The organism is Aquabacterium parvum (assembly GCF_001447195.1).
Lineage (GTDB): Bacteria > Pseudomonadota > Gammaproteobacteria > Burkholderiales > Burkholderiaceae_C > Aquabacterium > Aquabacterium parvum.
Genome location: NZ_LFRI01000157.1, coordinates 1 through 54714 on the forward strand (window position 1 = coordinate 1; position 54714 = coordinate 54714).

At 66.5% G+C, this 54714-nt stretch carries 60 protein-coding genes (1 of these 60 only partly in view); 16 read left to right on the top strand and 44 right to left on the bottom strand.

Annotated elements, in window-relative coordinates:
* Positions 1 to 184: 184 nt before the first annotated feature.
* The 3 genes from ahpF to ABG80_RS05910 all read right to left on the bottom strand — a co-directional run bounded on the left by ahpF (position 185) and on the right by ABG80_RS05910 (position 4654).
* Entirely contained in the window at positions 185 to 1744 is a 1560-nt protein-coding gene (ahpF, locus tag ABG80_RS05900) for an alkyl hydroperoxide reductase subunit F (RefSeq protein WP_058086909.1), read from the bottom strand.
* A gap of 178 nt (positions 1745 to 1922) precedes the next feature.
* Positions 1923 to 2498 carry an alkyl hydroperoxide reductase subunit C gene (gene ahpC, locus ABG80_RS05905; protein WP_058086830.1) on the bottom strand — a complete coding sequence of 192 codons (576 nt, stop codon included), beginning with the start codon at positions 2496 to 2498 and terminating at the stop codon, positions 1923 to 1925.
* 209 nt (positions 2499 to 2707) lie between these two features.
* Entirely contained in the window at positions 2708 to 4654 is a 1947-nt protein-coding gene (locus tag ABG80_RS05910) for a reprolysin-like metallopeptidase (RefSeq protein ID WP_058086831.1), read from the bottom strand.
* Between the two features lie 339 nt (positions 4655 to 4993).
* Here ABG80_RS05910 and flhD point away from each other — a divergent pair, with 339 nt between their 5' ends.
* Positions 4994 to 5314 (top strand): flagellar transcriptional regulator FlhD, encoded by a 321-nt coding sequence (gene flhD / locus ABG80_RS05915; RefSeq protein ID WP_058086910.1) that lies wholly within the window; start codon positions 4994 to 4996, stop codon positions 5312 to 5314.
* A 64-nt stretch (positions 5315 to 5378) separates the two neighbouring features.
* The gene (flhC, locus tag ABG80_RS05920; RefSeq protein WP_058086832.1) at positions 5379 to 5915 is read left to right on the top strand and encodes a flagellar transcriptional regulator FlhC; all 537 of its coding nucleotides are present in this window, start codon (positions 5379 to 5381) and stop codon (positions 5913 to 5915) included.
* A gap of 125 nt (positions 5916 to 6040) precedes the next feature.
* On the opposite strand, the gene ABG80_RS05925 is transcribed toward flhC, so the two are convergent.
* Positions 6041 to 6406: a PilZ domain-containing protein gene (locus ABG80_RS05925; protein WP_058086833.1), complete on the bottom strand. Its 366-nt coding sequence runs from the start codon at positions 6404 to 6406 to the stop codon at positions 6041 to 6043.
* Positions 6407 to 6697: 291 nt separating this feature from the next.
* Between ABG80_RS05925 and ABG80_RS05930 the strand changes: the two genes are divergently transcribed.
* Positions 6698 to 6931 carry a hypothetical protein gene (locus tag ABG80_RS05930; protein ID WP_058086834.1) on the top strand — a complete coding sequence of 78 codons (234 nt, stop codon included), beginning with the start codon at positions 6698 to 6700 and terminating at the stop codon, positions 6929 to 6931.
* A gap of 129 nt (positions 6932 to 7060) precedes the next feature.
* Here ABG80_RS05930 and ABG80_RS23385 read toward each other — a convergent pair whose 3' ends face one another.
* Positions 7061 to 8173, bottom strand: a complete 1113-nt coding sequence (locus tag ABG80_RS23385; protein ID WP_058086835.1) for a hypothetical protein — start codon at positions 8171 to 8173, stop codon at positions 7061 to 7063.
* A gap of 133 nt (positions 8174 to 8306) precedes the next feature.
* On the bottom strand, positions 8307 to 9296 hold the full coding sequence (gene acuI, locus ABG80_RS05940; RefSeq protein ID WP_058086836.1) for an acrylyl-CoA reductase (NADPH): 990 nt from the start codon (positions 9294 to 9296) through the stop codon (positions 8307 to 8309).
* Positions 9297 to 9515: 219 nt separating this feature from the next.
* Between acuI and ABG80_RS05945 the strand changes: the two genes are divergently transcribed.
* Positions 9516 to 9965: a hypothetical protein gene (locus ABG80_RS05945; protein ID WP_058086837.1), complete on the top strand. Its 450-nt coding sequence runs from the start codon at positions 9516 to 9518 to the stop codon at positions 9963 to 9965.
* A 140-nt stretch (positions 9966 to 10105) separates the two neighbouring features.
* Complete coding sequence (locus ABG80_RS05950) at positions 10106 to 10813, top strand: DUF4197 domain-containing protein (RefSeq protein WP_058086911.1); 708 nt, start codon at positions 10106 to 10108, stop codon at positions 10811 to 10813.
* A 73-nt stretch (positions 10814 to 10886) separates the two neighbouring features.
* Here the strand turns inward: ABG80_RS05950 and ABG80_RS05955 are convergent, their stop codons facing one another.
* From ABG80_RS05955 to ABG80_RS05995, 10 genes are all read right to left on the bottom strand, one after another.
* Entirely contained in the window at positions 10887 to 12287 is a 1401-nt protein-coding gene (locus ABG80_RS05955; RefSeq protein ID WP_058086838.1) for an MFS transporter, read from the bottom strand.
* Between the two features lie 34 nt (positions 12288 to 12321).
* Positions 12322 to 12654, bottom strand: a complete 333-nt coding sequence (locus ABG80_RS05960; protein WP_058086839.1) for a hypothetical protein — start codon at positions 12652 to 12654, stop codon at positions 12322 to 12324.
* A gap of 49 nt (positions 12655 to 12703) precedes the next feature.
* Positions 12704 to 13042 carry a nucleotide pyrophosphohydrolase gene (locus ABG80_RS05965; RefSeq protein WP_058086912.1) on the bottom strand — a complete coding sequence of 113 codons (339 nt, stop codon included), beginning with the start codon at positions 13040 to 13042 and terminating at the stop codon, positions 12704 to 12706.
* 24 nt (positions 13043 to 13066) lie between these two features.
* The gene (locus tag ABG80_RS05970) at positions 13067 to 14077 is read right to left on the bottom strand and encodes an inorganic phosphate transporter (protein WP_058086840.1); all 1011 of its coding nucleotides are present in this window, start codon (positions 14075 to 14077) and stop codon (positions 13067 to 13069) included.
* Between the two features lie 19 nt (positions 14078 to 14096).
* A complete protein-coding gene (locus tag ABG80_RS05975; protein WP_058086841.1) occupies positions 14097 to 14744 on the bottom strand; it encodes a DUF47 domain-containing protein in 648 nt (215 codons plus the stop codon).
* Positions 14745 to 14841: 97 nt separating this feature from the next.
* Entirely contained in the window at positions 14842 to 15120 is a 279-nt protein-coding gene (locus ABG80_RS21270; RefSeq protein WP_083505859.1) for an ATP-binding protein, read from the bottom strand.
* Positions 15121 to 15162: 42 nt separating this feature from the next.
* A complete protein-coding gene (locus tag ABG80_RS05980) occupies positions 15163 to 15867 on the bottom strand; it encodes an Hcp family type VI secretion system effector (RefSeq protein ID WP_058086842.1) in 705 nt (234 codons plus the stop codon).
* A 170-nt stretch (positions 15868 to 16037) separates the two neighbouring features.
* Positions 16038 to 16379, bottom strand: a complete 342-nt coding sequence (locus ABG80_RS05985) for a zinc ribbon domain-containing protein YjdM (protein WP_058086843.1) — start codon at positions 16377 to 16379, stop codon at positions 16038 to 16040.
* 44 nt (positions 16380 to 16423) lie between these two features.
* A complete protein-coding gene (locus ABG80_RS05990) occupies positions 16424 to 17215 on the bottom strand; it encodes a CHAP domain-containing protein (RefSeq protein ID WP_058086844.1) in 792 nt (263 codons plus the stop codon).
* Positions 17216 to 17244: 29 nt separating this feature from the next.
* The gene (locus tag ABG80_RS05995) at positions 17245 to 19452 is read right to left on the bottom strand and encodes a C1 family peptidase (RefSeq protein ID WP_058086845.1); all 2208 of its coding nucleotides are present in this window, start codon (positions 19450 to 19452) and stop codon (positions 17245 to 17247) included.
* 236 nt (positions 19453 to 19688) lie between these two features.
* Between ABG80_RS05995 and ABG80_RS21275 the strand changes: the two genes are divergently transcribed.
* Genes ABG80_RS21275 through ABG80_RS06015 form a run of 5 tightly spaced genes read left to right on the top strand, consistent with a single transcriptional unit; the run spans position 19689 to position 22273 of the window.
* Positions 19689 to 20105: a PAAR domain-containing protein gene (locus ABG80_RS21275; RefSeq protein ID WP_083505860.1), complete on the top strand. Its 417-nt coding sequence runs from the start codon at positions 19689 to 19691 to the stop codon at positions 20103 to 20105.
* 2 nt (positions 20106 to 20107) lie between these two features.
* Positions 20108 to 20605, top strand: coding sequence for a DUF4123 domain-containing protein (locus ABG80_RS21280; RefSeq protein ID WP_152987488.1), 498 nt, complete (start codon positions 20108 to 20110; stop codon positions 20603 to 20605).
* The gene (locus ABG80_RS06005) at positions 20599 to 20946 is read left to right on the top strand and encodes a hypothetical protein (RefSeq protein ID WP_058086913.1); all 348 of its coding nucleotides are present in this window, start codon (positions 20599 to 20601) and stop codon (positions 20944 to 20946) included. Before ABG80_RS21280 ends, ABG80_RS06005 begins: the two co-directional genes overlap by 7 nt.
* Positions 20946 to 21551: a restriction endonuclease fold toxin 5 domain-containing protein gene (locus ABG80_RS06010; RefSeq protein WP_058086847.1), complete on the top strand. Its 606-nt coding sequence runs from the start codon at positions 20946 to 20948 to the stop codon at positions 21549 to 21551. The genes ABG80_RS06005 and ABG80_RS06010 overlap by 1 nt, the downstream gene beginning before the upstream one ends.
* Entirely contained in the window at positions 21548 to 22273 is a 726-nt protein-coding gene (locus ABG80_RS06015; RefSeq protein ID WP_058086848.1) for an immunity 52 family protein, read from the top strand. Before ABG80_RS06010 ends, ABG80_RS06015 begins: the two co-directional genes overlap by 4 nt.
* A 278-nt stretch (positions 22274 to 22551) precedes the next feature.
* Here ABG80_RS06015 and ABG80_RS21885 read toward each other — a convergent pair whose 3' ends face one another.
* From ABG80_RS21885 to ABG80_RS06035, 5 genes are all read right to left on the bottom strand, one after another.
* Complete coding sequence (locus ABG80_RS21885) at positions 22552 to 22917, bottom strand: hypothetical protein (RefSeq protein WP_152987489.1); 366 nt, start codon at positions 22915 to 22917, stop codon at positions 22552 to 22554.
* A 116-nt stretch (positions 22918 to 23033) separates the two neighbouring features.
* On the bottom strand, positions 23034 to 24698 hold the full coding sequence (locus ABG80_RS06020; RefSeq protein ID WP_058086849.1) for an acetolactate synthase large subunit: 1665 nt from the start codon (positions 24696 to 24698) through the stop codon (positions 23034 to 23036).
* A gap of 63 nt (positions 24699 to 24761) precedes the next feature.
* On the bottom strand, positions 24762 to 25907 hold the full coding sequence (locus ABG80_RS06025) for an L-lactate dehydrogenase (protein WP_058086850.1): 1146 nt from the start codon (positions 25905 to 25907) through the stop codon (positions 24762 to 24764).
* A gap of 29 nt (positions 25908 to 25936) precedes the next feature.
* Positions 25937 to 26842 carry a bile acid:sodium symporter family protein gene (locus ABG80_RS06030; protein ID WP_058086851.1) on the bottom strand — a complete coding sequence of 302 codons (906 nt, stop codon included), beginning with the start codon at positions 26840 to 26842 and terminating at the stop codon, positions 25937 to 25939.
* 47 nt (positions 26843 to 26889) lie between these two features.
* Positions 26890 to 28515, bottom strand: coding sequence for an FAD-dependent oxidoreductase (locus ABG80_RS06035; protein ID WP_058086852.1), 1626 nt, complete (start codon positions 28513 to 28515; stop codon positions 26890 to 26892).
* An 85-nt stretch (positions 28516 to 28600) separates the two neighbouring features.
* Here ABG80_RS06035 and ABG80_RS06040 point away from each other — a divergent pair, with 85 nt between their 5' ends.
* On the top strand, positions 28601 to 29626 hold the full coding sequence (locus ABG80_RS06040; protein WP_058086853.1) for an AraC family transcriptional regulator: 1026 nt from the start codon (positions 28601 to 28603) through the stop codon (positions 29624 to 29626).
* On the opposite strand, the gene ABG80_RS06045 is transcribed toward ABG80_RS06040, so the two are convergent.
* The 5 genes from ABG80_RS06045 to ABG80_RS06065 form a co-directional block, all read right to left on the bottom strand.
* A complete protein-coding gene (locus ABG80_RS06045; protein ID WP_058086854.1) occupies positions 29627 to 30100 on the bottom strand; it encodes a response regulator in 474 nt (157 codons plus the stop codon).
* Positions 30101 to 30175: 75 nt separating this feature from the next.
* Entirely contained in the window at positions 30176 to 32434 is a 2259-nt protein-coding gene (locus ABG80_RS06050; RefSeq protein WP_058086855.1) for a response regulator, read from the bottom strand.
* A 9-nt stretch (positions 32435 to 32443) separates the two neighbouring features.
* Positions 32444 to 32863: a hypothetical protein gene (locus tag ABG80_RS22510; protein ID WP_058086856.1), complete on the bottom strand. Its 420-nt coding sequence runs from the start codon at positions 32861 to 32863 to the stop codon at positions 32444 to 32446.
* Positions 32815 to 33660: a mechanosensitive ion channel gene (locus ABG80_RS06060; RefSeq protein WP_058086857.1), complete on the bottom strand. Its 846-nt coding sequence runs from the start codon at positions 33658 to 33660 to the stop codon at positions 32815 to 32817. The genes ABG80_RS22510 and ABG80_RS06060 overlap by 49 nt, the downstream gene beginning before the upstream one ends.
* A 54-nt stretch (positions 33661 to 33714) precedes the next feature.
* Positions 33715 to 34539: a mechanosensitive ion channel family protein gene (locus ABG80_RS06065; protein WP_058086858.1), complete on the bottom strand. Its 825-nt coding sequence runs from the start codon at positions 34537 to 34539 to the stop codon at positions 33715 to 33717.
* A gap of 264 nt (positions 34540 to 34803) precedes the next feature.
* Between ABG80_RS06065 and ABG80_RS06070 the strand changes: the two genes are divergently transcribed.
* Positions 34804 to 35310 (top strand): hypothetical protein, encoded by a 507-nt coding sequence (locus ABG80_RS06070; protein ID WP_058086859.1) that lies wholly within the window; start codon positions 34804 to 34806, stop codon positions 35308 to 35310.
* Between the two features lie 72 nt (positions 35311 to 35382).
* Here ABG80_RS06070 and ABG80_RS06075 read toward each other — a convergent pair whose 3' ends face one another.
* The 9 genes from ABG80_RS06075 to ABG80_RS06110 form a co-directional block, all read right to left on the bottom strand.
* Entirely contained in the window at positions 35383 to 36264 is an 882-nt protein-coding gene (locus tag ABG80_RS06075; protein ID WP_058086860.1) for a metal-dependent hydrolase, read from the bottom strand.
* A 112-nt stretch (positions 36265 to 36376) separates the two neighbouring features.
* A complete protein-coding gene (locus tag ABG80_RS06080; RefSeq protein ID WP_058086861.1) occupies positions 36377 to 37618 on the bottom strand; it encodes a CHASE3 domain-containing protein in 1242 nt (413 codons plus the stop codon).
* A gap of 190 nt (positions 37619 to 37808) precedes the next feature.
* Positions 37809 to 38228, bottom strand: coding sequence for a response regulator (locus tag ABG80_RS06085; RefSeq protein ID WP_235513759.1), 420 nt, complete (start codon positions 38226 to 38228; stop codon positions 37809 to 37811).
* 167 nt (positions 38229 to 38395) lie between these two features.
* Entirely contained in the window at positions 38396 to 38611 is a 216-nt protein-coding gene (locus ABG80_RS06090; RefSeq protein ID WP_058086862.1) for a CsbD family protein, read from the bottom strand.
* Between the two features lie 124 nt (positions 38612 to 38735).
* On the bottom strand, positions 38736 to 39293 hold the full coding sequence (locus ABG80_RS06095) for a ferritin-like domain-containing protein (RefSeq protein ID WP_058086863.1): 558 nt from the start codon (positions 39291 to 39293) through the stop codon (positions 38736 to 38738).
* Between the two features lie 16 nt (positions 39294 to 39309).
* Positions 39310 to 39486: a DUF1328 domain-containing protein gene (locus ABG80_RS21285; RefSeq protein ID WP_083505862.1), complete on the bottom strand. Its 177-nt coding sequence runs from the start codon at positions 39484 to 39486 to the stop codon at positions 39310 to 39312.
* 13 nt (positions 39487 to 39499) lie between these two features.
* Entirely contained in the window at positions 39500 to 40750 is a 1251-nt protein-coding gene (locus ABG80_RS06100; protein ID WP_160322461.1) for an AI-2E family transporter, read from the bottom strand.
* 129 nt (positions 40751 to 40879) lie between these two features.
* On the bottom strand, positions 40880 to 41470 hold the full coding sequence (locus tag ABG80_RS06105) for a biliverdin-producing heme oxygenase (protein ID WP_058086865.1): 591 nt from the start codon (positions 41468 to 41470) through the stop codon (positions 40880 to 40882).
* On the bottom strand, positions 41467 to 43014 hold the full coding sequence (locus ABG80_RS06110) for a GAF domain-containing protein (RefSeq protein WP_058086866.1): 1548 nt from the start codon (positions 43012 to 43014) through the stop codon (positions 41467 to 41469). The genes ABG80_RS06105 and ABG80_RS06110 overlap by 4 nt, the downstream gene beginning before the upstream one ends.
* Positions 43015 to 43292: 278 nt before the next feature.
* Between ABG80_RS06110 and ABG80_RS06115 the strand changes: the two genes are divergently transcribed.
* Complete coding sequence (locus tag ABG80_RS06115; RefSeq protein ID WP_160322462.1) at positions 43293 to 44435, top strand: GAF domain-containing protein; 1143 nt, start codon at positions 43293 to 43295, stop codon at positions 44433 to 44435.
* An 18-nt stretch (positions 44436 to 44453) separates the two neighbouring features.
* Here ABG80_RS06115 and ABG80_RS06120 read toward each other — a convergent pair whose 3' ends face one another.
* The 8 genes from ABG80_RS06120 to ABG80_RS06155 form a co-directional block, all read right to left on the bottom strand.
* Positions 44454 to 44813, bottom strand: coding sequence for a hypothetical protein (locus tag ABG80_RS06120; RefSeq protein WP_058086868.1), 360 nt, complete (start codon positions 44811 to 44813; stop codon positions 44454 to 44456).
* A gap of 58 nt (positions 44814 to 44871) precedes the next feature.
* A complete protein-coding gene (locus ABG80_RS06125; RefSeq protein WP_160322463.1) occupies positions 44872 to 45528 on the bottom strand; it encodes a PqiC family protein in 657 nt (218 codons plus the stop codon).
* Positions 45521 to 46495, bottom strand: coding sequence for an MlaD family protein (locus tag ABG80_RS06130; protein WP_058086870.1), 975 nt, complete (start codon positions 46493 to 46495; stop codon positions 45521 to 45523). Before ABG80_RS06130 ends, ABG80_RS06125 begins: the two co-directional genes overlap by 8 nt.
* Positions 46492 to 47250 (bottom strand): ABC transporter ATP-binding protein, encoded by a 759-nt coding sequence (locus ABG80_RS06135; protein ID WP_058086871.1) that lies wholly within the window; start codon positions 47248 to 47250, stop codon positions 46492 to 46494. Before ABG80_RS06135 ends, ABG80_RS06130 begins: the two co-directional genes overlap by 4 nt.
* A gap of 8 nt (positions 47251 to 47258) precedes the next feature.
* A complete protein-coding gene (locus ABG80_RS06140) occupies positions 47259 to 47972 on the bottom strand; it encodes an MlaE family ABC transporter permease (protein ID WP_058086872.1) in 714 nt (237 codons plus the stop codon).
* A gap of 324 nt (positions 47973 to 48296) precedes the next feature.
* Complete coding sequence (locus tag ABG80_RS06145) at positions 48297 to 48710, bottom strand: BON domain-containing protein (RefSeq protein ID WP_058086873.1); 414 nt, start codon at positions 48708 to 48710, stop codon at positions 48297 to 48299.
* 16 nt (positions 48711 to 48726) lie between these two features.
* The gene (locus tag ABG80_RS06150; RefSeq protein ID WP_058086874.1) at positions 48727 to 49221 is read right to left on the bottom strand and encodes a pyridoxamine 5'-phosphate oxidase family protein; all 495 of its coding nucleotides are present in this window, start codon (positions 49219 to 49221) and stop codon (positions 48727 to 48729) included.
* 19 nt (positions 49222 to 49240) lie between these two features.
* Complete coding sequence (locus tag ABG80_RS06155; RefSeq protein ID WP_058086875.1) at positions 49241 to 49819, bottom strand: outer membrane beta-barrel protein; 579 nt, start codon at positions 49817 to 49819, stop codon at positions 49241 to 49243.
* A gap of 203 nt (positions 49820 to 50022) precedes the next feature.
* On the opposite strand from ABG80_RS06155, the gene ABG80_RS06160 reads away from it, so the two are divergent.
* Positions 50023 to 50703 (top strand): OmpA family protein, encoded by a 681-nt coding sequence (locus ABG80_RS06160; protein WP_083505868.1) that lies wholly within the window; start codon positions 50023 to 50025, stop codon positions 50701 to 50703.
* Here the strand turns inward: ABG80_RS06160 and ABG80_RS06165 are convergent, their stop codons facing one another.
* On the bottom strand, positions 50704 to 52584 hold the full coding sequence (locus ABG80_RS06165) for an AsmA family protein (RefSeq protein WP_058086876.1): 1881 nt from the start codon (positions 52582 to 52584) through the stop codon (positions 50704 to 50706).
* A 298-nt stretch (positions 52585 to 52882) separates the two neighbouring features.
* On the opposite strand from ABG80_RS06165, the gene ABG80_RS06170 reads away from it, so the two are divergent.
* Positions 52883 to 54001, top strand: a complete 1119-nt coding sequence (locus ABG80_RS06170) for a patatin-like phospholipase family protein (protein ID WP_083505870.1) — start codon at positions 52883 to 52885, stop codon at positions 53999 to 54001.
* Between the two features lie 53 nt (positions 54002 to 54054).
* A protein-coding gene (locus tag ABG80_RS06175; RefSeq protein ID WP_058086877.1) for an aminotransferase class I/II-fold pyridoxal phosphate-dependent enzyme crosses the window boundary here: on the top strand, positions 54055 to 54714 show its 5' portion. 519 nt of this gene lie beyond the right edge of the window; only the first 660 of its 1179 coding nucleotides appear in the window; the start codon lies at positions 54055 to 54057; its stop codon lies off the right edge, out of view.

The following is a 54714-nucleotide window of genomic DNA, read 5'->3' on the forward strand; positions in this document are numbered from 1 at the left end:
GATTGGACAGGCTCACGTTGCCTCGCTGCAGTGGAAGGCAATGCTCGATGCGCGCGAATTGCTTGGGTGTGATCTCCATGTCGGGCAGTGTCCAGCATGATGCCCAGCGTTGCAATTAGTGTTAACAGCCCCTAGTGCGCAGACATTGCCCTGCGCAGATCGAGCCGGCTCGGTCCGGCTGCGCTCAACCGTGCCGGATCAGGTGGTCGAAGGCGCTCAGCGCTGCCGTCGCCCCCGCACCCGCCGCGATCACGATCTGCTTGTACGGCACGTTGGTGCAGTCACCGGCCGCGAACACCCCAGGCACATTGGTGTGGCCCTTGGCGTCGATCAGGACCTCGCCGAACTTGGACAGCTCCACCGTGCCTCGCAGGAACTCGGTGTTGGGCACCAGCCCGATCTGCACGAACACGCCTTCGAGCGGCACCAGGTGCTCCTCGCCCGTGGCGCGGTCCTTGTACTTCAGGCCGTTGACCTTGCCTTCGCTGCCCGTGATCTCGGTCGTCTGCGCATTCGTGTGGATGGTCACGTTCGGCAGGCTCTTGAGCTTGTTGACCAGCACCGCGTCGGCCTTGAGCGTGTCGGCGAACTCGATCAGCGTGACGTGGGCCACGATGCCCGCCAGGTCGATGGCGGCTTCCACGCCCGAGTTGCCGCCGCCGATCACGGCCGTGCGCTTGCCCTTGAACAGCGGGCCGTCACAGTGCGGGCAGTAGGCCACGCCCTTGTTCTTGTACTCGGCCTCGCCGGGCACGTTCACGTTGCGCCAGCGCGCGCCGGTCGACAGGATCACGGTCTTGGCCTTGAGCACGCCACCGTTTTCCATCTTCACCTGGATGAGGCCACCCGCCTGCTCGGCCGGGATGATCTCGGCGGCCTTTTGCAGGTTCATGATGTCGACGTCATACGCCTTGGCATGGGCTTCGAGCGCAGCGGCCAGCTTGGGGCCGTCGGTTTCCAGCACCGAGATGTAGTTCTCGATGGCCAGCGTGTCGTTGACCTGACCGCCGAAGCGCTCGGCCGCGATGCCGGTGCGGATGCCCTTGCGGGCGGCGTACACACCCGCTGCGGCGCCGGCCGGGCCACCGCCCACGATCAGCACGTCGTAAGGCGCCTTGGCGTTGACCTTGGCGGCCTCCTTGGCGGCGGAGTTGGTGTCCAGCTTGGCCACGATCTCGTCCACGCTCATCTTGCCCGAGGCGAACACCTGGCCGTTCAGGAAGACCATGGGCACGGCCATGATCTCTCGCTTTTCCACCTCTTCCTGGAAGGCACCACCTTCGATGACGGTGGTCCTGACCTTGGGGTTCAGGATGGCCATGAGCGACAGCGCCTGCACCACGTCCGGGCAGTTGTGGCAGCTCAGGGACATGTAGACCTCGAAGTTGAAGTCGCCGTCGAGCGCACGGATGTTGTCCAGCGTCTCGGCTTCTTCCTTCGGGGGGTGACCGCCCGTCCACAGCAGCGCCAGCACCAGCGAGGTGAACTCGTGGCCCAGCGGCAGGCCGGCAAAGCGCAGGCTGTTGGTGGCACCTGCACGCTGCAGCGTGAACGAAGGCTTGCGGGCGTCCTGCCCGTCGGTCTTGAGGGTGATCTTGTCGGCGCGCAGACCTTGGATCGTCTGCAGCAGCTCGAGCATCTCGCGCGAGTTCTCGGAGTCACTCAGGGATGCGACGATCTCAAAGGGTTGTTGCACGCGCTCGAGGTAGGCGGCGAGTTGGGCCTTGAGGGTGTCGTCCAGCATGTTGGGCATCCTTAAATTTCTGAGTTGCAAAGTGACTTCGGGAACCGGCCTCCTCCTGTTTAGCGAGATGAGAAGGCCAGGGTCATCCACCCACCCGCCTTGTGGGCGAGCAGGAGGCAAGTTTTCAACGATGTGGTGAGGTCAGGCCTCAACACAGGTCAAAGCGTGGTGAGATCGATCAGATCTTGCCGACCAGGTCCAGCGAAGGAGCCAGGGTCTTGGCGCCTTCCTTCCACTTGGCGGGGCAGACCTGGCCGGGGTTGGCGGCGGTGTACTGGGCGGCCTTGAGCTTGCGCAGGGTCTCCGACACGTCGCGGGCGATTTCGTTGGAGTGCACTTCGGCGGTCTTGATGACGCCATCGGGGTTGATCACGAAGGTGCCGCGCAGCGACAGGCCTTCTTCTTCGATGTGCACGCCGAAAGCGCGGGTCAGCTTGTGGGTGGGGTCACCAACCAGGGGGAACTGGGCCTTGCCGACGGCGGGCGAGGTTTCGTGCCACACCTTGTGCGAGAAGTGGGTGTCGGTGGTGACGATGTAGACCTCGGCGCCAGCCTTCTTGAACTCTTCGTAGCTGTTGGCAGCGTCTTCGATTTCGGTCGGGCAGTTGAAGGTGAAGGCAGCCGGCATGAAGATCAGCACGGACCACTTGCCCTTGAGGGACTCGTCGGAGACGGTGATGAACTCGCCCTTGCCGCCGCGGTTGACGAAGGCTTCGGTCTTGAAGGGCTGGACTTGGGTGTTGATCAGGCTCATGTTGGGTTCCTGGTAGGGGTTGGTTTGTTGGAAACACCGCCCCGCAAAGGGAGGTGTTTTCGAGGAAACAGGTTCAATCTTAGGCCAGGACGTTTCATCAAGCGAATTGATTGAACAAATGCGATTGATTGTCTCTGGCTATTGATTCATCGTCACCACACCAGGGGCCCAACTCCTTTCAAATCAACGTTTCACTGGTTTGCGAGCGCTCACTTCACATAGAAGCGCGTCGCGTTCACCGGCGTGTTGCTCATCCGATCGACCGCGAACGTGCCCACCGCAGGCGTGATGGCACGCCCCTTGGCGCCCACCGCAGCGCGCAGCGTCACCGAGTTCACGCCCGAAGGCACCCGGCAGTTGTACAAGCCCGTGCTGCCCACGCTGCATGCCACCGACGCCACCGTGGGTGCGAGCTTGACCCCGCCGCCGGTGTACGGGCTGCCGTTGGGCTGCAGCACCCAACCCGCCACCTGCACGCTGCCGTCGGCGCCCACCGCCACGGCCGAGGCACGGCCCAAGGCGGCCACCGTGCCCTTGGTCTGCAAAACCGTGTCCACGACGTTTTCACTGCTGGTGCCACATGGCGCCTTCTTGGCCGTGCAGCTCAGCTGGGGCGACGAGAACAGCGCCACCTTGGGCTGGATGTAGGACATGACCGTGCCGAACTGGCCCGACACCCCCTTGCCGTAGCTGTAAGGCAGCACCCCGGCAAACGAGGAGTTGGCCTTGTCGTGTGCAGCCCCGAGGTTGTGACCCAGCTCGTGTGCCAGGGTCAGGCTCTCGCAGTAGTAGCCGCCATGCTGGCCATCGTTGATCGACGAGAACATCAGCGAGGGGGCCTGCTGCCGGTAGGCCGTGATCCCGGCCGCGCGCGCCGCTGGCACGTAGGCCAGCCCGCAGGTGCCTGTCTTGGACGTCACGGCATTGAAGGGCGAAACGAAAACGGTCATCGCCGCACCACTGGCCAGCCGTTGGGCGGCCGTGCCCGCAAAGGCCCCTGTGTCGCGCCGCAACACGTCGAGCTGCACCTGCGGCGTCGCATCGGCGGCCTTGACCAGGCGCCAGCCCACGATGCGGAACTTCACGCCCGTGCCGCTGTTGACATAGGCCTGGTTGGCCACCTCGACCAGGTTGACCATGCGCGTGCGCGCCGCGCTTTCAGTCCCCCACAGCGTCACCAGGCTGGGGCTGTAGCTCATCAGGAGGTTGATCTGGGTGTCGACCGTGCCGGCCTTGAGCGGCACCGGCTGCGCAGGGGTCGACGTCGCCGCAGCGGTGGCCGTGGCCCCTGCCGTCACCGCCCCGGCCCCCGCCGAAACACTGCCCGCGGCCGCGACCGCCAGGTCCACCCCGCCTTCGCCGGCAGGGGCTTCGATGTGGTCGTCGCCCTTGGGGCCACTCAGCCCGGCTGCGCGCGGATCCAGGATCTCGGTGCGCCCCTGCCGCGTGACGACCTGGTATTCGCCTCGGGTGGTGTGGATGGTGGCGAACACCGCATCCGGGCCGACCGTCCACTGCGAAGACTGCCCGACGCCATCCATCCGGCTGATGGCACTGACCTGCTGGAGCCCATGTTCATCGATGCCCGAAGCCGTGATGACGACCACCTCGGTTTGCCCGCCAGGCAAAGGCATGGCCCACTCGCTGCCAACGGGCGCGTCCGCCAGCGCCGCCAGGTTGGGCGAGATGACCTGCACGCCGGGCTCCACCACGGCGCCCAGCACGAAAACCTGCGTCGAGACGGCGGCCACCGTGGCGGCAGGCGCCACCACCAGGGGCCCCGAGCCACGCTGGGCCACCGCGAACACCTGACCTCCCACGCGCACACCACCATGGAGCCCGCGTTGGGTCTGCCTGAGGTAGATCCGGTCGCCCACGGCATCGCCCAGTCGGGCGTGCCAGGACTTGAGGCCATCGCGACCCGTGACCACGGTTTCCAGCGTCAAGCGCTTGTGGCCGACCCGTGGCAGGTTCACCGCCCAACTCTCACCCACGCGGGCCTGCAGCAGGCGAGCCATGTCCAGCTGCATCGCTTGCTCGAGGCGAACTTCCTGCGCAGGCAAGACCACCTCGGCCATGGGTTTGGCAGGCGCCGCGGCGCAAGCCCCGGCGGCGATCAAGGCAGCAGACAACAGACACAGTTGGCGCACAGACATGGTGAAAAACTCCAGCGAACAGCCGACCCACCGTCAGGCCCAGGCTTGAGCGCCAGACTAGTTCGCCCGAGCGTGAAATGCGCGTGAACTCCTGCCGCAGCCCGCGCGCGCTGAAGGCCTGTCGCCACCTTGAATCGGCAAAAGCGGCAAAACCACTCGGCCGCCGCCTTCCGCTTTTCAGGGGCTTTGTCAGGCAATTTCCTACAGCACGCCCAGCGTGACACCGACGCTTCGCGCAGCCAGGCCCCTATCAAGAAAACTGGGGTGTCTTTGCACAATGACTCCATCGACAACGCCAAAGCGAACAACGCCAGGCAACGCAGCGAACAGGAGCCCACCATGAACGCCGACCAGATCCTTGCCGAAATCCGCGAAGTCAACCTGTCCTACCTGATGCTGGCCCAGAGCCTCATCCGCAGCGACCGCGAGCAAGCCCTCTTCCGCCTGGGCATCTCCGAAGAAGCCGCCGAACGCCTGGCCTCCCTGTCGCCCGCCCAAGTGCTCAAGATCGCCTCGGGCAACACCCTGCTGTGCCGCATGCGCATCGACGACGACCTGGTCTGGAGCCTGCTGACCAGCCACTCCAAGTCCAACAACGACTCCGTCACCCGCCTGCACGCTTCCATCCTGATGGCCGGCCGCCACCAGGAAGCCGCCTGATCAGCGCCCGACGCTGACAACGCAGACAACGCCCCCCTTCCAGACGCCCCCCAGGAGAGACACCATGCGCACCAAGAGCCTGTTGACCGAAGCCAAGCAGATCGACCGCGCCATCACGCTGATCCACCTGGGCGCCCGCCTGCAGGTGCTGGAGTCGGAAACCGACATGTCGTATGAGCGCCTGCTGCGCCTGTACAAAGAGGTCTCGGGCAAGTCGCCCTCGAAGGGCCAGCTGCCTTTCTCGACCGACTGGTTCATGACCTGGCAGCCCAACATCCACGCCAGCCTGTTCCTGAACATGCACGAGTACCTGAACAAGGCCTCGGAGATGGACGAGATCGACGTGGTCATCAAGGCCTATCAGCTCTACCTCGAACAAACCCAGTCACAGGGCCTGGAGCCGCTGTTGTCCGTGACCCGCGCCTGGCGCCTGGTCAAGTTCATCGACAACGGCATGCTGACCATGACCAAGTGCAACAAGTGCGGTGGCCACTTCGTCACCCACCCCCACGAGATCGCCCGTCACTTCACCTGCGGCCTGTGCAACCCCCCGGCACGCGCCGGCAAGGGCAAGGCCGCCGGCTCGCTTCAGCTGCACTGATTGGCACCGCGCCGCACCGCAACCACCGTTTTCATGCAGGTCTCCTCCTGGTAGCACCGTTGTCTCAGGTGCTTGCACGGGCCCTTCGCTTCGGCGTCGGGCCCGCTTTTTTGGCCGGGCGACGCTCAGCTCAAGAGGTGAACCCAGCGCCGGATGAGCTGGCGCCCCTCGTCAGCGACCTGGGTGAACTGCAGACCGAGGCGGAACAGATCGCCTGAGGCCACGTTGAAGATGACCCGCGCCTGCGCGGTGATGGCATGCAAGCGGGTGCGATCGGTCGGGTCGGGCACGGCCAGCGCCAGGGTGAGCACGGCGCCATCGGGGAAGCGCCGGTCCAGCAGCAAGCTGACGCCACTTTCGGAGACGTTGATCGTGCGCCCCTCGGTGAAGACCTCCGCAGAGATCAGCACCCGTGCTCGCCAGTGGGCGTTGACCCGGGTCGCGCCGCGTGCATCCACCGTGGGCCCTGCGGCACCACCCGACCTTGACATGTCTTGATCCGCCAAAACAACCTCGACTTCCGTGCGGCTGGAGGGTGACGTCCAACATGTCGCGGACCCAAGCTGTCACCACAAATGAAAACAATTATGGTTCAGCATGTGAAACCCCGGTGAAGCCTGGGCCCATGCACCGAGACCTCCGGGCGGAACAAATTCCGCCAAACCGGGGCCAGTGTTCTCCCGTGATCGGGACACCCCCAACTTGCGTGGGTTGACAAGTCCGCGTACAAATGCCGTGTGGCAGTTCACGAAGCGCCACGAGACCCCAAACACGGAGGCAACATGAGCCCGTCAACCCCCTCCATCTGGCAACGCAGCCGCCAAGCCACCTCGGTGGCGTGTGGCATCGCCGGCATCGCTGGCCTGGCGCTGATGGCCCAGGGACACAACCTGCACGGCGTGCTGGCCTTGGTTGCCTGCACGGTGCTGTTGCGCAGCAGCGTGCTGAGCCACCGCGCCCGCCGCCGCGCGGCCGTGGCCAACCTGCGCCGCGCCTACCACGGCGCGGGCCGCTGAGTTCTCAAGTCCTGCTCTGGCGCTCAGCCGGCAGGACCACCCACCCAGCGCCGGTCACCGGCCGGGTGGGGCCCCAACCCCTCGTACCACGAACCGGCCTGGAGCCCGGGCCCGTCGGTGCGCAGCGGGTCAAACCTGGGTGACCATCCCGGTCATTTTCACCACCTCGAGGTCCCGGCCCTTGACCGACGCCAGTTCTGTGCGCAGGCGGTCGTTGTCCCAGCGGCTGTCCGGGGCACCGCTCATGAACCAGTCCGAGCCGTTGTCGGCCAGGAACATGCCGTAGGTCTTGAGCGCCGTCAGGATGGCCTTGGCTTCGTTGCTGAAGGTCGAGGGGATCACGAAGTCGGCCTTCAGGCGCACCCGCATGCCCATGGGCGGCAGGTTGGCATCGGTGTTGGACGACGCGTAGTGCGTGGCTGGTGGCACGAAAGCCCGGCGCGTGCGCGCGGCCGTGAAACGCAGGGCGTGGCGGATGCCACCCGCACCCTTTGAAGCCTCGTCGTAACGCACCAGCCCCGGGAAGATCGGCAGGCCGGCGGCGTCGGCGCTGGTCCAGCCTGTTTGCGCCGTGGGCCGCACGTTGTTGCTGTTGAGGTGGAAGATGGCGCCGGCGTCGGCCACCCACCGGTTGCTTTGCGGAAAAGCCCGGCCGATTTCATACAGCCGGTTGTTGTCCTTGTCGATGACCAGCACGTGGCGGTCGCCATCGGTGTTGGGCGCGCCTTCGATGGGCGCGTTCAGCGGCATGGGGAAGGGCCCTGCATCGCTTTCATCCCCGTAGGCATCGGGGTTGTACTCGATCGTCACCTTGGCTTGCGTGCCGCTGACCACCATGTACGGGATGCCGATGGGAGCGCCGTCCCAGGTGCCCGAGCCGAAGTCGCGATACAGGCCTTTGTCGGCACCGATGCTGTTGATCAGGTTGGTGGAGTTGGGGTCGACCGGGGCGCCGCTGATGTCGGTGTTCCAGGGGTTGTCCGCCGGGAACGGGATGGCCCCGTTGAGCGATGCGCCCACGCCCAGGCTGGCGGCGGCCAGGTTGCCGTAAGCCACGCCCACCGGCGTCGTGGTCGGCGTGGTCGGCGAGGTGGGGGTGCTGCTGCCACCTCGGCCCTTGAGCCGGTCAGGGTCTTCGGCAGCCGTGTCGGTGCCAGAGGGCGAACTGCCGCCCCCGCCGCCACAGGCGGTCAACAGCATCACGGGAACGGCCCCGATGGCCCAGCGGCGTTGGCGTTGCATGGTTGTCTCCGGTTTTCGGGGCACCGCTCGCGTTGTCGTTCAACGCATCACATCCAGACGGCACCCGGGCGGATTGTGCCGCCTCCTGTCAGCGCCTGACACAAGCCGGCAGCAGCCTGAGACGTCCGTTACCTCATGACACGCGCACCACCACCCGGCCCCGCACCTGCCCGTCCAGCAATTGCTGCGCTGCGGCAATGGCTTCGGCCAGGGTGATCTCGCGGGTGATCAAGCCCAACTTGGCCAGGTCGAGGTCGGTGGCCAGGCGGCGCCAAGCCTCCAGGCGGTCGGCCTTCGGGCGCATGACGCTGTCGATGCCGGCCAGCGTCACCCCGCGCAGGATGAAAGGCGCCACCGAGGCCGGGAAGTCCATCCCACCGGCCAGGCCGCAGGCGGTGACCACGCCGCCGTACTTCGTTTGCGCGCAGACGTTGGCCAGGGTGTGGCTGCCCACGGTGTCGACGGCGCCGGCCCAGCGCTCCTTGGCCAGCGGCTTGCCGGGCTGGTTGAATTCGCTGCGCTCGAGCACGGTGGCCGCGCCCAGCGACTTCAGGTAGTCGGCTTCGGCCGCGCGACCTGTGACAGCGGCCACGGTGTAGCCCAACTTGGCCAGCAGGGCCACGGCCACGCTGCCCACGCCACCGGCCGCGCCGGTGACAACGATCTCGCCGTGTTCGGGCTTGACGCCATGGCGTTCCAGCGCCAGCACGCACAGCATGGCGGTGTAGCCCGCCGTGCCGATGGCCATGGCCTGCTCGGGGGTGAAGGCCGCTGGCAGCGGCACCAGCCAGTCGCCGTTCAAACGAGCTCTTTCAGCCAGACCGCCCCAGTGGGTTTCGCCCACGCCCCAGCCGTTGAGCACGACCCGGTCACCGGGCTGCCAGTCGGGGTGGCTGCTCGACTCCACCGTGCCGGCCAGGTCGATGCCCGGCACCATCGGGAACTTGCGCACCACGGGCGACTTGCCGGTGATGGCCAGGCCGTCCTTGTAGTTCAGCGTGGAAGCGGCCACCTTCACGGTGACGTTGGCCTCGGGCCCAGCGGGCAATTGGGCGTCGTCGACGTCTTTGAGCGCGGCGCGATAGCCTTGCTCGTCCTTCTCGATGAGGATGGCCTTGAACACGTTGTGGGTCTCCTGTTGATGGCCTGACGGCGGCCGATGGCGAGCATAGCGCCGAGTGCCCGCCAGGCGCCGGGGCCGCACCGTGCAGGCGCGTCACCGCATGGGTGCGGCAGCCTCATTGTTTCGATCAGAACGAAACTTCACACCAAAGAATCTGATTTTCCCGAATGCTCGCTCTGCGTAGAGTCAACCCGTCATCGTTCTGACAGGAGATTTTCGATGCGCAGCTACCCCCGCAACAGCCCCCATGCCGCCGCCCGCGTGGTGGCCCTCACCGTGCTGGCCGACGGCCACCTCGGTCACCAGGAGATCGACGCGCTGCAGCGCATCGACGTGGCAGGGCGGCTCGACCTCTCTCAGGCCGACTTCATGGGCGTGCTGCAGGCCGTCTGCGACGACCTGATGGCCTCGTCGCACCAGCACTGGTCCGGCATCCAGCACCTGCCGCGCACCGAACTCAAGCAGATGCTCGACGAGATCGACGACGTGGGCCTGCGCCTGATCGTCATGGAGATCTGCGCGGCGCTGTGCGAGTGCGACCAGAACCTCGCCGATGCCGAGTACGAGATGCTGTGCACCCAGGCCGACCACTGGGACCTGCCTTTGCCGGTGCTGCGAACCACGTCCATGCACCTGATGCGCTCTGTGGACGCCGGGGCGGTGGCCTGAGCACACGCCAGCCGGCATGACGCCGGTTCACCGGGCACCGAGGAGACAAGCCCGCGCCTGCGGGTTAGAGTTGTCGATCGCACCTGGCAGCCACAAGCCAGGGCCCGCCAACCACCGCAGGAGCCCCCATGGACGCCCGACTGGACCGACGCCGCTTTCACCAACACACCCTCGCGGCCAGCTTCGCGTGGCTGGTCAGCGGCGCGCTGCAACAAGCGCACGCCCTCAGCCTGGCCAGCTTGAGCGAGCAGGAGGTGGGCAAGGGCCTCAAGGCCGCGCTGGAGCAAGGCGCCAAGGCGGCCGTGAGCCTGTTGGGCCAGCCCGGCGGCTTCCTGGACAACCCGAAGGTGCGCATCCCGCTGCCCGACTACCTCGAAAAAGCCGCCGACGTCTTGAAGATGACCGGCCAGGGCAAGCGGGTGGATGAACTCGTCACCGGCATGAACCGCGCGGCCGAAGCCGCTGTGCCCATGGGCCGAGACCTGTTGGTCAAAGCCGTGCAGAACATGTCGGTGCAGGACGCCAAGCAGATCCTCTCGGGCGGCGACAACGCCGTGACCCAGTTCTTTGCCGACAAGACCCGCGAGCCGCTGGGCGCCTCCTTCCTGCCCGTGGTGGAGAAAGCCGTCAGCCAGGTCAAGCTGGCCAAGGCCTACAACCGCGTGGCCTCGCAGGCCTCGGGCTTCGGCCTGGTCAAGAAGGAAGACGCCAGCGTCGAGCAGTACGTGACCGGCAAGACGCTGGACGGGCTCTACACCATCATCGGAGAAGAAGAGCGCAAGATCCGCCAGGACCCGGTGGGCGCGGGCAGCAAGCTCATCGAGAAGGTGTTCGGCGCGGTGAAGTGAGGCTGCGGCCCCGACGAGGCCCAAGTCGCCCCCCGTCAGCCCTGCCACTTTGCCCGCTCACCAGGTCACCAGGTCACCAAGCCTGTCGCACGCGCTGGTTGAAGGGGTGGGCGTCGAGCCAGCGCACCATGGCGATCAGCCCGATGACCGAAACCACCGCCCCCGACGCGAAGGCGCTGGCGTAGCCAAGGTGGTCGCCCACCACGCCCCCTGCGATGCCGCCGACGGTGGCCAGCGACACGCCCACGCTGCCCATCAAGGTGTAGTCGGTGCCAGGATGAGCCGGGTCGGCCGAATCCATCATCAGCGAGTACAGGGCCACGGTGGCCATGGTGCCGATGACGCCCTCGGCGACGGTGGCCAGCCACAGCAGCGGCACACCCCCCAGGCCCATGGCTGCGGCCACGTACAGGCCGTAGACCGCCGCTTGCATGAAGCCGCAACCCAGCAAGGCGGCGCGGCGCCCCACCCTGAGCATCAACCAGCCGCCGATCGCGGCGCCCAGCAGGCTGGTGCCCGAACCCACCGCGCCCTTGAGCACGGCCAGGTCGGCCTTGCTCAGGCCCTGGTCGAGCAGGAAGGGCGTGATCAGGCCGGCGGCCATCTGGTCGCCAAAGCGGAAGCAGAAGATCAGGCCGGCGAGCGCCAGCACGCCCGGGCGCATCGCGCGGTGCCACCACAGCAGGGCGAGGTGGCGGCCCGCAGGACGGTCAGCAGGATGGCCAGCGGGGCGGTCGGCGACGAGGTCGTCATCGATGCCGTGAGAAGAGGTGGCAGGCGGCGTGGCCCCCAGCAGGACAGCCCACGGGGCATCGCCTCGCTGGCCGTGGTGCATCGACGAAGCCGATGGCGTTGAGGTCGCTTGCGAGCCTTCAAGTGCCCCGACCGGGTCGGCATCGGGCACGTGAGGCGGCGGCTCCTGCATGCGCCACACCGGCAGCGTCAGCAAGGCCAGCATCAGCGCCATGCCGAAGAAGGCGACCTGCCAGTTGGTGTGCGCGAACACCCACAGCAGCACACCGCCGCCCAGGATCATGCCGAAGCGGTAGGCCCCCACCTGGATGCCATTGGCCAGCCCGCGTTGCTGGGCGTTGAGCAGGCGCACGGCCAGGCCGTCGGTGGCCACGTCCTGGGTGGCGGCCATCAGGTTGAAGACGAAGACCGCCACGAACAGGGCGATGCTGCCCTCGGTGAAGCCAAGCAAGGCCATGGCCACGGCGAGGGCGCACGAGGCCAGTTGCATCGACAGCAGCCAGCTGCGCCGCGAGCCGTGGTGGTCCACGATGGGCGCCCACAGCATCTTGAGCACCCAGGGTGCGGCAAGGAATTGCAGGAAGCCCAGGGCGGTGAGCGACCAGCCCGCCTCGCGCATCAGCACTGGCAGGGCCAGCGTGAAAAAGCCAAAGGGCAGGCCCTGCGCCGTGTACAGGGCGGCGAGCAGGGGCAGGTGGGGGGTGCGCAGCGGGTGGGTCACGCGCGGATGCTATCGCGCCGCGACGCCGTCGGCTTCAATCGCGGGGGCGATCGGCGTCGGGCAGGGGGTAGGGGTCGGCTTCGTAGCGCGGCCCCTTCATCAGCAGGACGATGGCGCAGCCAATGGCGAGCGTGAGCACCAGGGTCCAGTGAAGGACGATGACGCCCACCAGGATGAACTCGGTTCGCAGCGAAGAGGGGTCGTGCGGGAGGTCGGGTGAGCCGGCACTCGCCCACCACGACGCGGCGAGCCACAGCGCAGGCAAGGCCGTGCCCCAGGCCAGGATGGCCGGCAGGCGGCGCCAGATCTGCCACTCCAGGCCCGGCGCAGACCGGATGGAGCCTGGGTCCTTCTTGAGCCAGTTCATCACCTGACTTTACGCCGCGGGTGAACTCGCGCGCGCGAGCGGGTGCTCGTCAAACCTGGTTCGACGCGGTTGGCGAAGGGGGAAATCGGCCTTCGTTGATCTGGATCTTGCGGTGCGCGGCCTCGACCACGTCGACGCCCAGCTGGTTGCCCAGCTGCACCAGGTAAAGCAGCACGTCGGCCATCTCGAGCGCGACGGCGTCCTTGGTGTCCCCCGGCAGCTCGCGGCTTTGCTGCTCGGTCAGCCACTGGAAAGGCTCGAGCAACTCGCCGGCCTCGACCACGAGGGCCGACGCCAGGTTCTTGGGCGAATGAAAACGCCCCCAGTCTCGCGCGTCGGCGAAAGCCTGGAGGCGTTGGGCGAGGTGCGCCAGCGAGTCATCGGCCATGCGCATCTCCTTGGGTGGTTGAGGTCAGTACAGCTGCAGGCTCACCCAGTATGCAACGGCGGCCACGAACGCCGAGGCCGGGATGGTCAGGATCCAGGCCCAGACGATGTTGCCAGCCACGCCCCAGCGCACGGCCGAGGCGCGCTGCACCGAGCCCACGCCGACGATGGCGCCGGTGATGGTGTGGGTGGTGGAGACGGGCACACCCAGGCCGGTGGCGATGAACAGCGTCAGCGCGCCCCCGGTTTCGGCGCAGAAGCCGCCCACGGGCTTGAGCTTGGTGATCTTCTGGCCCATGGTGCGCACGATGCGCCAGCCGCCGAACATGGTGCCCAGGCCGATGGCGGCGTAACAAGCCACGATGGTCCAGGTGGGCGGGGCCTTGTCGCCCGCAGCCGCATAGCCGGTGGAGATCAGCAGCATCCAGATGATGCCGATGGTCTTTTGCGCGTCGTTGCCGCCGTGGCCCAGGCTGTAGGCGCCGGCCGAGACCAGCTGCAGCCGGCGGAACCAGCGGTCCACCTTGGAGGGCGGTGTGCGGCGGCAGATCCAGGCCACCAGCACCATCATCAGCGAGCCGAGCGTGAAGCCCAGCAGCGGCGAGACAAAGATGAAGGTGACGGTGCGGATGATGCCCGTGGCGATCAGGGCACTGGCCCCTGCTTTGGCGATGACCGCACCGACGATGCCGCCGATCAGGGCGTGCGAAGAGCTGCTGGGGATGCCGTAGTACCAGGTGATCACGTTCCAGGTGATGGCCCCGGTCAGCGCCCCGAACACCACGTGGGTGTCGATGACCCCCGCGTCGGCGATGCCCTTGCCCACCGTCGCCGCCACGCTGAGGTGGAAGACGAAGATGGCCACGAAGTTGAAGAAGGCCGCGAAGAGCACCGCCTGGCTGGGGCGAAGCACGCCGGTCGAGACGACGGTGGCGATGGAGTTGGCCGCGTCGTGAAAGCCGTTCATGAAGTCGAACAGCAGGGCCAGCACCACCAGCGCCATCACGACCCAAAGGGCCGTTTGCATGGGTTCCATGTCTTGGCTCCGGGGCGGGTCAGGAGTTCTCGAGGATCACGCCCTCGATGAGCTTGGCCACGTCTTCGCACTTGTCGGTGACGGTTTCCAGCAGCTCGTAGATGGCCTTGAGCTTGATGACCTCGCGCACATCGGGCTCTTCGCGGAAGAGCTTGCTCATGGCGGCGCGCATGACGCGGTCGGCATCGCTTTCGAGCTGGTCGATTTCTTCGCAGGTCTTGAGCGCGGCCTGGGCGGTCTTGGCGTCGCCGATGTCGTGCAGCAGGGCGACGGCGTCCTTGACTCGCTCGGCGCTCTTGACGCACAGGTCGGTCAGGCGCTCGATCTCGTCGGTCATGCGACGCACGTCGTACAGGGCCATGGTCTCGGCGGCGTCCTGCATCAGGTCGGCCACATCGTCCATCGTGTTGATCAGCGAGAAGATCTGCTCGCGGTCGATCGGGGTGATGAAGGTGGTGTGCAGCAGGCGGTTGACTTCGCGGTTGATGGTGTCGGCTGCGGCCTCGGCGGCGTCCACGTCGCGGTTGTACTTCTCGCGCAGGGCCGGGTCGTTGTAGTTGCGAACCAGCTGGGCGAAGGCGTGGGCGGCCGTCACGATGTGGTTGGCGTGCTGGTTGAACAGCTCAAAAAAATTGCCCTCACGGGGCAGCAGCTTTCCAAAGATCATGGCGAGGGTCTCTCTCTCCGGGCGCGGGGGTGACGCGCCACAGGGCGTGGCTGACTTTTCATGACACCCGCATGGCATCACGAATGGTCCAAACGGCCTATTTTACCGGAGGGGGATCGTTGGGCGCCAGCGCGCCGCCGAGAGGGGCCGGGCCTGGGGCCGCTTTTTCCATGCGGATCACGCCAAAAGGACAGACCCGTGCACAGCGCGCGCAACCGGTGCAGCCGGAGACGTCGTGCAACTCGGCCCGCTTCGGCCCCCAGCCCCTGGGGCCAGTGGCCTGCAGCCAGATCACCTGGGGCGGGCAGGCCGCCACGCACCGGCCGCAACCGGTGCAGCGCGGCGCGTCGATGCGGGGCAGGGCAACAGCGGGCATGGCTCGCAGCTTAAGGCGAGCTGCCGCGCCGTGCACTCACATTCAGCCGCGGGTGCGGGCCGCCTCGCGCCGACGCCACGCCACGCCGCCGAGCCAGGTCAGGCCGCCCAGGGCCGCTGCCACCGCAGAGGGCTCGGGCACGGTGGTGATGGCGAAGTTGACCTTGCCACCCGCTTCGGCCAGACCACGCAGCACTTGCGCGTCCCCGGAGAACGACATGGCACCGGTGCTGGTCGGCCTGAACGAGCCCTTGACACAGGGCCCCAGACCGCCCCGGGCATCCTGCGGGCAATAGCTCATGGCGATGGCGCTGTAGCTCATGGAGCCGGTGACGATGACGCTTTCATCGGTGCCCGACGTGGACAGGCTGAGCACGTGGGCGTCGGAGAAGGTCATCTCGAAAAAGTCGCTGGAGATGCGTTCACCGACGCGGCGCACGGCCAGCTCCACCGGATCGAAATTGGTGTCGTTGACCAGGCCGAGGAACAAGGGCACGAAGGCGCTGTCGAGCTGCTGCGTCCAGGTGAAGGGCGCGAGCAGCACCCCGTCCTTGCCCAGGTTGGTGGCGCCCCAGGACCAGGACAGGAGCTCGATTTCCTTGGCGTGATCCTTGTCGGTGCTCTCGCCGGGCGCGCCGGGCACTTTCAGGTAGGTGTCGAGCGCGGCCGATGCTGGCAGCGACAAGGGGGCGATCAGGGCCAGCGCGGCCAGGCGGGTGAACAGTCGGGGGGTGAACAGCTTGGACATGGGGACTCCCTCGTCAGGTGGTGGCAACAAGGCCTCCGAGCGATGACGAGCGGACTGCGAAGGCCACCCACGAGCCTGCTTGCCCGGCGTGCGGCCGGCAAGCCCTCCCCCCTAACTTGTCAACGGCGCCAGCCTGGCAACGGCGCCGGACAGGCGTGACCCAGACCGGCTCAGGCCTTCTTGATGAACTCGGACTTGAGCTGCATCGGCCCGAAGCCTTCGACCTTGCAGTCGATGTCGTGGTCGCCTTCGATCAGGCGGATGTTCTTGACCTTGGTGCCCACCTTGATGACCGAGGAGGATCCCTTGATCTTCAGGTCCTTGACCAGGGTGACGGTGTCGCCATCCTGCAGCACGTTGCCGTGGGCGTCTTTCCAGACCTTGGCGGCAGGCTCGGCCTCGGTGGCAGCGCTGGCGCTCCATTCATGGCCGCATTCAGGGCAGACGAGGTTGGCGCCGTCTTCGTAGGTGTAGGCCGAGGCGCATTGGGGGCAAGGGGGCAGGGTGCTCATTCGGCAATGGTACGCCCGAGCCTTTGCCGCCCCCCTGATGCGCGTCAGCCCTTGTAGCGGATGAAGCCCTTGTTGATGCTGCCCACCTTGCGCTTGAGGCGGTAGACGCCGCCGCCTTCGCGCGTTTGCGAGGCATCGGTGTTGCCCTCGATGGTGTGGAGGTAGCCCCCTTCGACGCGCTCGACGAAACCGGTGTGGCCCATGCCGCCACCAAAGTCCATGATGAAGACCATGCCGGGCTGGATGAGCCCCGGGTCGGCGACCGCATCGCGCGCCAGCAGGCGGGTGCCGCCATGTGCCTCGGCCTTGTTCCAGTGGGCCAGGCAGCCGGCGGTGCGGTACATGGGGTTGTCGATGCCCAGGCCCTTGGCGGCTTCGTCGAAGCACCAGTAGGTGAAGGCGCAGCACCAGGCCAGGCCCGACGGCACACCGGCACGGCGCAGGTATTCGTCGACCTCGGGGCCCCGGTTGCTGTTGCGCGGCTGCTCGCGCACCCCGGCATCGGCTGCGGCCCCCGCCTGCGCCAGCACCTGCGCGGCCAGGCCCTTGGGCTTGACCTCGACCTGGGGCACGCGCTGGGTGCCGAACAGGGCCTCCCAGGTGAGCGAGCCCACCTCGCCATCGACCTTCAGCGGCTGGAGCTGGCTGTCGACATTGCGCGCCTGAAAGAGCTTGACGGCCTGCTTCATGCGCGGGCCGAACAGGGGGTTGTCGGCGTCGAGCACGATGGCCTCGCTGCCGCGCAAGGCCAGGGCCTGGTTGAGCGCGGTCTTGAGCGCCTTGACGATGCGGGCGTCGGTTTCGCCCGACTTGATGACACGACCTGGGTATTTCATGGATTGCCTTCCTGTGCTGCTTGCGGGGTTCAGTAGTCCAGTCGTTCGACCTTGACGGGCACCGGCTTGGCCGGGTTGGCGATGTAGCCCAGCGCTTGGCCGACCAGCTCCACCGAGTTGTCGAAACAGCCGTGGGTGGACTGCTCGGTGCCTGCGCCGTTGGAGATGCTGCGCGCGTCGAGCAGGTGCAAGTTGGCACCGCCATGGGGCAGGCCCCGCCAGAAGTCTTGCCAGCGGCGCACATCGGCCACGCGGTCGCGGGCCCAGCTGTCGTCGGCCGCATCGGGCTGGGTGGTGGCGGGGTCGAAGTTGCGGGCCATGCCCAGCAGCGGCATCTTGTGCACGTCCTCGAACGAGCGGCTCACGAGGTAGAGCAGCGACTTGCGATACGGCCCCACGGTGTCATCCAGTTCGTTCTTGTCGGACAGGGTGTGGATGTGGAAGTGCTCGGCGGGCAGCACGCCCTTTTGCACGGCCGGCACGTAGTGATCGAGCGCAAAGCGCGTGGTGCAGGCCGGCGCGAACAGGCGTGTGCTGGCAGCCTTGAGGCCTGCGGCCGACATCTGCTTGAGCATCGAGCCCAGCACGATGGAGCCGGCGGAGTGGCCCACCAGGTGGATCTCCAGGCCCGGCACCTCGGCCTTGAGCTTTTTCAAGCGCTCCACCGCCAGGCGCACGCCACCTTGCGGGTCTTCGCTGGCGCGGATGGCGTTGAGCTTCATCTGGCCCCACATGGCGCCACCGGGTGCCCGCAGCACCGGCTCGAGCATGCGGTCGGTGCCTTCGGCGATGCGATCGAGCCAGCCGCGCGCCGGCGAGCCGCCACGCGAGGTGAGGCCGAACTTGGCGCCGAGTTCTTCGACGAGGTCTGAGACGGTCTCCATCGGGCCCGAGCGCCAGGTCACGAACAGGGGGTAGATGCCGTTGGCCAGGGCGTAGGGCGCCATCACGCGGACGCGACCGACGGAAGCGCTTTCGCTGTTGAGTCCACCATGGGCGTAGACCATGACCTTGACGCTGCCCCGGGCCTTGAGCCAGGCGGCGGGGCGGCTGAGCACGGCCGAGTCGAGGGCAGCTTGCGGGCTTTCGGCCGTGATGTCGTTGCGCACCGGGAAGCCCCGGTCGAGCACGATGGTGTGGCGGTAGGCCTGGTCGGCGTCGAGCGGGCGGTGCTCGGGCTTGCGCACGCTGCGGTAGCGGCGCGCCAGGGCGTCGTCGGCACCGATGAGGCCATTGGGCCGGTCGGGCACGGCGCCCATGGCGCTGCCGCTGAAGGGCACCAGGAAGCGAGGCGAGCGCACCAGCTTGGCCGATGCGCCCGTGCCTTGGCTGCGCACCATGGGAGCCCCCTGCCCCAGTTGCTGGCAGGACACGCCCATGGTGAAGACCCAGGCGTCGGTGGCGTGCTGCACCCAGTCTTCATAGGGCAGCAAGGCAAAGCCGTGCGAGCCCCAGCTCGGGCCCCAGGAGTTCTGCACCACGAAGCCCTGCTCGTTGTAGCCCACCAGCGCGAAGGCGTGGCCGCCGGCTTGTTTGGGTTGGGCCACGGGCTTGATGCGCACCAGGTCGGCGTGGCCCTTGAGCTGCTTGCGGGTGGGCACGGCCCAGCCTTCGTGCACGGTGGCCGACACGTAGACCGCACCGTTCTGGAAAATGGCGGCCTGCAGGTCGACCACCGAACGCACGTCGACGCGGTAGTACACGCCCAGCGTGCGCGAGAGCGCATCGACGTCCCAGTTGTGCTCGGGGTCGTCGGGCAGATCGGGGTCTTCAAGGGGGGCGACGTGCACGCGGCGGCCCTTGCGGTCGAGCTTGTAGGGCCACAGGTCTTCCCGGCACACGCCGTGGCGGTGCCAGCCCTTGAGCGCGCCGCGGCAGCTCGAGCCTTCGTAGTCCTCGCCTGGCCACTCGTCGTACATGCGCGCGAGCTGGTAGAGCATGGCGGGGCTGACCTTGCGCGCCTGGACCTCGGGCTTTTGCAGGCTGATCACGAAGCCCAGGTAGTTGACGACGGCGGCCAGGCCGAAGCCGGTGCAGGCCCCTTCGGAGCCCTGGTCGAGCACCAGCTTTTGTTTGGCGTACTGGGGCAGGTAGGTTTCGACCCAGTCCTTGGGCGGCCATTCCGATGGCAGGTTGCCCAGGGGCGGTGTGTAGGAGCGGTCTCGCAGGTCGAGCCGGTCAGGGCGGGCGTCGAGTGAAACGGTGCGTTGGCCGATGGTGGCCTGGCGGGTGGGCATGGCGGTGGTCTCCCCTCGTGTTGCATGTGTGAACAAATGCTAGCGAGAGGGCGCGCGCCTGCCCATCATGAAACCTAGGGAGTTGGGGTGCCTTTGCGCCAAGGTGCGTCGGCCTTGCGCCACGTCAGGGCGCAGTGATGCACCGCCATGTCACCTTGCGCCAGGTGAGCTCAGCATGTGCGACCTTGCTTCTGCTAGATTCTTGTCCCATAAACGATCAAGCAGAGAGGAACAACATGGCCACGTTGCCATTTGTTGTATTGGGTGACCGAACCACTCACGGTGGGACGGTCATCAGCGCCGATTACACCTTTGACGTACACGGCAAGTACGTGGCTCGTGTCGGCGACATGACTGTGTGCCCACGGTGCAAGGGAACATTCCCAATTGTCAGTGGCTCGCCTGACATGACGTCAATGGGCCAATCCCCGGCAAGACACGGCGACAAAACAGCATGTGGCGCGACATTGATAGCAGGCCAAACCCTCGCCACCTGGTCAGATCAAAGCTCAATCGCTGATTTCGCTGCCGATGACAAAGCAGAGGCTTTGGTGCAAGCAGCCAGCGTCGCTGCGCCAACCACCTCAGGTGTCTGCCTTGACTGCCTGATGAAGGCAGCCGCAGCGGGCAGCTCATCCGTTGTGCGAGGGTGAGCATGGTCATTGATGTCAATGAGCGACTGGCCGAGTTGCGCCAGAACTGTGCTGCGCTTCGCCTTTACGCGCTGGTTGATGGTCTTCAATACCAAGATCATCGAGGCTTTCGGCTGACTGCTCAAAACGGGTACAGGCCCTTGTTCGCCGGGACGGCTGACGAGCCGTTGAACCATGCTGGCCCCTGGCTGGTTGATGCAGAGACTGTTGGAAGAGAGCAGGTCGATGACTTGGCTCGCCTCGAATTTGAAGCGCCTGCTGTGACTTGGTTGATCGCCCCTCAAACCCCGGAAGGATTGGCGCAATTGATGCAATTGCGCCTGAACACCCGTTTGCCTGATGGGCGAACAGCCCTGCTTCGTTTTTGGGATCCCCGTGTGCTGGTGAGCCTGGCACAGCTGCTGGACGAAGTCCAACGAGTTGAGTTCTTTGCGCACATCGAAGAATGGCACTTGCTTGACAACGGCAAGCGGGCATGGATCGGGAGGCAGTCATGCTGACACTGAACGAGGCCCAGTGGCGTGCACTTCAAGCCCATGACAATCGTCAGTTTGTGCTCAATGTGGTCGATCAGTTCTTAGCCAACAGGCCAGACATGCGCGAAACACCTGGGAAATATGGCGTGGCCGAGCGCATTCAGGCGGCACATGAGTACGGCACCCGGATCGGTTTCACATCCACACCTCACATGGTGCGATTGATGTACTTGGCCGCAGACGCACCTCGGATCCACGACGATCCAGTTGTCCATCACCATCTGAGCAAACCTGGCGCAACGCCAGAGCAGCGGCTGGATGACTTGCTGGCCGTCATGAACAAAAAACTTGAGGAGACTTCCTGATGGTTGCGCTTGTTGTTCCAGCGGTTGAAGCCGCTGCCATGCGTGTTTTGGCCGCCCTGGGTGTGGGCGTCGTCGCAGGCGCAGCAGGTGAAGCTGCGCGGGATGCTGCCAAGCAGCACAGCGAGGCGGCCGAACAGGCGAAGAGCACCCCGATCGCCAAAACCGAGGCCACGGCCGGCACAAAGGAAAAGTGCAAGGCGTGCCCGCCAGACAAAGGTGCGCCCCTCAACAGATCAACAGCTGGCTGGTCTGACACATCGATTGCTTACCAAGCAAAAATCTGCGGTCTTCCGGTTGGGGCAGGCTTCATCACGGAGTGGATGTTCAACGGCATCAGCTTCGATGGCTTCGATTCCTCTCAATGTCTGTTGAAGGAAGCAAAGGCGAAGTACGATCAATTTTTTGATGAGTACCGCAGGGTTCGCGGCTGGTGGACAGAAGGTGCCGACAAGCTGGTTGAAGAGGCGTACCGGCAAGCCTCCGCTGCGCAACCAAGACCACCTGTCCAGTTGCGATGGCACTTCATGGAGCCCATCAGCTACCGTTATTTCTCCAAGGTGATCAAAGCCGCATATCCCGATCTCGAGGTGGTCTATCAGCCATGAAATCAACACCAGCGATGGAGCTGTTCGTGCGTCGAGCACAGCCCACATTGATCGACGTCACCACGCAGTTGCAAGAGCTGTACGAATTCGCTCGTGTTGTCGGCGAGTTTTCACCGCTGTTGCAGCGTTGGTGTCTTTCGTCGGACAAAAGCAAACACGACGCACTCTTGTATGACGCCTTTGATGCCAATGGACCCACAACGGCTGCGTTGGCCGTGCTCCATCACAAGAGCATGGGCGTGACCGACGTTCGTTCCATTTCTCTTTGGAATGGCGCTGAATCAGATGCCGAAGTCGCCACGCTGTCATCTCGCGTGAACACCCTCGGTCGGCCGGACACGGTGGAATTCGCCATGCGAGTCGCTCCCGAAGTCACGGACTGGCGCGTGCCGCTTGGCTGGCTGCAACGCGCCATTGCCATCTGGCGTCCAAACGCCTGTTCATTCGGCCCGTATTGGTACAGTGACCACAAGGTCTTTGAAGATCGCCCGGGTGTTGCCTGGATGCTCTACCTGCCCAAAGTCTTGACTGCGCAGCAGGTGCCAGAGGCTCGTGCCTTGGTGCCTGTTGCCGACGAAGACAACAACCAGACGGGCACCATCATTGTCAGCATCACCGATGAGCCCTTCTCCGAAAACAACCCGGAGCATGTCAAGGTGGCCAACTCGATTGAGACTCGGCTGGTTGACCAAGATCTGTTGCCACGTTACGCGGATTTGTGAGAAGTCGGCCCCATTACGAATTTGATGGCCCATCCAAGAGCCCAAAACACAAAAGACAACACCAGAAAAGCAGCAAACGGAGCGAGCACCGAAATCGTTTTTGCAAATATTTCAAATTCGCGCGCCTGCTTACTCAATACGTCAACTCGAGCCTGAAGGCTGATGAATTTTTGTTTGACTTGTTTGTCTGCAAAATCAAAAATACCCTCCCTTTCATCGTGGCACTTGTACTCCCAAAGATCGGGTACGAAAGCGAACGGTCGGATGTCGCAGTAAAGCTAGAAATCGGGTTCTGAACTGAGACTGCCCTTGCGCAGGGACAGCAGTTGCTCTTCACTGCGCTTCATTTCATCTTTGGCAATCCCGCCATCAGCAGGGAGCTCATATGGAATGATCTTGTGGCTAAACCCGTCTGGCAAAAAAACACTTCGTCCGAAAGTGATGGGCACCTGATGCCGGACGTTATTGGCGTTTTTGCCATCCCAGGTTTCGCTTATACACAGGAATTCTTCAGCCTGTTCAATGCATGTGATAGTCGAATGATGGGGCAAAACAATTTCGTTTTCAGAAACCCACCATCCAAGCAAAAACAAAGGAATCACCAAAACCAAACAGAGACGCAGGAACATGGATTTGGCAAGCACGGCCGACACTCCGATTATTTTCTTTTTAAGTATGCTGCCCAATGTGGGCCCAGATCGATCCGCACAGGAACGTAAATCTTAGCGTAGCCACCGATTTTGCTCGGGCCCCCTGAGCCTCAAGGCGACACCTTGCGCTTGATGAGCTGGGCCAGCGGCTGCGGCAGGCTGGCCAGCGAGCTCAGCACATGCGGCAGCAGGCGCAGCTTCAGCCCGGCAAAGGCATTGGGCACCACGGCCTCGATGAGGTGAGGGCCGGGCGAGCGCAGGGCGTTCTCCAGCGCGGTGTTGAATTCTTCAGCCGTGGTGGCGCGCACCGAGTGCACGCCCATGCTGGCGCCCAGTTGCACGAAGTCCAGCCCGGGGTTGGACAGATCGAGCTGCGAGCGGGCCTTCTCGCCGCTGCCACCGCCCTGGCCCGTCGCCCCCACGCGCTGCAACTCCACGTTGAGGATGGCGTAGGACTTGTTGTTGAGGATGACGGTGGTGACGTTGAGCCGCTCGCGCGCCATCGTCCACAGCGCCTGGATGGTGTACATGGCCGAGCCGTCACCCACCAGCGCCAGCACCGGCCGGTCGGGGCAGGCGATGGCCGCGCCCACCGCGTTGGGCAGGCCCTGGCCGATGGCGCCACCCGTGAGCGTGACCACGTCGTGGCGCGGCGCGCCCTTGGTGAAGTGCGGCAGCATCACGCCCGAGGTTTGCGCCTCGTCGACGATGATGGCGCGCTCGGGCAGCAGGTGGCCCACGGCCTTGCAGACCTTCTCGGCGGTGAGCTTGCCCTTGGGGCGATCGGGCCGCGTGGCCGACTGCAGCAAGGGCTGCACGGCGTCGGCACCGAGCTTTTGCGCCAGCTTCGACAAGCCGCCCACGGCATCTTGCGAAGGCGAGGCCAGGGTGTGCACGGTGCAGCCCTCGGGCACCAGGTCGCTGGCCTTGCCGGGGTAGGCAAAGAAGGACACCGGCGACTTGGCGTCGACCAGGACCAGGTGCTTGAGGCCGTGCAGCTGCACCGAGGCCAGCTCGGCCAGGTAGGCGATGCGCTCGACGTGGGGCAGGCCCGCGCCGCGCTCGATGCGCGTGGGGAAGACCTCGGCGAACAGCTTGACGCCGGCCTTGACCGCGATGCGCGAAGCGGCGAGGAGGCCGGGCTCGCGCAGGGCCCGCGCGCCCATCAACAGCGCGGTCTTCTCGCCCGACTGGATGGCCCGGGCGATGGCGTCGATGACGTCGTCCTCGGCCACCGGTGGCAGCACCAGCGTCGGCAGGGCCGCAGGCACGCCACCTTCGCTCCAGGACACGTCTGCCGGCAGGATCAGCGTGGTGACCTGCGCGGGGGTGCCCATCGCGGTGGCCACGGCCTCGGCGGCGTCGTTGGCCAGCTCGGCGGTGGACGACGAGGTGCGCACCCACTTGGAGACGTTGCGCGCCACGGTCTCGATGTCGGATTGCAATTGCGCGTCGTACTGGACGTGGTGGGTGGCGTGGTCGCCCACGATGTTGACAATGGGCACCCGGCCCTTGCGCGCGTTGTGCAGGTTGGCCAGGCCATTGCCCAGGCCGCAACCCAGGTGCAGCAAGGTGGCTGCGGGCTTGCCGGCCATGCGGGCGTAGCCGTCGGCCGCGCCGGTGGCCACGCCTTCGAACAGCGTGAGCACGGCGCGCATGCGCGGCTCGTGGTCGAGCGCGGCCACGAAGTGCATTTCGGAGGTGCCGGGGTTGCTGAAGCACACGGTCACGCCGGCGTCGGCGAGGGTCTTCATCAGGGCTTGGGCGCCATTCATGTCGGGGTCTCCTGCAGGTCGGGTGTTCGTGTTGGAATCGGTCGAAATGGGGTCGGCAAGCGGTCAGTCCAGTTGGGCGGGGCCGATGTCCGACACCCGGGTCACGCCGGCCAGGGTCATGGCCAGCTGGAGTTCACGCTGCCAGCTGCGCAGCAAGTCGGTCAGCGCCGCCTCGCCCCCTGCGGCCAGCGCCCAGGCCCAGGGCCGACCGATGAGCACGCCCTGGGCGCCCAGCGCCAGCGCGCGGAACACGTCCACGCCACTGCGCACGCCGCCATCGACCAGCACGGTCAGCGCACCATCGACGGCCCGCGCGATGCCCGGCAGCTTGCAGGCGGTGGCGGCCACGCCATCGAGCTGCCGGCCACCGTGGTTGGACACGACCAGTCCTTGCACGCCGCTGCGCACGGCCTGGCGCGCGTCTTCCTCGTCGAGGATGCCCTTGAGCAGCACGGTGCCCGGCCACTGGCTGCGCACCCAGTCGATGTCGGACCAGGTCACCGTGGGGTCGAACTGCGTGTCGATCCAGGCCTTGAAGGCGTCCATGTCCTGGGCCAGCGGCACCTGGTCGTGGAGGTTGCCAAAACCATGCGGCTTGCCTCGCACACCCACGTCCCAGATCCAGCCGGGACGAGACAGCAGGTGCGCCGCCTTGATCAGGGCCGCGCGGCCGGCCGAGGCCGACAGGCCGTTGCGGGTGTCGCGGTGGCGCATGCCCGAGGTGGGCAGGTCGACCGTGAAGACCAGGGTGCGGCAACCGGCTGCCCAGGCGCGTTGCAACAGGGCCTGCACGATGCCCCGGTCGCGCAACATGTAGAGCTGGAACCAGATCGGCTGCTGCACGGCGGCTTGCACCTCGCCCAGCGGGCAGATGCCCACGGTGGACAGGGTGAAGGGCACGCCGGCGGCCTCGGCGGCGCGGGCGGCCTGGACCTCACCGCGGCGCGCCAGCAAACCACCCAGCCCCACGGGCGCAAGTGCCAGCGGCATCTGGCAGGGCTGGCCAGCCAGCGTGGCCGATGTGTCGACGCCATCGACGTCGCGCAGAACCCGTTGACGCAAGGTCACGCCAGACCAGGCGGCCTCGTTGGCGCGCAGGGTTTGCTCGTCGGTGGCCCCGCCGTCCACGTAGTCGAAGAGGAAACGGGGCAGCTTCGCCTGGGCCCTCAGGCGCAGGTCGGCAGCGGTGGCGGGCAGGTGCAGGGGCATGTTGGTGGACGCCTTCTCGCAAAGAGGGGTCAACGCGAGTGGGTGGCGCGGTGGGGCTCACCCGCAGCCTCGGACGCCGCCACATGCCGCCGCATCACCCAGGCAAACAGCAGCCCGCCCACGTACATCAGCACCCCATACAGCGCCCCGGGGATGGCCATGGTGCCGTCCTGCAGCACCGTGCTGGCGATCACCAGCGCCAGGGCCGCGTTCTGCACCGCCGTTTCGATGCCCAGCGTGATCGACTGGCTGCGCGACAGCCGCGCCAGCCAGGCCACCGCAAAGCCCAGGCTCAGCATGGTCAGGTTGAGCACCAGCGCCAGCGGCGCCAGGGACGCGAAGTGCGCCTGCACCATCGGCCAGTTCTTGATGACGGCCAGCACCACGATGAGCACGAACAGCCCCGTGGCGATGCGCGTGGCGCGCGGCTCGAAGCGCAGCGCCCAGTCCGTCCAGCGGTGGCGCGCGACCATGCCGAGCGTGACGGGCAGGCCCATCACCAAAGCCACCTGCCCCATCATCAAACCCACCGGCACGTTGACCGCGCGTTCGGTGCCCATGAAGTGCGCCAGCGCCCCGGTCACGATGACCGGCAGGGTGAAGATGGTCAGCAAGCTGGCGATGGCCGTGAAGCCCAGCGCCAGGGCCACATCGCCACGCGCCAGGTAAGTCAGCAGGTTCGAGGTGGCCCCCGTGGGGCACGCGGCCAGGATCATGAAGCCCACCGCGAAAGCCCCGCTCAGGCCCATGAGCTTGAGCATGCCGAAGCACACCAGCGGCAGCAGCACGAAGTGGCTGAACACGCCCACCAGCAGGGCCCTGGGCTGCACGAGGATGCGCCGGAAGTCCCCCACCGTCAGCCCCAGGCCGAGCGAGAACATGATGAAAGCCAGGATCAGCGGCAGCAGCACGCTGGAAACAACATCACCTTGCACCTTGGCTCCTTGTCAGACGGTTGTCGATGGGATGAAAACGAAGCGCATCAAGCCCCGGTCACGATGGAGCGGGCCGCCGCGCGGGCCGTGAGGATGCAGCCCGGCAGGAAGGTGCCCTCCAGCGACCGCTTGCCGCTGGCCCCGCCCCCGCCAAAGCCGGCCGCCTCGCCCACGCAATACAGGCCAGACACCGCCTGGCCATCGGCTTGCAGCACGCGGCTTTGCAAATCGGTCTGCAGCCCACCCAGGCTCTTGCGCGTGATCAGCTGCACCTGGATGGCGATGTACGGGCCCGCGCCCCTGGCCTGCAGCGGCGCAGGTTTGCAAGTGCGCATGCGGTCGGGTCCCCACTGCCGTGCGTGCACGATGCGGCGGACCTGGTCGTCGTTGGCCAGCTCCAGGCCCTTGGCGAAGTTGGCGTCGAAAGCGTCAACCGTGGCCTGCAGCGCCACCGGGTCGATGTGCTGCTCACCTTGTTCGGCCAGCGTCAGCGCGTTCATCTTGCGGGCCAGCCCAGCCAGCGTGTCGTCGACCAGGAAGTGCGGGCTCTCGCGCTGCATCTGCTTGACGAGGCGGTGGTTGCCCAACGCGATCTCCAGCAGGAAATGGACGAGCTGCTTGTCGCGCACGCGCTGGTTGTGTTCGGCACCGGAGATGGCGAACTCCTTGGCCGCGATGCGCCAGTTCATGAGGTGCCAGGTCCAGGGCTTGGGTTGCGCGGCCACCTGCTGGCAGAGCTCGTGCGTGTCGAAACCGGTGACCAGGGGCTCGGGCCCGATGCGCCGGCCGGCGTGGTCCAGCCACAGCGCCGACTTGCACGGAATGGTCGACAGACCATGGCCCGGAAAGTGCGGCTGCGGGTGCGGGATGCCGGCGGCGTAGTTCCACATCTCGCCCGCGTGGGTGAGCTGGGCGCCGAGTTCGTCGGTGGCCAGGCGGTGCAGGGCGCCGTCGGCAAACGGGTGGGCGCCATTGAGCAGGGTGGCCGGTCGCGGGCGGTGCGCCGGCCAGTTGGCGATGCACTGCTCGGTCGAGCCGTTGACGCCGCCCATGGCCAGCACCACCACGGGCGCTTCGATGCGCACCTGCGCGCCGCTGGCCTCGTGCACGGCCTGCACGCCATTCATCACGCCACCGCTGTTTTCCAGGCCGACGACGCGGTGCCCGCTGAGCACCTTCAGGCGCCCGCCGGAATCGGCCGCCTGCATGGCCGAGATCATGCGCCGCGTGAGCTCGCGCGAGGTGCCCCAGACCACGTGGTAACGCGGCACGCTGTTGCCTTCGCCAAAGCGCCCGCGCTCGACCCAGTTCACGGCGGGGAAGAATTTGAGGCCGTGCGAGACCAGCCAGTCGTAGACCTGCTCGCGCGAGTGCTGCACGTAAAACTCGGCCCAGCGGCGGGGCCAGGTGTCGCCCTCGGCGAGCTCACCGAAGCTGAGCCAGTCGCGCAGGGCGCGCTCGGGCGAATCGGCGATCTTCATGCGGCGCTGCAGGGGGGTGCCCACCAGGGCCATGCCCCCGAAGGCCCACAGGGCCAGGCCGCCCAGGCGCTCGGGCGTGTCGCGGTCGACCACGGTCACGTGCCGGCCCGCCTTGAGGCATTCCAGGGCCGTGACGATGCCCGCCAGGCCGCCACCCACCACCACCACGTCCGTCCGCACAGCCGAAGCCATCGATCGCTTCCTTCTTCCAACACGTCGCTGGCCGCGACCTTATCCACTTATGATCCCTGACCATTGACCTTGGAGGACAGCGAGATTGACTTCACAGGCCATGGTGTCGATGAGCTGGGTGCGCACAGTGTTGGCAGAAGCGCAGCGCCAGGGAATCGAGGAAACCACCCTGCTGCGCGCCGCGGGCATTCAGCCTCAGGAGCTCGATCGCGAGCGCTGGCCCATCGACCACATCACCCGGTTGTGGCGGGCCGCCGCGCGCCTGACGCAGGACGCCGGGTTCGGCCTCAAGGCCGGTACCGTGGTGGGCCCGGCCAGCTTCAACGTGGTCGGCTTCATCGTGCAGTCGGCCGCCACGCTGCGCCAGGCCCTGACCGTGGTGCAGAAGTACCAGTCGCTGATTTCCGACGGCGGGCGCTTTCAGCTGCTGGCCGGCCCCCAGACCAGCTGGCTGGTCTACCACCCCAGGCAGGGTGACCTGGCCTTCAGCCCCCACCAGATCGAGGCCGTGCTGGCCGCCGTGGTCAGCGCCTCTCGCTGGATCACGCCACAGCCCCTCAGGCCGACCCTGGTGCGTTTCAGCCACGAGGCCGTGGGGCCCTTGGCCGGCTACCGCGAGGCGTTTGCCTGCCCGATCGAGTTCAACCAGGCCTACAGCGGCCTGCTGATCGACAACAGCGTGCTCGATTTGCCCCTGCCGCAGGCCAATGCCCAGCTGGCGCGCCTGCACGAGCAGTACGCGGCGGCGCAGCTGCAAGCGCTGGCGCAGCAGCAAGGCCTGGACGAGGCCGTTCGCAACTGGTTGCGCGAGCAAATGGCCTCAGGTGCGCGCATGGCGGCGCCCACCCGGGCCGAAGCGGCGACCGCCTTCGGCGTGGGTGAACGCACCTTGGCGCGCCGACTCAGCGAGCGGGGCACCCACCACAACGCCTTGCTCGATGAAGCGAGGCGCGAGCTGGCGCTGCAATGGCTGGCAGGGGGCGAGCGCACGGTGCGCGAAGTGGCCCAGCAACTGGGCTTCGCCGAACTCAGCCCTTTTTATCGGGCGTTCCAGCGCTGGAGCGGCAGCTCGCCGCGCGCCTGGGCCACCCGCAACCGCTCGGTCGGCTGATCAAGCCACCGCGCGCAAGCGGGCCTGCGGCACCCAACGACGCAACAGGGCAGCCAGCTGCCTGAGCTCGCAGGGTTTGGGCAAGAAGTCGTCGAAGCCCGAAGACGGCAGGTGCATGCCCGCCGCATCGAAGCTGCAGGTGCTGAAGGCAACGATCGGGGCGGCCCGATGGCGTTGATCCTCCTCCAGGCGGCGGATGCGGCGCATGGCCTGCACGCCATTCATCACCGGCATCTGCAGGTCCATGAGCACCAGGTCGAAGGACTCGTTGACCTCGGTGCCCGCCCAGGCCTGCACGGCCATCCAGCCGTTCTCCACCAGCGAGACCTCGCAGCCCAGCGTGCGCAGCTGTTCCATGACCACGAGGGCCAGCACGGCGTCGTCTTCCACCAGCAGGACGCGAGGCGACGCGGATGGCAGCTTGAACGAGGGGTGGATCGGGACGGGCATGGGCGTGAAGCTGGGCAACAACATGGCCCCAGCTTAGGCACCCGACGGGTTAAGCACCCCCGCCCGCAGACGGGCACCGACCCCGACTTTGGTCGGGCTTCAGCCCTGAGGCACCAGCTTGTGCTTGAGCGCCAGCACCACCGCCTCGGTGCGGCTGTCGACCTGCAACTTGCCCAGCACGTTGGTGACGTGGTACTTGACCGTGGGCAGCGCGATGCCCATGGCCTCGGCGATCTCCTGGTTGCTCATGCCCTGCACCATCAGGGCCAGCAGCTGGCGCTCGCGGGTGGTCAGGTCGGCGCCGGGCACGTCGCGCTGCTGGTTGGCGATCAGGGCGTCGGTGATCTCGGGGCCCAGCACACGGCGACCAGCGTGCACCTGCCGGATCATGGTCACGAGCTCCTGCGCAGACGCGGTCTTGAGCAGGTAGCCCCGCGCGCCGGCGCGCACAGCGCGGTCGACCTGCAAGGGGTCGAGCAGGCTGCTGAGGACGACGAAGCGGGTGTCGGGCAGCGAGGCGTGCAAGGCTTCGATGACCCCCACGCCGTCGAGGTGGGGCATGGCCATGTCCAGCAAAACGACGTCGGGCCGCACCGTGGGGATGAGCTTGACGGCTTCGCGGCCATCGGCGGCTTCGCCGGCCAGCGTCAGGCCGCCTTCTCCTTGGATCATGCCGGCCAGGCCAGCGCGCACCATCGGGTGGTCGTCGGCCAGGAAGACGCGGATCGCAGGGGTGTGGGTGTCAGTGGGCATGGTCAGTTGGCGTCGTGGGGGGTCACCCCATTGCACGGTGAGGTCGGTGCCTTGGCCCGGCGCGCTCACCACGGTCAGCACGGCGCCGATCTCTTCGGCACGCGCTCGCATGTTCTCCAGGCCGAAATGGCCAGGGTGTTCGGCGGTGGTGTCGAAACCGCAGCCGTTGTCACGGATGCGCAGCATCGCGCGCTTGGGGCCTTGCACCACCCATTGCACCTCGGCCTCGGTGGCGCCGCTGTGGCGGCTGACGTTGGACAAGGCTTCCTGGGCGATTCGGTAGAGCTGCATGCGCACGGGCGCCGACAGGCGATCGGCCGAAGCGACGTGGCGCACGAAGCGCGTGCCACCCCGGCTGCTCTGGGCGTCGATGGCATGTTTGAGCAGCTCGCCGAAGGTCATCTTCTCCAGCGCATCGGGCCTGAGCTCGAGCATGAGCATGCGCATCTCGGCCAGGGCCCCCTGGATGAGCTGGCCCAGCGACTGCGCCTGCTGGCTGAGGGCCTCGTCGGCGCCAGCCTTCAGGGCCTTGCCCAGCGTGCCAGCGATGACGTGGGCCGCGAAAAGCGTCTGTGACACCGCGTCGTGCAGGTCGCGGGCGATGCGGTTGCGCTCGGCCATGACGGCCAGGTCGCGTGCCTGTTCGGCCAGCTGCGCATGGTGCATGGCCAGCGCCGCCTGGCTGCTGACGGCCTGCAGCAGGCGCACGCGCTCGGGGTCGAAGTAACCGGGCTCGGCGTGGTCCACCCGCATCACACCCAGCACCTCGTCGCGGAACTGCAGCGGCTGGGCCACCCAGGAGCGGCTGTTGCGGTAGAGCGTGGAGGTGCGCGCATCGTCGGTGACCCGGTCGAGCAACCAGCTCAGGAAGCTGTGCTGCACCTGGTTGTCGACCACCGTCTGGCGCTCTCGCTCGATGCGCTCGTAGTGGCGCAGGTTGCCCCGCGACAGGCGCATGCCCGAGAGGTCGTCGCCGTCCAGGCCCTCATGGCCCTCGCCGGTGCGGTAGCCGATCAGCACGACCCGCCCTTCGGCGCTCAGGTCCTCGCGCGCCCACAGCGAAGCACTGCTGTAGCTCAAGGTGCGCTCCAGCGCCTGCAGCGCTTCATCGACCAGGTGGTGCAGGTCGGTCTGCTGGGCCAGGCCGATGGACAGCTCCTGCAAGGTGCTGAGCTCGTGGGTGCGCGCATGCAGGCGCTGACCCAGGGCGTGGTTGAGCGCCTCCAGCTCCTTGCGGTGGCGACGCACCGCCAGCACAAGGCGGCGCAAGCGGGCCGACAGCACGAAGAGCTCCGCCGACGCGTTGAGCAGGGGCACGTCCAGGCCGTCGCGCAGGTGTTCGCTTCGCAAGGACTGCGCCGCGTCCGACACCCTCAGCAGCGCCGCCGAGGCGCGCCAGGCCACCCAGGTCGCAGCGGCCGTGGCGGCCAGGCCGGTCAGCGCCATGGCCAGCCAGGTGTGCGGCTCACCCCAGCCCCATGCCGCCGTCGCAACGGGCACGGCAGCCGAGGCCAGCACACCCGTGCCCGCAACCTGCTGGGGCAGGCTGCCCTCGTTGAAAAGCCGCCGAAAGAGGCGCGGCAGGTGCCGCAGGCCGATGCTCACCGAGCGGCCTCAGGCAGGTGGGTTGCCACGGTCTTCGTCGATGCGGGTGTAGCGGCGCGCCAGCGCGTCGAGCAATCGCCCCGCCACCTCTCTCCCGCCCAGGCCCAGCGCCAGCGCCAGGCCCAGCGCGATCGCACCCACCACGGCCGCGAAGGCGATGACGATGATGTCGCCCGGCAGGCCGGACTGGCGCAAGGCCAGCGCCGTGGAAAAGAACAGGATGGTCCAGCGCGCCACGCGGGCCCAGGCCAGGGCCTCGTGCCGCCCGCTGGCCTCGACGGCCTGCGCCGCCGCAGAAGCCAGCCACAGGCCGATGGCCAGCACCAGCGCCGCCGTGACCAGGCGCGCCATGACCGAGCCCAACACGGTGACGACCTCGGTCAGCACCACGAAGCCCAGCACCTGGCAGGCCTGGGTGATGGCTGCCATGACAAAACCCAGCATGACCAGCGAGCCGGCCAGCTCGGCCAGGTCGCGCCCCGCGAACCGCCAGCCGTCGGGCAGGCCCATGCGCGCGGGCCAGCGGTTGACACCGGCCCCACCAGGGCGGTGACCACCACCCCGGCCACGACCCGGCCCAACAAGGCGCCGATGCCCACGATCAGGCCAGCAGAAACCAGGCGCGGCACCAGGGCCACGACCGCGTCGAGCATCTGGCCCACCGGGCGGGCCACCGCCTCCAGGCCCAGGGCCTGCAGCCCCGCCGTCAGCGTGGGCAGCATCACCAGCAAAAACACCGCCGAGCCCGCCAGGCTGGCCAGCTTGCGCTCGCCCAGGGCCGAGCCCAGGCCCAGGCGCTCGGCCAGGTTCTCGGAACCCGCCGCGATCAGCAAGCCTTCGACGATCTGCCTGAGGATGCGCGCCGCCAGCCAACCCACCCCCAGGATCACGACCGCGCCAAACAGGCTCGGAACGTAACCCATCAAACGCGACATCATCACGTTGACCGGGTCGAGCAAGGCCTGCAGCTGCAGCGTGCCCAACAGGGCCGGCAAGGCCAGCAGCCAGACCAGGCCCGTGGCCACCTGCACCAGCACGCCGGCCAGGCCAGGGGTCTGCAGGCGGCGCTCCAGGCCGGTGCGCTGCGCCAGCCGGCTCACGGTGGCGCGAACCAGGCGCGAGAGCACCCAGGCCACCAGCACGATGCCCGCAGCCGCCATCAGGCGGGGCACGAACGGCCCCACTTCGGTTGCCATCAACTGCTCCACCTCCATGCGGATGTCCATGTGCGCTGCTCCTGCGTGTCATCGCCCGCCCGATGGCGGAACCAGGCACCCATCTTACGCAGCCAGTTGCTGGAGCTTGGCGATGTGGGTGGGCGTGGGCGCCGGCCAGCCCGCTTCCTGGCAAACGCGCAGGATGGCGGCGTTGGTGTCGAAGTACACCTGCCAGTAGTCCACGGTGTGGCAATACGGGCGCACGGCGATCACGGGCCCGACCAGGTTGATGTCGAGCACGTTGACCTCGGGCACCGGCAGGTCGAGCACATTGGGCACCTTCGAGACCGCCTTGCGCAGGCGCACGATGGCGTCGGCCACATCCACGCCAGCGGCCAGCTGGGCCGTGCGGTCCACGCGCCGAGCCGGCAGGGCCGAGAAGTTCTGGATGGTGTCGCCGAAGATGCGCCCGTTGCCGACGATGGTCATGACGTTGTCCGGCGTGATCAGCGTGGTGCCGAACAGGCCCAGCTCGTGCACCGTGCCGGTGACACCGCCGATGGAGACGAAGTCACCCACCTTGAACGGGCGCAGCACCAGCATGAAGGCGCCGGCCGCGAAGTTGCCCAGCAGGCCGCTCCAGGCGGCGCCGATGGCCACGCCCGCACCGGCAATCAGCGCGGCAAAGGAGGTGGTCTGGATGCCGAAGTACCCCAGGATGCCCAGCGCCAGGGCGATGTTGAGCGTGATGGCGATGATCGAGCCCAGGTACTTGGTCAGCGTGGGGTCGACGTGGTTGCGGTTCATCGCCGCCTGCATCAGCGAGATGGAGCGACCGATCACCCAGCGCCCGACGATCCAGAAGGCGATGGCCGCCAGGATCTTGAGCCCGACATCGAGGGCGGTGGTCGTGAGGAACTGCTGAATGGGCTGGATGTAATCGTTCACGGGTCGCTCCTGTGGGGCATCGAACTGGGAGCCGATGCTAGGAGGCCGTGGGCGACAAAGCCCCATGCACAGGAGGGGGGTGGACCCATCCGAAAGTCGGGGCAGCCCACCAGCATAAGGGCGATTGGGGCCCTTGTGGGGTCCCGTTGCATCGAAACGCCGAACCCGGGGTTTCCTGCCAAATCTGCCCACCCAAAGTGGCGCGGTTTCTGCATGATGGGCATCAAGCGACCCGCTTCAACCACTTCGCCGGAGGACTCTCGCATGAATTGGTTCGACAACGTTTCGTCAGACTGCGATCAGCCCATCGCAGCGGCCTGCCTGATGCACGGCCACTGGCGTCATCAGCGGAACCCGTTCACCGCCCCGGTGCTTTGCCGGGTGGTGCTGGACGTGGCCGAACCTCGCGTGGTCGCCGCCCAGGTGATCGAACACGGCATGGTGGAAGACCTCGAGAGCTCCGAGCTCGAAGACCTGACCCATGTGCTGGTCTCGCAGGACGTGCACCGCCAGGCCCGGGCCTGGGGTTTCAACGCCTGCACCCGCCTGCCCACCTGGGCCCGCCCCAGCTTCACCGAAAGCCAGATCGAGGAGCTCGAGCGCATCGAGGGCTACCTCATCGACGCCTCGGACGACAACATCGACGACGTGCTGCAGCTGCGCGACGAGTTCCTGCGCGGCATCGGCATGACCGACCAGGACGTGATGCGCGCCGCCCGCTCTCCCGAGCAGGCGCCCTGCGGACGCAAGGGCGGTCGGCTGGTCAACTGAGCCCGACTTGTTCGGTCGGTGATTCAGACGGGGGCCCGGTGCCCCCGCTGCGGCATTTTCAACGCGACGTGATCAGGCCAGGTGACGGGTCCACAGGACCTCGCCCGCCTGGAGCGGGTCGCCCGTGCGGTTGAAGGTGTCGAGCCAGACCTTGTACGTGGGCACGACGCCGGCGTCCCAAGGGTGAAAGCCGGGCTTGAAAAAGCTCAGGTAGCTGGGGATCATGCGGGTGTAGAGCCCGCCGATGCCGAACAACCACCACGCGCCCTTGGCGAACATCTTGATGCGCTGCCAGCGGCTGAAGCCGTCGACCTTGAGCATGTAGCGCGTGGTCAGGGCCACGTTGAGGTTGAACAGGAAAGTCACCATGATCAGCGCGAAGGTGCGGCGCAGGTAACCGGCCTTGGCCACCTTCTGCAGCACGTCGAAGGCCACGGCCTTGTGCTCCATCTCTTCCATGGCGTGCCAGGCGTACATGGCGCGCATGCGGTGGTCGGCCTGGCCCAGCACCTTGGGGTCCTCGCACAGGGCTTCGGCCATGGTGGCGGTCAGGTGCTCGGCGGCGGCGGTGTCGGCCAGCGTCACCACGGGGGCGAACTTGCTGCGCGCCCAGTTGGAGATGCCACGCTGCACGTTCTCGAGCATGTCGACGTCGATGCCCTGTTGGCGCAGTCGGTCGTTGTACTGGCTGTGCACGATGCCGTGCTGGCCCTCCTGGCGCATGAAGTCCTTGACGTCGGCCAGCAGCTTGGGGTCGGTGATCTGGTCGCGGTAATCGCGCACGCAGGAGATGAAGTAGCGCTCGCCCTCGGGGAAGATGGTCGACATGGCGTCGAAATAGCGCGACTTGAAAGCATCGCCACCAAACCAGTACTTGGGGATGTCGCCGCCGAGGTCGAAGTCCAGCTTCTCGCGGGGGACGATGACGGGCGCCTGGGTTGCGTGCTGGCTCATGGTGGACTCCTGGTTTTCGACGGGGGGTGTTCGAGCGTGACTTTAGGCCCGATGGCACCCGGCGCGTGAGGGAAAGTGGCGACACGCAAGGGGATTTGCGCGACGCCGACCCTCAGGCCGCTGCGGGCAAAACCTGCGCGGACGCGTTCGCCGCGGCGCCAGGGGCCGAGTCCAGGGGCAGCCAGGCGGTCAACCGCGTGCCCTCGTTGGACATGGAGTCGATGGCCATGCAGCCACCCAGGGCCTCGAAGCGAAAGCGCATGCCGCGCAAGCCGTGCCGGCCCGCGACGAGCCTGGAGGCATCGAACCCCTTGCCGTCGTCCCAGACTTCGACCCTCGCCAAACCGTCCTGCGCCCGCAGGCGCACCACCGCGCTGCGCGCGTTCGCGTACTTGGCCATGTTGGTCAGGGCCTCCTGCGCGAAGCGGTAAACCGCCAGGGATTTGTCCGCCGACAGTTCGACCGCCTCCAGATCACAACGGATGGGGATTTCACAGGTGCGCGACATCTCGCTGCACAGGATCTCGAGCGAAGGCTGCAAACCCAGGGAGCGCAAGATCGATGGGGACAAGTCTTCGATGATGCGCCGTTTCAAGGCGATGCCGGCATTGAGCGACTCGACCAGGCGTTGCAGCTTCGGCTCCACCTCGGGCACCTGTTTGAGGCTGGGCCGCATCGACGCGACGTTCAGTTTGGCCGACGTCAGCAGTGCCCCAAGCTCGTCGTGGAGCTCGCGCGCAAGCCTGGCCCGCTCGTCTTCGCGAGCGGACTGCAAGTGCTGGGTCAGCTCCCGCAAGTCCGCCATGCGCCGATTGACCTCTTGCTCCAGTCCATCACGCTCGTCTCGCAGGGCCTGACGCTGGCGCTCACGCTCGCGCTCGAAGGCACGGCTCGAGGTGATCAACGCCACCAGCACCAGCGTGCACAACACGGTCAACGAAATCACGCCAATGCGCCCGAGCAGGAAAATCTCGCGCACCGCTGCCAGGCCCTTGGCAATGTGCTGATTGCGATGCTGCATCGTGGACTGAACCTCGTCACGCAACTTCTGCATCATCTCCAGCCCGATGCCCGTGCGCACCAATTCCATGGCGCGACTTTGCTCGCCCTGGTCGTGCAGCCGCATGACCTCAGACATCTCTGTCAGCTTGGCCTGCATCGCCGCCCGCACACGAGCCTGCAACACGCGCGTCTGCGGGTCCCGCCCGTCGCGATCGAACTGGTCGACCTGGTTCAGCTCCGCGAAGACATCGGACGCGGCCCGCTCGTAAGGCTTGAGGTAGGCCTTGTCACCCAGCATCAGGTAACCGCGCTTGCCCGACTCGGCTTCGGTGAGCCTCTGGAAAGCGTTCAACAGCCGCAGCCGCCAGCGCCACGGGGATGCTGTAAGCCCCCAGTCGCACCTTCGTCCACCAACCTGCTACCTTTTTTTCATCTCGCGGCCGCCTTCCCGTGATCGAGTCGATGTGAAGCCCGTCGGCACCATCTTTGCACCCCAGGCGGGTGCTTGTGATTTTTTTCTGCGGATCGGTTCGCGCAGGCGTTCAGCCGGCTCTGCCTGACAGGCTTGCGCAGTAGTCGATCAGCTCTTCGAGCTCGGACGACTTGTCGAAAACCCGATCGGCCCCCAACGCCACGCTGCGGGTTCGCATGTCGGGGGTGGCGTAGTTCGTCAAGACCACTTTGTGGCAGGGCAGATTCAGGCCGTTGGCGTGCTTGAGCACCTCCAGCCCGGTTCCCTGCTTGAGGAAAATGTCGACAATCATCAGATCGACGTCTCGACCCGAGCGCTCGAGCCACTCCTTCGCGCCGGCTTCGTCACCCGCGCAACCCACCACCCGAAGCGGCAGCATTTCTTGCAAGGTGTCGATCAGGCCGCGCAGGATCAGGCCGCTGTCCTCTACGAGAAAGCACTGCAGCGGCCTTGTCTCAGCGGCCATGTTGTCTTGATCTGCTTTGAGCATGTTCCACGCTTCAGGGGCGTCTTGCGCACCCTGATGCAAATGGTCCGATGTTTTTCGCTCGATCATTGTCAGACTTATCCTACTTTTCCCTCAAACAGAGGGAAAAAGCCCAGACCAGGGTTGATTCCAGTCCGGGCTGCGTCATGAGTGTGGTGTGGGTTCAACTGTCAGTTGAACCAATCCTTCTTCCACTCGGACTTCCACTGCTCCACTTGCTTTTCCGCCTCGTCGCGGCTGACGCCGTAACGCTCCTGAATGCGACCGGCCAGCTGTTCACGCTTGCCGGAGATGACGTCCAGGTCATCGTCGGTCAGCTTGCCCCACTGCTCGACGACCTTGCCCTTGATTTGCTTCCATTGACCTTCGACTCGATCCCAGTTCATGGTGTTTCTCCTTGGGTTGAAACAGGTTGGTGTGGAACGGTTTGAACCGTTGATTTCATTGTCCCGAGGGGGGGCTGCGATGCATGTCAGTCAGCACTGCAAGCCCCTGTAGGACAAGCGGCCGTCAGCGCTCGAGCAGGTCAGACAATTCGTCGGCATGCTCTTCTTCGTCGCGCAGGATGCCCTCGAGCAACTGGCGCGTGGTCGGATCCTTGTCGCCGATGAGCGCGATCATCTGGCGATAGGACTCCACCGCCACGCGCTCGGCGATCAGGTTGGCGCGGATCATGTCCTTGAGGCCGCTGCTCTCGTCGTAGTCGGCATGGGACAGCGATGTCAGCCGGTCGGGGTCGAACGCCGGCGAGCCACCCAGCTGGACGATGCGCTCGGCCAGCTTGTCGGCATGCCCCTGCTCAGCCACGGCATGCACCATGAATTCCGCCGCGATCGGGCCGGATTCGAGCCCCTTGGCGGTGAAGTGGTGGCGCCGGTAGCGCAGCACGCAGACCAGCTCGGTGGCCAGCGCGCCATTGAGCAGCTCGATGACGCCGTCCTTCCAGGGGCCGTAGCTCGGCGTGACGGCGCCGTCGTCGAGGTGGGTGCGCGCCCGCTCGAGGGCCTTTTCATCGAGCTTGAGCGACGTGGCCTCGGCTTTGCGCGAGACAACGGATGTGACTTTCATGATCGATCTCCTTGGCTCACTTGCTGAACGCGTTCACGCCAAAGGCCACCAGGCCGATGACGACGAAGAACGCAACCAGGAACAGCACAAACAGCAACTTGGCGATGCCAGCCGCACCCGCAGCCACGCCACTGAATCCCAACAGACCTGCGACGGCTGCGATCACGGCAAAAATGACGGCCCACTTGAGCATGTCGTTCTCCTTGTCAAAGTGATGACTTCACTGTCACCCCGGCACCGATTTCGTGGCGTCGGATGGGTGCCCACTTCGCTGTAGGAGAGCGCCCCGAATGCGGCTCAGGCGATGCGTTCGCCGCCGGCTGATGCGGTGTCTCGCAAGGGTCGCCCACCCGGTCGACGGGCCCGCATCCGAGCAGCACATGGAAGACCGACAGACGCGGGATGTGGCGGCCCATCGTCGCCAGACAAACGCTGATGGGGGTGGCAACCACCAGGCCGACCGGCCCCCAAAGCGCCGTCCAGAAAGTGGCGGAAATCAGGATCGCCACCGTCCCCAGACCGGCGCGTTGGCCGTACAGGATGGGTTCGAGCACGTTGTTGGTGACGAGCTCCATCACCAGCACCAGCGCCGCGGTCTGCATGCCCATGGCCCATCCGGGCTCGGACACCAGTGCCATCAGCAAAGGCCCTGCGCCAGCGACCACGGGACCGGCATAGGGCACGAATCGCAGCATCCCGGCCAGGATGCCCCAGGACGCAGCGCCGGGCACCCCCAACAGGCCCAACGCCACCCCGAACACCAGGCCATAGGCTGCGTTGAGCATCAACTGCGCACCCAGGTACCCGCGCAGTCGGTCGCTCGCATCGCACAGCGCCAGTTTGGCTCTGTCGAAATTGCCGTCGGCCAGCCGGACGATGCGCTCGCGCAAATCGTTCCACTCGATCAGCATGAAGATGACGAGGATGATGACCGCCCCGGTCTGCAGCAACACCGACAAGTAAGGCGAAGCCATCTGCAGCAATTGTTCGGCCCCGCTCGCACTTTGCATGCGCACGGTCTGCACCCTCGACGCGTTCGGCGCAGCGGGCTCGCCTGTCACGACACTGGTGGTGTTCTGCATCGCCACGTCCAGCGAATGCAGGGCCTGACCCACGCTGCGCAAGGGCATGTTCGCAGCCAGGCTCTCACGAGCATCGCGAAACTTGTGTTCGAGCGATTGCTGATACCGCGGCAGCTCCCCGACCAATCCCTCGACCTCGAGCGACACCAGCAGGCCAGCGGCCACCATCAAGGCTCCGACGCTCCCGCACACCAGCGCGACCGCGAAGCCTCGGGGCAGCCGCATGCGCTCGATCATCCTGACCGCCGGGGCCAAGGCAAATGCAATCAGTGCCGCCAGGGCCAGCGGGGCCAGGATGCCCCGACCGAAATAAAGCCCCATGAGGACCAGACCGAAGCCGATCGCTCGAACAGACCTCGCGACGGACTTGGGCAAGACAACGCGCCTTCCCGAAGGAAACTGTGGATTCATGGCAGCACTCCCGATGGTGCCCCCATTGCACCCAGATCGTCACCTCGCCGACGTCGGACAAGGCTGAGAGTGCGTGTAGGACCGCAGGAGACCTCAGGCCAGGCTGCGACGCATCGACTCGGTCAATGCCAGGAAGGTGAGTTGCGCAGCCCTCAGGGCCTCGGCCGCATGCCACGTTCCCTTGCTCGCCCGCGATTCAAGGCGACAGGCGAAGTCGCGCCAGGACTGCACCGCATGGTCGCCGTGCCCATGGAAGTAGGCCCAGCCGGGAGCCGGCTGTGAGGCGGTGCCGGCAACACCCTGATGCTGTCGGCACAACACCCGACCGCCCAGCATCGAGCCCCAGATGACGTAGGCGCTGCCCCACGCATGCTCCGCATTGTTGAGCCAATCCATGCGGGGCTCCATCCGCCGTGGAATCAATCCCAGCTGCTCAGCGTCGTCCTTGAGTTGCGGCCAGCGCGAGCCACGGACCATGAACAGCTGATCCGGCTCTGGCAGGGCCATCAGCATGCGAGGCTCCCAGGCGACGTGGAAATCGAGCAAGGCTTGCATGACCTTGCGGTGGTGCCGCGGATCGCTGAGCCGGTCCGCGTCCATCTCGAGTTCGATGGCGTCGTGATGGGAGCGGGTGCCGGCCTTGAGGGACTGCAGGCAGGAAGGGGATGCGGCGATCGCGTTCATGGGTTCCTCGACTTTCTCTCCAGACTCAATTCGGCGTGCACCCTGTGCAAGGTCTGCCTCAACTCTTCGGCCAGCACCCGATCGTCCCCGCCCCATGGCACAGAGGTGCCCTTGACGACCTCCCGCCACTCCTCGAAGGAGCCGCGCGGCGTCAAGCGCGGGCCAAGGGGGCCGATCTTGATCAGCTTCTCCGGCTTGCCACCCCAGCGAAGGGTGAGCTCCTGCTCTTTGCGCAGCAGGCACACCCAGGCCTGCTGGACCTCGCTGAAGCGCATGGCCAGCAGCCCGGCCATGCCCGTGCCTTCAGAGGGCCACTGATGAAGATAGTTCAAGGACACCAGGTTCGCCGGTTGTTGCTGCAACCAATTGAGCAACTGGGGCCAGGCTGCGAGCAACCGTTCATCGCTGGCTTGGACCTGGTCCTCGAGGGCGACGACCCAGGCATCGGCCTGCCACGTCCCCAACCACTGCCGGGCTTGCTGACACAGGACCTCGAAGGTGTCTTCACGGCGGGCCATCTCCAGCGACAGGCGAGCTCGCTGTGCGGCCAGCCGGGACTGGCGCTCCTGGGTCTGGCGACGCTGCCACTCGTCGACCTTGGCACCCAGCAGGTGGCTCAGCACCTCCAGGGCCAGACGCTGCGGGTGGGCCAGGCGATGCGGCCCCATGTGGTGACAGGCAACCAGTCCCCACAGCCGCCCCTGCACCACGATCGACAGGCTCAGCGACGCGCCAACGCCCATGTTCTGCAGGTATTCGATGTGCACCGGCGAGACGCTGCGGAGCTCGCCCTGACTCATGTCCAGCGGCGTGCCATCGGGAGGGGCCAGCAGGCCCACGGACGCCGCCTGCACATCGCCAATGCCTCTCAGCAGCTTGACGGTGTAGAGCCGTCGGGCCTGCGCCGGGATGTCCGATGCCGGGTAGACGCGCCCCAGGAATGGATCCAGCTGAGAGGACACCGCTTCTGCAACGACCTCGCCGCTGTCGTCGTGCCGGAAGCGATAGGCCATCACCCGGTCGAATCCCGTCGCTTGCCGCAAGCCGAGGACCGTCCACTCCAGCATGCGATCCAGGTCAGTTGCACGAGACACCCGACCGGCCAATGCGTGGATCGCGCCGACCGATTCGGCGACGGTCTGCGCATCCGAATCCGGCCGCCACTCGACTTCCACCATGGAGCCAAAGGGGTGGGCGCTCCAGATGACATCCAGGGTGCCCTCGGCGGTGTTGCATTCGAGGCAAAGCGGCAACTCGTGCCGGGGAGGAAGGCTGCGCAAAGCTTGCGACAGTTCCGGCAAGTCCTCGCGGATGCGGTCCACGCACGACACCCAGCGCTCGCCGGGTTGCGGCGCCGCCGCCCACAGCCGACCTGCGTTGAGGCTCACATGCGTGATCTCGCCCAAGGCGTCCCACGCCACCAGCACGCCATGCCCTTGGATGGCGCCAGGGATGTGGATGGGCTCCCTGTCGCAGTTCTGAAGCGTCACCGGACCTGAGAATGCGCGTGACGGGTCCTCACTCAAGGTGTTGTGTTTGCTCATCTTGCGGACCACGCCTCCCGCGACATCATTTGTTCAACTCCTGACCAAGGTCTTTCAAGCATGGTCAGATCAGCACCACGCCGCTTGCGTCGGACATGGCCGCGCCCTTGTGTCAGACATGTCTGACAAGGCGTGGCGCGTTGCGTGCAGACAAAGCCGCAAGCATTTGATGCGCTGATACATCAGATGAATGCCCGATGCGGGCCCCGGGAGAGGCATTGCCCAAAGTTTCGGCATCCCCATCGGCCCAGGCAGGCGAGGTATCGGTCAACGAGCGCATGCCCCAAAAGCTGCGCGCCTTCCAGCGCGCCGTCGCCGTTGATCGCTTGCTCGGTGTCCAGGCGCGCTTCAAGCCACTGCTCAAGCACCTCTGCCAGATCGCCACCCAAGGACTGGGGGTCGAGCGCGCCATGCTGGCGCTGGTCACCTCCGACACCGATCACTATCCGCTGCAGCGAGGATTCGAGCCCCCCTTGGAAGCGAACCCTCACGCCCAAGGCGCCACCCTGTGTCACCATGTCATCGACATGGGCTTGCCCTTGGTGATCGACGACACCCACGCGAGCGCCCCATGGCGTGACATCGGCAGCGTGCGCCATGGAGGCGTCCACGCCTACCTGGGCGTGCCAGTGAGGTTCCAGGGCGAGGTCGTGGGCAGCCTGTGCGTCGTGGCCCCTCAGGCCCGCCATTGGCAAGACCATGAACTGGCCCTGCTCGCCTCCGTTGGCTTGATGGCCGAACAGGCCTTCGACGGCGCCTGGCGCGAAGAACTCGCCGAACACTGCGCCGAGCAGACGCGCCAGCGCCTGCAGGCCCTCGAGGCGGGCATCATCCAGCGGCAAATGGCCTTCCGCGACATCCGCCAGGCCCTGGCGCTGCAAGTCGCCAAGATGCGCATCGCACCAGAAGGCTCGCGCCCCAGCGACGTCGAGTCGCTGGAGCGACTTCACGATCGACTGGGCGAAGTCAACGAGGGGGTTTTGTCGGACCTGGGGTCGGCCACCGTCGAGGTGCCTCAGGCACAGACGAGCTTTGCCGAGCTGCTTGCGTTGGCGGTCCACGTCGTGGCGCCTGCCCGCATCACCTTGACGGCACAGACCGACCCGATGCTGCTTGATCCCGTCGAGGCGGCACGTCAGCCGGCCCTGTTGCGACTGCTGGTGACCCTGCTGCAAGAGAGCGTGCGCGCCCTGCCACCTCATCACGCTTTGCAGATCGGGTTGCAAGCCGTCGATGGCGTCGCGCCAGCGCTCACCCTCCAGGCTCAAAGCCCCGAAGGTGATCTGGTGAACCTGCCAGCCACCTTGTTGGCGCACATCACGTCCATGATCCTGGAGCCGATGAATCGGCTGCAAGCACGCCTTTGGGCAAGCGAAAACTCGCCTGGTCAGCTTTTGCTCACCTGGTCGCCTCAGGCCTGAAGCGACCCGCGCGCCACCTCAGGCGGTGGCGCGGCTGGTCACCTTCAGCAAGGCGTGCTTGACGCCCTGAACGGTGTCGACCAGCAGCTCCAGGGCCTTGGCACCAGGGTGGCGCACCATCGCCTGCATCAGGGCTTCACTGGCTGAATTGATCAGGCCGTTGGCCGTCGGGCGGTCGCCCACGCAGAGCCGGCGCGGGATCACCAGCGCGATTTCGCGGAGCACCTCGGCTTCATCGATGGCCTTGATGTGCCCGGACACGACCACCAGGCGGTGCGTTGTCATGGTCAGTGCCACGTCTTCGTGTTCGGGCACCATGCCCACTTGAACGTCGATGTCCGGGGTCTGCGCGAAACACAACTTGGCCAGTTCAATCATGTCTACCTCACTGTTGGCGAATGAGCGTCAGCTTAGGTCGACGTGAGGGTTGGGGCTGTCAGCGCAGGCCGGTTGTTTTGTCAGCCGAGTCCGACACACCCCGCACGGCCTCGCCAAGCGCCAGGGCCACGGTGTCCAGCCATCGGCCCAAGGCCTGGGCCTCGTCCTGCGGGCCCTGGATGGGCTCGTCGACCTGCCGGCGCAGGCTGCCCGATGCCGTGACCCGCCCCTGCCGATCGATGAGTCGCCACTGCAGCACTGATGCGATCTGCCCACGCTGCGCCATGACGTCGAGTTGCTGGACGTCGACTTGCAGCCGCCGCGGGGCCTGGCTGTCGTCGGAGGGCCACCACCCCAGCTCGGGCGCCCGCTCACGCAGCGCCTGTGACAAACGCCGCGTCATGCCGATCTCGACCCGCTCGGCCCAAATGGCGTTCGGCCAGGTCTGCAACTCCGAGTCGCCGCGCAGGTGGAGCACGCCTCGACGCTGCCAGTGCTCCGGCAACTTGATGGTCAGCACGCCGATTTCTGCGGCAGGCAAGGGCCTCGCAGAAGGGCTGCTGGCACTGGTGCCCGCGTCGACGGGCGCCGGAGCAGAGGGGATGATCACCAGCGCGCGCGAGACCGGCGCGCTGCCACAGGCCACCAGCATCGCGCTCAGGGCGCCCACCATCGCGCGGCGAGACAGGGGCATCGAACGTTTGGAATCACTCACGGGACCTCCCGAAAATGAGCATGTTGGGTTGCTCTTCGATGTCCTCGACCAGCGCCGAGAAACTGCGCGCCGAGCGAGCGACATCCCGCAAGGCGCCGTCGAGGTCGGTTCGCGTCGGCGATCCGGGCGCCACCCAGGCTGAGAGCTCTCCCATGCTGGTGCGCACGTCGTTGGCTGCGCCGTGCAGCGCATCAACGGCCCCGACGACACGGGGTTGCACGTCCAGCATCAGGCGCTGCCCACCATCGGCCAGCGATTGCAGGGACTGCAGGGTGGCGGTGGTCTGTTGCGACACCTGATGGAAATCCTTGCCTGCGCCTTGCAAGGTCTGCGTGGCCTCGCCCGTGACCCGTCCGACATCGCCTTTGATGGCGGCCACGCTGGCGCGGGCTTCCTCGGCGAGTTGCCGCACGCTCTGCATGGTCGCGCGGACATCGGAGACGGTGTCTTTCAGGGGCAGCTCGGAGACCTGCTCGAGCAGGCGGTCGAAGTTGCCGCCCACGTGCGGGATCACCAACGGTCCCTCGGGCGGTTGGGCCACGGCCTGGGCCGGTGCCTGCGCGATGTTCAGGTCGATCATGACCTGCCCTGTGACCAGGCTCTGGGTCACCATTTGCGCCACGAGCCCGCGGTCGATGAGCGACTGCAGGGCTTCGCGCTGAGCTCGACGGCCGCGCGCCTTGATCGACAGCGCTTCGGTTGAAATGGCCAGCGTGATGGGCATGCGCGAGGCCAGGCTGCTCGGATCGAGCTCGACGCCGATGGCATCGACCTGCCCCACGGGCACCCCACGGAAGGTCACGGGCGCCCCGATGGTCAGGCCCTTGACGCTTTTGTCAAACCACACCACGGCCAAGGTGCGCCCCCCGCCAAAGAAGCGGCCTTTGCCCAGCGCCGTGATCAGCACCACGGCCAAGGCCAGCGCCACCACCACGAACGCGCCCAAGGCGACCGATCGTTTCTTCATGTCTGTCCGTCCCTTCTTTGCAGAAAGTTGAGCACCGGCCGAGGCAGCGATTCGTCGTGCTGCATGTCTGCAGGCCGACCGCTTGCAAGCGGTCGCTTGGACTCGGCATCCAGGAAGATGCTGTCGTCCGCGATGCGAAACAAGCTTTCGCGCTCGTGGCTGACCAGCACCACCGATGCGCCCGTGCGATCGCGGATCGACAAGATGAGGTCATCCATGCGCAGCGAGGTCACCGGGTCGAGCCCGGCGGACGGCTCGTCCAGGAAGATCACCTCGGGTTCGGCGACGATGGCCCGGGCCAAGCCGGCGCGTTTGACCTGACCACCGCTGAGCCCATGAACGGGCGCATCGGCCTGATCGGCCAGCCCCACCCATTCCAGCACAAGGCGCACCCGTTCATCGCGCTCGGCTTCGGGACGGTCGGCCCAGTGCAGCTCGAGCGGCACCCGCACGTTGCCTGCAACGCTGAGGGTCGACCACAAAGCGCCCTTTTGAAACAGCATGCCGAAGCGTTGGCGACACCGTTGCTGGGCCTGCGCGTCCATCTGCAACCAATAGCCTTGGCCATCGACCCACACGTCGCCGCTGGCCGGCGCCTGCAAACCGACCATGTGCCGCAAGAGGGTGCTCTTGCCGCATCCGCTGCCGCCCATGACCGCGAAGATGCTGCCCTGCTCGATGGCGAACTCGACGTCCTCCTGGATCAGGACATCGCCGTATTGCATGCGCAGGCCTCGAACGTCGATTTGCGCCATCCTTGCTCCTACCAGCTCATGGCGTTGGCCACGACGGCGAAGACGGCGTCGAGCGCGATCACGCCGACGATGCCACGCACCACCGCACGCGTGGACGCTTCACCGACCCCCGCTGCACTGCGCTCGGCGTGAAGACCCGCAAAGCAACCCGCCATGGCGATCCAGGCGCCGAAGACCAGGGCCTTGGCCAGGCCCAGGAACAGGTGGGTCGCAGAGGTCGCGACCATCAGGCGCTGCACATAGACGGATGAATTGAGGTCCAGCATCAGCGTGGCCACGACCAGCCCGCCCACCAAGGCCGCCACGCAGGCGTGAAAGAACAGCAGCGGCATCATGCCCACGAGAACCAGCACACGGGGCACGACGAGCTCGCGCATCGGGTCCAGGCCCAGCACGTGCAGGGCATCGATCTCTTCCTGCGCACGCATCGTGGCCAGCTCGGCCGCGAACGCGGCGGCAGTTCGCCCGGACATCACCACGGCGGTTATCAAGGCAGCCATCTCGCGGCACACCGAGATGCCCACCAGGTCGGCCACGTAAAGCCCCGCCCCGAACTTCTGCAGCTGGACCGCGCCCACGAAAGCCATGATGGCCCCGACCAGGGCGTTGACCACCCACACGATCGGCAGCGCCTGCACGCTGGCTTGCGATGCCACGCGCCCCCACTGAGCCAGAGATGGCAAGGGCTTGTGGTGCAGCAAGCCACTGACGGTGATGATCATGGACCCGCCGAAGCCCAGCGTTCGCAACCATGTCTGCCACCGTTGCCCCGCTCGCTCACCGACGTCATGCAACCACTCCCTCATGACCATGTGGCGCTCCAGTGTTGAGAGCGCCCTCGGGCAGTTGACGGTGGGAGGCGATCAGCCATGGAAGAAGGGAGGGTCTTGGTCGGCGTTGGCGGACATCCTACCTGGGGCTGTGTGTCATTTTCAGCGCCCAAGAAAAAGGCCAGCCGAAGCTGGCCAAAGGTCCCTGCAGAGTTGCCGATCAGGGACCGACCCATCGCCGGGAGGGCGGCATGGATGGGCTCGATCATCGCGACTTCAGGACGACTCGATCCTGAGCTCGCTGGTCACCGAAGTCACGCCGTCCGTCCCCTTGGCCAGCGAGACCGCCCTCAGCACGGCGGCGTCGGAGGGAGCCGACCCCCGAAGCACCACCGATCCGTTGTTGACCTCCACATCGATCTTCGATGCCTCGAGGTCCTTGTCCTGCGCGATTTTGGCGTTGACCGCCGCGCCGATTGCCGCATCGCTCATGGCCACGCCGGCTGCGTCAACCTGCGCATGCGCCTGGCGAGAAGCCTCGTTCGACTCTGCCTTGGCCTCGGCCACGGCTTCGTCGAGGCGTTGCCCCACGGTTGCGGAATCTTCCTTCTTGCCGCAGGCGGCAAACAGGGCACCGAGTGCCACCAGGGTGGCCAGACCTGCTCGTTGGTAGGTGTTGGGTTTTTTCATGATGCTCTCCTGTGGTTCAGAGGTTGAGGCGGCCGTGTTCACCCAGCCCGATGGGTCGGCGTGCCACGACGGAGGCCAGCAGCGACGCGCCACGGGCCAGGGGGTTCGATGGGCCCTCCCAGAACTCGACTTGATCCGGTGCCAATCGAATCAGCACGATCTCCGGCGAGTCCGGCCCCATCGGGAACCAGGGGCGGCACATCACGCTCCACAACTCGTGGATGCGTTCGCTGTCCTGCACGGCCTGCGCGATGCCTGTGACCGACACGAAACGGTTGGCGTCTTCGTTGGCGAAGGCTGCGCTGACGGGCCAATCGGCATGTGGCAGGTGCTCGATGGAGGTCATGAACCACAGCGCTCCGGCTTTGTCGATGCCCAAAACGGTCATCGGGCGCGAGGTCAGGGAGCCGTCCCGCTGGGGCTCGGTGAACATGCAGATGCGTTGGGAGCCAATCAACTCCTTGAGCCTGCGCACGTCAAATGGCGAGGGGGTTGAGCTGCTGAGGTTCATGGGTCACTCCTGGGTGGGGTCAGAACTTGAAGCGAAGGCCGACGCTGGCGCCATTGACGTGCTCCTGGCCCTCTCCGGCGAACTTGAGGTTGGTTTCGTCCCACTGGGCCAACACGGTCATGTCGGGGGTGAGGTCATACGAGACACCGACGCCATAGTTGGCACCCCAGCCATAGGCCTTGCCAGAAGGCGTGTCGGAGATGAACGCTGCGCTGGACTTGGTCATGCCGTAAGAGGCACCCACCTTGCCGTACACGGCAAAGCGGTCAAACGGGAGGCGAGCGACCAGGCTCAGCGACGTGGCTTGCGCCTTGACGTCGCCACCGCCGCGCTCGGCCTTGCCGAAGTTCGTGTAGCCAAGCTCAACGGCGTAGTTGGGATTGATCTGGTGACCGAAGCTCACGCCGTACGAGGTGTCAGCATCGTCACAACCGTAGAGCCGACCGCAAGTGGTGCTGAATCGGCTCTGGCCGGCCTTCACATCCAGGTAATGGCTGCCGGGCGCCGCGACTTGAGCAGATGCGGTGGCGGACTGGGCCAGGGCGGTGGCGCTCAGGCCGGCAAGGGCGATCAGGGCGGCGAGGTGCTTGACTTGCATCGTTCGAATTCCTTTGTTTGCGATGGGTTGATCGTGAACCGGGCACACCGCCGCGCGTGTCGTCCGAGGTCGCAAGCTGGTGTCGGACAAGGGCCAGCCCCCTGTCAGCTGTGTCCGACAACGGATGGCGCCCATGGCCGACACCCCCGCGCGCCCAAAGTTCTTAACGTTGCAGGCATCTCAAATCCACACTGGAGTCAACGATGCGCCATTCATCCAACCCTGCACGAAACCCCTTTGCGAGCCGCCTTGCCATCGCCGTTGCCGCCGCCAGCATGCTGGTCGCTGCTGGCTGCGCGAACACGCAGCTGACCGACAGCCAGCGTCGCACCGCCACGGGCGCCGCTGTGGGCACCGCCGCTGGCGCGGTGATCGGATCGGCCACCGGTGGCCGCGTTGGCACCGGGGCCGTGATCGGTGGCCTGGTCGGTGCGGTGGCGGGCAACCTGTGGTCCCGCCACCTCGAGGAAAAGCAGCGGGCGCTGGAACAGGCCACCCAAGGCACCGGCGTCGAAGTGGCGCGCACCGCCGACAACCGCATCAAGGTGAACATCCCGACGGACTTCTCTTTCGACACCGGCCGCGCCAGCGTCAAGCCGCAGATGAAACCCGTCCTGGACGAGATCGCGCGCAACCTCCAGGCCGACGTGCGCGTGGATGTGATCGGTCACACCGACAGCACCGGCACCGAAGCCATCAATCGGCCCCTGTCGATCGAGCGGGCTGACGCCGTGCGCGACTACCTGGTTCAACGTGGCGTGGGCGCCCAGCGCATCGCGATCGACGGCGCGGGCGCCAGCCAACCGCTGAGCAGCAATGCGACCGAATCTGGCCGGGCGATGAATCGTCGGGTCGAGATCTACCTGTCTCAGCACGCAGGCTGATCAAGGCTGCTTCGCGCTGGCCTGACGGCAACGCAGGTCAGCCACACGGGCAGCCTCGCGCTGCCCGCCGTCGACCAGGGGCACCAGACCAGCGAGGGGGTGCACGCTCGCCAGCGCTGCCGCACCGATCAGCCTGGCCCAGGTGGAGGTTTGAAGCACCTGCACATCGACATCCTGCCAGGGGCCTCGCAGGCGCACAGGCGTGCGCAAGGCCACCAGAGAAAAATCCTTGGGCGCCACGCGAGACCGCAGGTCCAGCATTTCGTCTTTGAGCGACACCTGCCCGTCAACCCACAAGGTCGAATCGTCGGTGCTGACGATGACCGGATCGGGGCGCAGCACCCCACCCTTGGCCGTCCACTGAAGCTGGGCGCAGGCGATGGGCAAGATCTCGTCGCCACGCACCCACTGGAACAGCCCTTCCATCACGTCCAGCCCGGCGAGCTCGATGCCCAGGTGCGAGACCTGGCCGTCCTGAAGCACGAGGTCCGCACGGCCATCGATGGAGCCCAGCATCTCTGCCGTGGACCGGCCCTGTCCCCGCGCCTTCAAATGCCCGGACAGCACACCAGCCAGGTACGGCGGTCGGCCGTCACGCTGCAAGGGTTTGGCCCACTTGGCCACCTCCACGCCGTCCACACGGAGGTCCAGGCTCAGCAAGGCGCGCTGCTCCTGGCGTGCGTCGAGTTCGATCTGGCCGGCCACCCGCCCCTGGGCCAGCGTGGTCGACAGTCGATCAAGCCTCAGCACCCCAGCCGTGAGCAACACCCTGGCGCGCAAATCGCGCATGGCTTGCAGGGCGGCGTTGCCGGTGTCGAACTCCTCGATCGCCACACCGACGTCGGCGTTCATCGCCTTCAGGCTGGGCAGGTTGAAGGGGCGATCGGGCAGGACGCGCTGCGCGCGAGGCTCAGGCGCATCCGCTGCCGTGGAGGCAGGCACACCCACCGCCGGCCCGAGGTCGGCGAGCATCAGCCGGCTGCCGCGAAGCTCACCCGTCAGCAACGGGGGCTGCTGGCCCCTGTCATGCACGAACCGGCCACTCAGATGGCTTCGCCCGATGCGGGCCTGCGCCACCCGAACCTGGGTGATGTCACCATGAGCGCGCACGTCACCGCTCATGCGGAAGGCGGCGGTCGTGGGCAAGGTGACGCCAACGGCCTGTCCCACCGCCGCCAGCGAGGGACCAGACAGGTCAAAGCGGCCTGAAAACATCTTGCCTTGGTCACCCACAGCGCCCTCGTAGGCGAACCTGGCCCGTCCTGCGTTCGCCCTCAACTTGAGCGAGCGCTCGCCCGACCAACGCCAAGGGCTCACCGAATTGACCAGGAATGCAGCTGGCTGCCCCAGGTACTCACCTTCGGCCGTCGCGGCCCAATGCCAAGCCTGATCACCCGCCGGAAGGACACTCACACCCAGCGTGCCTCGCACACGCAGGGGTTCATCGTCGACATGGATCACGCCCTGCGTCAGTTGCAGCTCCTGCACCCGCCAATCCCGCCAGGCCTGGGTGGCATCGCCTTCATCAACATCGCCTTGTTTGCCTTCTGCCCACCCCATTTGCCAGGAGGCTTGCCCACCGGCGGGGCGCGTCAGCCAGGCCTCCAGCCGCCTGGCTCGCAGGCGCTGGATGTCGATCGGCGCGCCTTGCGACATGCGCCACAAGGCGGGGTAGGACAGGCCCAGCTCTCCGCCTTCCATGCGCAACAGCCATGTGTTGGGCGCGCCCTGCGGCCCGCCGATCGCCAGGCTCGGGGCCTCAAAGCGAACACCGCCCCACAAGTGCAAGCGGGCTCTCTCTCCCCCGCCCACTTCGACCCGGCGTCCGATCAGCTCACCGACCGCACCGGCCACCGGCTTGACCAACCAAGGCCAACCCATTTGCTCTGCGCATACCAGGCCAGCCGCAATGACCCCTGCAGCGATCACCCATGCCAGGCGCGAATGGCGTCTGGGCCGCGACGGCTCAGGCAAGGAAGGGGGAACTGGGGTGACGGACTCCGGGTTCATGGGGTGATGACACCAGAAGCGCGTTGACGGCAGCGTCGGCCCATGTGCTGAGCTGATGTCGGACGTCTCCGACACCTGGACGCAGCGTTGGCTGGCAGCGAGACGGCGACAAGGTCGCTGACATTGGAGGTGAACAACCGAGTCCCTGCATCCCACGGAGGAACCCAGCATGACGGCCAACACGTCCCCCACGCCCCCCGTTGTCAACGCACCCACGCAAGGCAACGCCTTGCGCGAGGCCTGGTTGCGACTGCGCCCATCGCCCGAGGCCTTGCCACCCGCCTTCGGCGGCCCCAGGCGGCTTCAGTTGGCGCTGCAAGGGGGCGGCGCCCACGGGGCCTTCACCTGGGGCGTGCTGGACCGCCTGCTGCGTGACAGCAGCATCGAGTTCGAGGCCATCAGCGGCAGCAGCGCGGGCGCCATGAACGCGACCGTGATGGCCTCCGGCTGGCGTCATGGCGGACGCAAAGGGGCTCGGCGCGCGTTGGATCGCTTCTGGGGCGCGGTGGGTGAACAGGTGCCGGAAAGCGTCGCACGCCTCATGGGCCTGGAGTTGCCGATGGGTGCATCGGTGGGGCGGCTGATGCAGCAATGGATTTCGCAGATGACCCCACAGGTCTTCAATCCGATGGACCACAACCCCTTGCGCGACATCCTGCTCGACCAGGTTGACTTTGACGACCTGCGTTCGCACGCGCCGTTTCGCCTCTACATCGCTGCCACGCAGGTCCGAACGGGGCGACTCAAGCTCTTCAGGGAGCACGAGCTGACGGCAGACCATGTGCTCGCGTCGGCCTGCCTGCCCATGCTTCACCACACGGTGATGATCGACGGGGAGGCCTACTGGGACGGCGCATTTTCGGCCAACCCTGCCTTGTTCCCGTTGATCGAGGAGGGGCGCTCGAGCGACCTGTTGCTGGTGCTGCTGAACCCGCCAGAAGTGAACGTGGCCGTGGACACGCGCGAAGCGATCGACCGCAGGCTCAGCTCCCTGGCTTTCTCGACCCACCTCATGCGTGAGCTCGACATGATCGAGCAATTGCAGCGCAAGGCGCGGCGCGCCTGGTGGCCCAGTCCGCTGGAAAAACGCCTGCGTCAGCTGCGCCTGCATTGGATCGATGTCAGCGAAGTCGACGCATTGCGGGGCCATGACACCAAGCTGCTGGCCTGCACGCCCTTCCTCGAGGAGCTGCGCGAGCTGGGCGACGCTTGCGCCACCAAGTGGCTGCGGCGGCATCGGCGCAACGTGGGCTCGCAAGCGAGCTTCGACTTCAGGGTGCTGGCCTGATCGCGACAGGGCGGCGGTGAGGCCGCGCAGGGCTGGCCCTAAACTGCCCGCCCATGAAGGTCTCCCAACGCGCCCAAGCCATCACCCCCTTCCTGGCCATGGAGTTCGGCAAACGCGCCGCCGAGCTCGAAGCGGCGGGGCACCGCGTCATCCGGCTGAACCTGGGTGAGCCCGATTTCGGCGCCCCGCCTGCCGTGCGCGCCGAGTTGCAGCGGGTGGCGGGCGAGGCCTCGCTGCCCTACACCGGCGCCCTGGGCCTGCCCGCGCTGCGCGAAGCCATCGCCGGCTTCTACCAACAGGCGCATGGCCTGGCGCTGCCTGCAGAGCGCGTGGTGGTCACGGCCGGCGCCTCGGCAGCGCTGCTGCTGGTGACCGCCGCGCTGGTGGACCCGGGCGACGAGGTGCTGGTGGGCGACCCGTCCTACCCCTGCAACCGCCAGTTCCTCAGCGGCTTTGGCGCCGACGTGCGCCTGGTGCCCACCGACGCGTCGTCGCGCTTTCAGCTCGACCTGGCCGCCGTGCAGCGCCATTGGTCTGCGCGAACCAAAGGCCTGATGATCGCCACCCCCTCGAACCCCACGGGCACCTCCGTGCCGCCGGCCGAGCTGGCCGCCATCTGCCGATGGGCACAGGCGCATGGGGCCTGGCGCATCGTCGACGAGATCTACCTGAACCTCAGCGACGTGCAGGCCGACGGCACGCCCGCGCCCACG

Bases quoted from the DNA above. Each gene is read 5' to 3' on its own strand.
- ahpF (WP_058086909.1), bottom strand. From the start codon at position 1,744: ATGCTGGACGACACCCTCAAGGCCCAACTCGCCGCCTACCTCGAGCGC.
- ahpC (WP_058086830.1), bottom strand. From the start codon at position 2,498: ATGAGCCTGATCAACACCCAAGTCCAGCCCTTCAAGACCGAAGCCTTC.
- ABG80_RS05910 (WP_058086831.1), bottom strand. From the start codon at position 4,654: ATGTCTGTGCGCCAACTGTGTCTGTTGTCTGCTGCCTTGATCGCCGCC.
- flhD (WP_058086910.1), top strand. From the start codon at position 4,994: ATGAACGCCGACCAGATCCTTGCCGAAATCCGCGAAGTCAACCTGTCC.
- flhC (WP_058086832.1), top strand. From the start codon at position 5,379: ATGCGCACCAAGAGCCTGTTGACCGAAGCCAAGCAGATCGACCGCGCC.
- ABG80_RS05925 (WP_058086833.1), bottom strand. From the start codon at position 6,406: ATGTCAAGGTCGGGTGGTGCCGCAGGGCCCACGGTGGATGCACGCGGC.
- ABG80_RS05930 (WP_058086834.1), top strand. From the start codon at position 6,698: ATGAGCCCGTCAACCCCCTCCATCTGGCAACGCAGCCGCCAAGCCACC.
- ABG80_RS23385 (WP_058086835.1), bottom strand. From the start codon at position 8,173: ATGCAACGCCAACGCCGCTGGGCCATCGGGGCCGTTCCCGTGATGCTG.
- ABG80_RS05945 (WP_058086837.1), top strand. From the start codon at position 9,516: ATGCGCAGCTACCCCCGCAACAGCCCCCATGCCGCCGCCCGCGTGGTG.
- ABG80_RS05960 (WP_058086839.1), bottom strand. From the start codon at position 12,654: ATGAACTGGCTCAAGAAGGACCCAGGCTCCATCCGGTCTGCGCCGGGC.
- ABG80_RS05965 (WP_058086912.1), bottom strand. From the start codon at position 13,042: ATGGCCGATGACTCGCTGGCGCACCTCGCCCAACGCCTCCAGGCTTTC.
- ABG80_RS05970 (WP_058086840.1), bottom strand. From the start codon at position 14,077: ATGGAACCCATGCAAACGGCCCTTTGGGTCGTGATGGCGCTGGTGGTG.
- ABG80_RS05975 (WP_058086841.1), bottom strand. From the start codon at position 14,744: ATGATCTTTGGAAAGCTGCTGCCCCGTGAGGGCAATTTTTTTGAGCTG.
- ABG80_RS21270 (WP_083505859.1), bottom strand. From the start codon at position 15,120: ATGCCCGCTGTTGCCCTGCCCCGCATCGACGCGCCGCGCTGCACCGGT.
- ABG80_RS05980 (WP_058086842.1), bottom strand. From the start codon at position 15,867: ATGTCCAAGCTGTTCACCCCCCGACTGTTCACCCGCCTGGCCGCGCTG.
- ABG80_RS05985 (WP_058086843.1), bottom strand. From the start codon at position 16,379: ATGAGCACCCTGCCCCCTTGCCCCCAATGCGCCTCGGCCTACACCTAC.
- ABG80_RS05990 (WP_058086844.1), bottom strand. From the start codon at position 17,215: ATGAAATACCCAGGTCGTGTCATCAAGTCGGGCGAAACCGACGCCCGC.
- ABG80_RS05995 (WP_058086845.1), bottom strand. From the start codon at position 19,452: ATGCCCACCCGCCAGGCCACCATCGGCCAACGCACCGTTTCACTCGAC.
- ABG80_RS21275 (WP_083505860.1), top strand. From the start codon at position 19,689: ATGGCCACGTTGCCATTTGTTGTATTGGGTGACCGAACCACTCACGGT.
- ABG80_RS21280 (WP_152987488.1), top strand. From the start codon at position 20,108: ATGGTCATTGATGTCAATGAGCGACTGGCCGAGTTGCGCCAGAACTGT.
- ABG80_RS06005 (WP_058086913.1), top strand. From the start codon at position 20,599: ATGCTGACACTGAACGAGGCCCAGTGGCGTGCACTTCAAGCCCATGAC.
- ABG80_RS06010 (WP_058086847.1), top strand. From the start codon at position 20,946: ATGGTTGCGCTTGTTGTTCCAGCGGTTGAAGCCGCTGCCATGCGTGTT.
- ABG80_RS06015 (WP_058086848.1), top strand. From the start codon at position 21,548: ATGAAATCAACACCAGCGATGGAGCTGTTCGTGCGTCGAGCACAGCCC.
- ABG80_RS06020 (WP_058086849.1), bottom strand. From the start codon at position 24,698: ATGAATGGCGCCCAAGCCCTGATGAAGACCCTCGCCGACGCCGGCGTG.
- ABG80_RS06025 (WP_058086850.1), bottom strand. From the start codon at position 25,907: ATGCCCCTGCACCTGCCCGCCACCGCTGCCGACCTGCGCCTGAGGGCC.
- ABG80_RS06035 (WP_058086852.1), bottom strand. From the start codon at position 28,515: ATGGCTTCGGCTGTGCGGACGGACGTGGTGGTGGTGGGTGGCGGCCTG.
- ABG80_RS06045 (WP_058086854.1), bottom strand. From the start codon at position 30,100: ATGTTGTTGCCCAGCTTCACGCCCATGCCCGTCCCGATCCACCCCTCG.
- ABG80_RS22510 (WP_058086856.1), bottom strand. From the start codon at position 32,863: ATGGCAGCCATCACCCAGGCCTGCCAGGTGCTGGGCTTCGTGGTGCTG.
- ABG80_RS06060 (WP_058086857.1), bottom strand. From the start codon at position 33,660: ATGGACATCCGCATGGAGGTGGAGCAGTTGATGGCAACCGAAGTGGGG.
- ABG80_RS06070 (WP_058086859.1), top strand. From the start codon at position 34,804: ATGAATTGGTTCGACAACGTTTCGTCAGACTGCGATCAGCCCATCGCA.
- ABG80_RS06075 (WP_058086860.1), bottom strand. From the start codon at position 36,264: ATGAGCCAGCACGCAACCCAGGCGCCCGTCATCGTCCCCCGCGAGAAG.
- ABG80_RS06085 (WP_235513759.1), bottom strand. From the start codon at position 38,228: ATGCTCAAAGCAGATCAAGACAACATGGCCGCTGAGACAAGGCCGCTG.
- ABG80_RS06090 (WP_058086862.1), bottom strand. From the start codon at position 38,611: ATGAACTGGGATCGAGTCGAAGGTCAATGGAAGCAAATCAAGGGCAAG.
- ABG80_RS06095 (WP_058086863.1), bottom strand. From the start codon at position 39,293: ATGAAAGTCACATCCGTTGTCTCGCGCAAAGCCGAGGCCACGTCGCTC.
- ABG80_RS21285 (WP_083505862.1), bottom strand. From the start codon at position 39,486: ATGCTCAAGTGGGCCGTCATTTTTGCCGTGATCGCAGCCGTCGCAGGT.
- ABG80_RS06105 (WP_058086865.1), bottom strand. From the start codon at position 41,470: ATGAACGCGATCGCCGCATCCCCTTCCTGCCTGCAGTCCCTCAAGGCC.
- ABG80_RS06110 (WP_058086866.1), bottom strand. From the start codon at position 43,014: ATGAGCAAACACAACACCTTGAGTGAGGACCCGTCACGCGCATTCTCA.
- ABG80_RS06115 (WP_160322462.1), top strand. From the start codon at position 43,293: ATGCCCCAAAAGCTGCGCGCCTTCCAGCGCGCCGTCGCCGTTGATCGC.
- ABG80_RS06120 (WP_058086868.1), bottom strand. From the start codon at position 44,813: ATGATTGAACTGGCCAAGTTGTGTTTCGCGCAGACCCCGGACATCGAC.
- ABG80_RS06130 (WP_058086870.1), bottom strand. From the start codon at position 46,495: ATGAAGAAACGATCGGTCGCCTTGGGCGCGTTCGTGGTGGTGGCGCTG.
- ABG80_RS06135 (WP_058086871.1), bottom strand. From the start codon at position 47,250: ATGGCGCAAATCGACGTTCGAGGCCTGCGCATGCAATACGGCGATGTC.
- ABG80_RS06140 (WP_058086872.1), bottom strand. From the start codon at position 47,972: ATGATCATCACCGTCAGTGGCTTGCTGCACCACAAGCCCTTGCCATCT.
- ABG80_RS06145 (WP_058086873.1), bottom strand. From the start codon at position 48,710: ATGAAAAAACCCAACACCTACCAACGAGCAGGTCTGGCCACCCTGGTG.
- ABG80_RS06150 (WP_058086874.1), bottom strand. From the start codon at position 49,221: ATGAACCTCAGCAGCTCAACCCCCTCGCCATTTGACGTGCGCAGGCTC.
- ABG80_RS06155 (WP_058086875.1), bottom strand. From the start codon at position 49,819: ATGCAAGTCAAGCACCTCGCCGCCCTGATCGCCCTTGCCGGCCTGAGC.
- ABG80_RS06160 (WP_083505868.1), top strand. From the start codon at position 50,023: ATGCGCCATTCATCCAACCCTGCACGAAACCCCTTTGCGAGCCGCCTT.
- ABG80_RS06165 (WP_058086876.1), bottom strand. From the start codon at position 52,584: ATGGGTTGGCCTTGGTTGGTCAAGCCGGTGGCCGGTGCGGTCGGTGAG.
- ABG80_RS06170 (WP_083505870.1), top strand. From the start codon at position 52,883: ATGACGGCCAACACGTCCCCCACGCCCCCCGTTGTCAACGCACCCACG.